This window comes from Clostridium gasigenes, assembly GCF_017348895.1.
GTDB classification, from domain to species: domain Bacteria; phylum Bacillota; class Clostridia; order Clostridiales; family Clostridiaceae; genus Clostridium; species Clostridium gasigenes.
Window position 1 is genome coordinate 3,731,490 of the sequence record NZ_CP071376.1, and the last position, 57,671, is coordinate 3,789,160.

Sequence of the window (57,671 nt, forward strand, 5' to 3'; positions counted from 1 at the left end):
TAATATACCTATTGGAACTCCTACAACTAGTGATCCTACCGTCCCAAATACTGAGGCTAAAATCATAGGCGATATTCCATATTTATCAGCACTAGGAACCCATTTTGTACCAAACAAAAATTCTTTAAATGAGTACCCCTTACTAATAAAAGGTGTTAATCCCTTATAAAATACAAACCCTATTATCAGGAGCAAACTAATTACTGCAATTAATGCACTTATTAAAAATACAGCATGCGATATATTTTCTATTATATATTTACTTTTATTTTTTTTTTCATTCGCAATTATCATACCAAATACCTCCTAGAGCATACTACATAAATTAAAAAAATTATAATATACATAATTTTTTTAAAAGACTAGTCAATTTATATATTCCATGCCTTATTATTTTTCAAACGCTTTAACTTCTACTATGTTACTTAATAGTTATAAGTTTATTATCAGAAACTATTTTTTGACCTTCATCGCTTAATATATAATCTATTATTTTCTTGCTATTTTCTGTTTCACTTGAAGTTTTAGTTGTTAGTATAAATGGTCTTGCTAATTTATATTGACCATTTTTAACAAGATCAGCTTCTGGTTTTACGCCCCCAAGATTTAATGCGCCTACTTTATCATCTAAGTATTCAAACGAAGCAAACCCAATTGCGTTTTCATTACCAGCAACAGTAGTTTTTATACTTCCTGATCCATCTGAAATTGTTGCTGATACTACTAAGTCTTCTGATTTATATCCAATTATTTCTTCGAAAGCAGTTCTAGTTCCTGATCCCTCTTCTCTAGATACTACAACTATAGGTAAATCTGCTCCTCCATTTATTTCTTTCCAATTAGTTATTTTTCCAGTATATATACCTTTAACCTCTTCTAATGTTATTTCTTTAACTGGATTGTTTTTATGTGTTATTAAAGCTATTCCATCATATGCTATTATTGTGCCTGTAACTTCTGCTTTCTCTTCTGCTTTTAAGTCTCTCGAAGCCATACCAATTTGTGAAACTCCATTTATTGTATCCTTAATCCCAGCTGATGAACCAACTTGGTTAATCTCTATTGATGTATTTTCATTTTCGCTCTCATATTGAGCTGCTATTTTTTCCATTAATGGCCCCACTGAGGTAGATCCTGATATAGAAATTGTATTTCCTTCTGCATTTTCCTTATTATTTGAACATCCTACAAATAATACCCCAATCATTGATACTAATATTGCACTAATAAATAATTTTGAACCTCTATTCAACATATTCTTCCTCCAATATTTCTTTATTACTATGGTATTTATATTATCTTTCCAAAGTTAAGAAAATATTATTCTAATGTTAAGAAATATTATAATTTTGTTAAGAAAACTTAACATTAGCGACTTGAAAAAAATAACAACTCAAAAATTTTTACTTGTTATTTTTCGGAATATTTTTTCCCTCTTATAAAAAAATAAGATACCTAGTCTATTAAAAACTAGATACCCCATAAAAAAACTATATATTAATTACTTATTTATTACTCCAACGTTATAAGCTTATTATCTGCAACTATTTTTTGACCTTCCTTACTTAATATATAATCAATTAACTTTTTACTATTCTCTGATTGACTTGAAGTTTTAGTTACTAATATAAACGGTCTTGATAATTTATATTCACCACTCTTAACAAATTTTGCTTCAGGTTTTACCCCTCCAAGATTTAATGCTCCTATTGTATCATCTAAGTATTCAAACGAAGCAAACCCAATTGCATTTTCATTGCCAGCAACAGTAGTTTTTATGCTTCCTGATCCATCTGAAATTGTTGCTGATGATACTAGTTCTTCTGATTTATATTTAACTATTTCCTCAAAAGCAGATCTAGTTCCTGACCCCTCTTCTCTAGATACTACAACTATGGGAGCATCTTTCCCTCCAATTTCTTTCCAATTAGTTATTTTCCCAGTATATATGCCTTTAACTTGTTCTAATGTTATTTCTTTAACTGTATTGTTTTTATGAGTTATTAAAGCTATTCCATCGTATGCTATTGTTGTTGCTGTTACATCTTTCTTTTCTTCATCTTTTAATTCTCTTGAAGACATACCGATTTCTGAAACACCATTTATTGTATCCTTAATCCCTGCTGATGAACCAACTTGATTAATTTCTATTGTTGTATTTACATTTTCACTTTCATATTGCGCTGCTATCTTTTCCATTAATGGTCCTACCGAAGTAGATCCTGATACAGAAATTTTAGTTTCCTCTGTTTTTCCTTCTGTCTTTACTTTACTACCTGAACACCCTACGAATACCCCACCAATCATTAACACTACTATTGAACTAGCAACTAATTTAAAACCTTTATTCAACATATTTCTTCCTCCCACATTTCTTATTTTTTTCATATATCTTATGTGCTTATATTAGCTTTCCAAAGTTAAGTAAATATTATTCTAGTGTTAACAAACATTAGAATTTTGTTAATAAAACTTAACATTACCACTTATAAAAAAATAGGGTAACCAGTCTATTAAAAACTAGATACCCTAATTAAAATTCATACTAACTATCTACACATAAGGCATCCTCGAAAAATAACTAGTAAATATGCTAATCTATTTTTTCAAATCCTTAATATATCTTTTTTATTTTAACTGTAAATTTTGTTCCAAATCCAACATTAGAATCTACATATATTTCTCCATTAAATATTTTAACTATATGTTTTACAATAGCAAGACCTAGACCAGTTCCACCCTTAGCTCTTGATTTATCTACTCTATAAAATCTTTCAAATATTCTTGGCAAATCTTCTTTTGGTATTCCAAAGCCATTATCTGCTACTTCTATATATATATAATCATTAACATTATAGCTTTTTACTAGCACATTGCTTTCTTCACCTGAATATTTTATAGCATTTTCAACTAGATTAAGTATTAGTTGAAAAAATTTATCTCTATCTCCAACTAATAATCCTTTGTAATTATTTAAAATTTCTATTTTTGTATTTTTAAGTACAGCTTGACCTGATACCATGTTAATTGCCTCTGTTATAACTTCATTTGGATCAAACTCAACTTCTAATGCATTATTATTGTTCTCAATATTTGATAAAACTAATATATCATTTATTAATCTTGTAAGCCTATCAGCTTCCTTATCAATAATGTCTAAAAATTTATTTTTAGTTTCATCTTCCTTAACATACTTTAAAGTTTCTGCAAACCCTTTTATAGAAGTTAATGGTGTTCTTAATTCATGGGATACATTAGCAACAAATTGACTTCTCATATTTTCAAGCCTTTTAATATCTGTAATATCTTGAACCGCAATTACAGTTCCTATAGGCAATTTAATACTATTTATTATTGGTGCCTTTTTTATCCTAAGTTCCCTTTCAAAAGGATGTAGTATTTTAACTTCCACAGTTTCTATTTCCGGTGTATCTTTTATAAATTTTATCAAATCATAATCTATAATGTATTCACCTATATTTTTGCCTATTATATTTTTATTCAATCCAAAGACTCTTTTAGCATATGGATTTATAAGCATAATTTTTTCTTGCTTATCTATTGCAATAACTCCACTTTCCATACTTTCTAATATTGATTCTAACTTATTTTGTTTATCTAAAGAATCACTTATTCTAACTTGAAGCTGATCCGCCATATTGTTGAAAGTATGTGCAAGTGATCCAACTTCATCATTAGTATGAATTTTAGCTCTTCTATTAAAGTCACCATTTGCAATTTTCGCTGTCGCTGTTTCTAGTTCTTTTATTGGATAAATAATTGCTCTTACTAATTTTAATGATAACCCTAATGATAATAAAAGCACTAAGATAATAACTAAAATATAATATTTAAAATATCTCAAAGAGAGCATCTTTACTGTAGATAGCGGAACTGCGCTTCTTATAATTATATCGTCATCTAACTTATTTGCATAGTAAACTAAATTTACTCCTTCTGTTTTACTAAATCTAGTTATACTTGCCTCATCTTTTTCAATTGCTTCAATTATTTCTTCTCTATCAAAATGATTCTCTAAGTCCTTATTGCTACTATCAAACTTTACATTACCATTCTTATCTATCAAGGTAAACCTAACTGTAACATTATTTATTTTAAAATTTTCCAAATTTTTTTCAGTAAAATTTGGATTTAAAATCATTATTTTATTATAAGAAGATAGTAAACTTTTTGTTTTTTCTATTTCATTAACATTAACCAAAGCTACAAATGAACTTGTTAGTATTAATAATGCAAATAAAACTGTTATTATATTAAATACTATTATTCTCTTTTTCATTTAATATTCATTCGGGTTAAATCTATAACCTACGCCTCTTATAGTTTCTATAAATTTAGGATTCTTATCATCTTCTTCAATTTTTTTTCTAATATATCTTATATGAACATCTACAGTTCTGGTTTCACCTATATACTCATATCCCCACACTTTATCAAGAAGGGTATCTCTAGTTAATATTTTCCCTCTATTCTTAATTAAAATATCTAAAAGTTCGTATTCTTTTAATGTTAAATCTACTTTACTATCACTAATTAACACTTCTCTTCTCTCAAAATTAACCTTCAAATTACCTGCAACAAATATATCGTTTTCTTCTTTTACTGTTCCAACTCTTCTAAGTACTGCTTTTACTCTAGCCAATAATTCTCTAACTGAAAAAGGTTTTGTTATATAATCATCAGCACCAAGCTCTAACCCTAGTATTTTATCAAGTTCTTCTCCTTTAGCAGTTAGCATAATAATAGACGTATTTTTAAGTTCTTTATTTCCTCTTATTTCTTTACACACATCAAAGCCATCTAATCCAGGAATCATTAAATCCAAAAGAATTAATCTTGGTTTTTCTTCTTTTGCTATTTTAACAGCATCTAATCCATTACTAGCTGTCACTACTTTATATCCTGCCAAACTAAGGTTATAACTAATTAATTCAACAATATGCCCTTCATCATCTACTACTAATATTTTTTCTTGAGCCATTATTATTCCCCCCTATCTATTTATTTTATATATACAAATGAAAATAATCGTCCATATATTCCATTTGTTGACCTGTATGAATATAACTTTATACTTTTTTCGCAATGAGTACATAAATCTAAAGAAAATATATTATTTTCTTCTATTCCTGAAGTCCTTAGATCATTTAATATGAATTCTTCCATACTAAGATTTCTTCCTTTAAATAATTTGCCCTCTTCTACTCTCGTATTCTTAATGAATTTTTCTTTTAATTCTTCTGAAACCTCATAACAACATTGTCTTATATGTGGTCCTATATATACTTTTGTATTAGAAATATTTATTTTATATTCTTCCTTCATTTTATTAATAGTATTTACTACTATTGAATTAAAAGTTCCTTTCCATCCACTATGTACCGCAGCCACTACTTTTTTCTCTTCATTCACTATAATTATAGGAACACAATCTGCTGTAAAAACCCCTACTGCAACATTTTTTTCTACTGTAATTATTGCATCTCCCTCTTCATCTTTTATATTTTCATAATATTTATTATATATATAAGGCTTATCACTATGTATCTGTTGTAAATACTTAACACTAGAAACTTTAAAATCATCTCTTATACTTTCTAAATTTACTACTCCAAGCTCATTATGTCTATTAAAACTTCTATCCATTTCAGCTGTTGAAAATACAATTTTAATATCTTCTAAATCTATTTCAAGAAAATCTTTATTTACTTTTAAACTATTAGCTTTAATTTTTTTCATTTTTCACCTCTTGTATTCTTATAATGTATTTTAACATTATATCAATATTTTTTCTATTTTATCATAACATCTTAACTTTATTTAACATAATTTTAACTTTAGGCAATCGAAAAAACAATATAAATATTTAACTACAAATAAAAAAAGAAATCCTAAAATAAATTAGGATTTCTTTTATAAATGTTTTGAAAATAATTAATTTATAAACTAGTTGTTTTTAGATAACTTACTTATTTTTTTCAACTAAATTTTTAATTTCTTCTAAAAATGTATTAATATCTTTAAATTGTCTATAAACAGATGCAAATCTCACATATGATATTTCATCTATTTCCTTTAATCTATCCATTACCATTTCACCAATGCATCCTGTTTCAACTTCTGTTAACATTTTATTAGATATTGTTTTTTCAATATCCTCTGCTATATTTTCAATTTGTTTTCTTGATACAGGTCTTTTTTGACAAGCAATTATTAAGCCATTAACAACTTTTTCTCTATTAAATATTTCCCTTGTTAAATCTCTTTTAACAACTAAAATTGGTATATCTTCTACTTTTTCGTAAGTGGTATATCTCTTCCCACAATTTAAACATTCTCTTCTTCTTCTTATTGTAGTATTATCATCAGTTGATCTAGAATCTACTACTTTACTCTCCTCAAATGAACAAAAAGGGCATTTCATATTTTTCACGCCTTTCTCTCAGACCCTTGAAAAAAAATAACAGATTAGCAAATTGCTCTATTATTTTTTGAAAGTGCCTTATAGTTAATTTTATCCTTATATTATCATTATACAATTTAAAATACAATTTATCTATATATAATTGAAATTCTATTTGGAAGTATCAACTAAAATAACATCCATTCCAGCTTTTATAACTTTTCCCCAAGGAATTTCAATATCCTCTTCTTTGTTAAACCAATTTTTACCTGCCGATGGTATTATAATAGAAACTATTTTACTCTCTTCAATATCTATTACTAATTCTTGTACAAATCCAAGCTTACATCCAGTTCTAATATCTATTATTTCCATGGATCTTATTGCATTTAATGAGTGTAATATTATATCATTTTCTAAATTCTCTTCTAAAATATTATTTTCTAAAGCTATACTATTATCCGTATTTCCATCATTAAATTTAGTGTACATATTAATCTACCCCCTTTCATTTCCATTAATTTTCTTTTTAAATATGCCCAGAGTCTTTGACTTACTATTTTCTTTCAGTTCTCTTACCCTTATAAGTATATGCATGTCCTACACAAAATATTTTATAATACATTTGAAAATAAATAACAAGACAACGTACTATGTATATTGTCTTGTTATTTATTCCCATGTTCCTAAATATAAAGGAGCTCAAACGAGCTCCTTTATACATGCTTCTTCATATGTTTTAGTGCAGTCTTCTCCAACCTTGATACTTGTGCCTGAGATATACCTATTTCGTCTGCTACTTCCATTTGTGTTCTTCCATTAAAAAATCTTAATGTTAAAATTAATTTTTCTCTATCATTTAATTTTTTCATAGCTTCTTTTATTGAAATATCCTCAAGCCAACTCTCATCTGTATTTTTCGAATCACTTATTTGATCCATTACATAAATTGCATCTCCACCGTCGTGGTATATTGGTTCAAATAATGATACTGGATCTTGAATTGCATCTAATGCAAATACTACATCTTCTCTTGGCAAATTTAATTCTTTTGCTATTTGTGATACTGTAGGTTCCTTGTTATTCTCCTTAACAAGCCTATCTCTAACTAATAATGCCTTATAGGCAATATCTCTTAAAGATCTACTTACTCTTATAGCATTATTATCTCTTAAGTATCTTCTAATCTCGCCTATAATCATAGGTACTGCATAAGTTGAAAATCTAACATTTTGACCTAAATCAAAATTATCAATAGATTTCATTAACCCTATGCATCCAACTTGAAATAGGTCATCAACATTTTCTCCTCTATTATTAAATCTTTGAATTACACTTAAAACTAACCTTAAATTACCATTAATAAATGTTTCTCTTGCATTTGGGTCTCCTGCTCTCATACTAAGAAGTAGTTTTCTTTTTTCTTTTTCTTTTATTACTGGTAATTTTGAAGTGTTTACTCCACATATTTCCACTTTATTAATGATCAAAATCATCAACCCCTTCGGAAGTAATAACATACTGCATTAAACATTATTTCCGAGAGGGTTTGCTTTTATACTAAAGACAACCTAAATCATTTTATTGATTTCTTTTTTTAATCTACTTATTATCTTTTTTTCTAATCTTGAAATATATGATTGTGATATACCAAGCATGTCAGCTACTTCCTTCTGCGTATTTTCTTTAGTTCCATTTAACCCAAAACGTAATTTAACAATTTCTTTTTCTCTATCATTTAAATGTTTAAGGGCTAAAAATAATAATTGCTTATCAACTTCATCTTCAATTAAATTGTAAACCGTATCATTTTCTGTTCCTAATATATCAGATAATAATAATTCATTTCCATCCCAATCAATATTTAGTGGTTCATAAAAAGAAATTTCTGCCTTTACTTTACTATTTCTTCTCAAATACATAAGTATTTCATTTTCTATACATCTTGAGCCATAGGTTGCTAATTTAATTTTCTTTTCTGGATTAAAAGTGTTTACCGCTTTTATTAGCCCAATAGTTCCAACAGAAATTAAATCTTCAACACATACACCAGTATTCTCAAATTTTCTTGCAATATATACTACTAGCCTTAAGTTCCTTTCTATAAGAATATCTCTTATAGTTTCATCTCCTTTCATTAGTCTTTCAACTAACTCCTCTTCTTCTTCCTTTTTTAATGGTGGTGGAAGAGAATCGTTTCCCCCTACGTAATGTACTTTAGATTTAAAAATATTTAATTTTTCTAAAATTCTATTTATTAAAATATATAGTCTTAACATATTGCCCTCCTAAATTATCCCTCTTGATAATAGCGCATTAAAATCATTTTCTTTACTTAATTTATTAGTGCAACTACATATAATTGCATCAACGGTTCTCCAATCTTCATCCTGACTTTTTATTCTTATTTTTTCTCCTTTAAATCCTTTTATTTTTCCACTGTCTCCAATGGTACTATAGGAAATATTAAAATATTCCTTTTCTGGAAGTTGTACTTCATTCAAGTAACCATCTTCTACAATAATACAAGGTAGGTTGGTTACCGGCTCCCTTAGATCATTACCCGTATCTAAAAATCCCTTTATATAAAATATATTTTTATTAACTGATATTTCTATATCATATATTAGGCTTTTTACAATAATTCTCCCTCTTAAATATTCATAAGCCCTAACTATAACTATGTATAGTATCATTATAGATATTAATATATATTTTATTGAATAGTTATTCATCTCAAATTTTTGCATAATCCCATATTTATTTTGCATTAATGCAAAGCTAAAACATACCCCGCAAAGTGTAAATGAGAGAATAAAAAAACATCCTACACATTTTAATATATTACTAATTTTTCTTTTTTCTATTGCAATAATTATCATTAATACTGCAACCAATATTTTCGCAATAAAACTTGTCCCCAAAGGCCATTCTAAGAATAAAGCTAAGGTATATATAGATCCTAATATAGCCGATAAATATATCCTCTTCTTATAACTAAATCTTAATAATTTAAATGTTAATAATAGCAAAAATAAATTAACCACAAAATTTTCAAATAATAATACATCAATATATACAACCATACCCCCTCCTCCTCTATAATTAAATTATAAACTCTTATACCTTAAAATTTTGTCATAATAACTAACCAAAAAATATATTTTCCTCCCTTGTTTTTTACAATTATTTACACTTATTTCTTTTAATAAGACTTATTTTTTCCCAAATAAAATAAGACAAGGATTAATAGCTATTAATCCTTGTCTTTACTTACATATGAGATATTTTAAAAACCACCAGTCTATTTTATAACATACTTTATCTATGGAATCCACCTATAAACCTACTCTTAGAGTTTTCATTTTTTAGTAATTCACTGGAATATATATGTTATCTTGACTATTTTTTATATTACTATACTATTTTCTTGTTCTTAAAAAACTCGGTATATTAACACTCTCTGTGTCAAACTCTAATAATGGATCAGTTTTTGGCATTTCTTGTATTACAGGTTCTTCTGCAACTACATTATTAGCTTTTCCAGCAAATCTCTTTGCTTCAACTACTGGTTTAGCTTGAGGAACTTTATTTTCATCCTCTTCAAACCCTGTAGCTATTACAGTTATTCTAATTTCATCATTTAAAGTTTCATCAATAACAGCTCCAAAGATTATATTAGCATCTGGATCTGCTGATTCTCGTACAATATCTGCAGCCTCAAATACCTCTATAGCACCTAAATCAACTCCACCTGTAAAGTTAATAATAACTCCTGTAGCACCATCTATTGATGTTTCTAACAATGGTGATGATATTGCTTGCCTTACAGCATCTTGAGCCTTATTATCTCCTGTACCATAACCTACACCCATATGAGCTAAGCCTTTATTTAACATAACTGTTTCTATATCAGCAAAATCGGCATTAACTACCCCTGGAATAGTTATTAAATCTGATATAGCTTGTACTCCTTGTCTTAAAACATCATCTGCTAATCTGAATGAATCAAGAAGTGTTGTCTTCTTATCAGCCATTAATAATAATCTATGATTTGGAATAATTACCAATGTATCTACAGCTTGCATTAAGTTTTCTATACCCATTTCAGCATGGGTCATTCTTCTTTTACCTTCAAATGGGAAGGGTTTAGTTACAACACCGACTGTTAAAATATTCATTGATTTTGCTATTTGAGCTACAATAGGAGCTGCTCCAGTTCCTGTTCCGCCACCCATACCTGCCGTTATGAATACCATATTTGCGCCCTTTATAGATTCTGCAATTTCTTCTCTACTTTCTTCCGCTGCTTTTTTACCTATTTCTGGATTAGCTCCGGCTCCTAACCCTTTAGTTAACTTTTCTCCAATTTGAATCTTAATATTAGCATGCGATAACATTAAAGCTTGTTTATCAGTATTAACAACTATAAACTCAACATTTTTCAAACCTTCTGTAATCATTCTATTAACGGCATTTCCACCACCGCCACCACAACCAACAACTTTAATATTGGTTAATTCTTGCATATCCACTTCAAAATCTAACAAAACAATTCCTCCCTCAGAAAATATCTAGTAGTATTTTTTCACCTTAGTTAAAAGATTAATTTCATCTATTATTTTTCACTTCTTTTTATTTCTTCTTTATTGTTGTATACGTTACATTTATCCTCATATACTATATTTTAACTCATTATATACATTCTTAACAATAGCTAATAAGTTAAATAATGAAGAATTTTGCATTTACATTAGTTCTTTTGTAAAATAATTATATTCTTCACATATATTAAATTTGGTATGTTCATTAATATACTTTTTTAAAATCATACCACTATTAAATAAAATTATACTACTAATTCTATAAAAATAGCCAGTATTTTTTGAATTAATTTTAATAAAATTTAATATTTCTTTCATTTTATCATTTACTAATAAATAAAACAACTATTTATCTACAATACATGTCCCTATTTTTAATTTTTTTTCTCTACTATTGTCACTATAGATAGTTTTGTAGTTAGATTTTAGTATTTTTTTAACTTATCTACTTGAATAATTGTAATAAATTTAATATAACTTTTTTATTTCAATACATTTAAATTTAGTATAAAGAATTATATATTAATGTATTCCACATATATTCCGAATTTCCTCCATAAATTTTTATGTATTTACAAAAAAATAAATAAGGCATCTTTAAAAAATACCAAACCAATGTGCAATGTATATTTTATACTAGAACTAGTCCATACAAGTTACTGATAGTTGTTCTATCAATAACTTATATCAACAAAGAACGATACAAAATAGACTAGCATATTAACTAGTTATTTTTTAAAGATGCCCAACTACATAAATTATAGTTATTTAAATTTATTATAACATCATAATTCTCTTAATAGTTTCCCTATCCACTGAATATGTTAATGCTGTTTCAATTGTAATAATTCCTTTTTTGTATAATTCAGCAAGAGCCATATCCATAGTTTTCATTCCATACTTATTACCCGTTTGAATTGCAGACTCAATTTGATGTGTTTTACCTTCTCTTATTAAGTTTTGGATTCCAGGTGTAGTAACCATTGTTTCTAATGAAGCAACTCTACCTTTTCCATCTGCAGTTTCAACTAATTGTTGTGAAACTACACCTTGAAGCACAGCTGCTAATTGAACTCTAATTTGCTGTTGCTGATGAGGTGGAAATACATCAATTATTCTATCTATAGTTTTAGCTGCCCCTATTGTATGTAATGTAGAGAATACTAAATGACCAGTTTCAGCGGCAGTAATAGCAATTGATATTGTTTCTAAATCTCTCATTTCTCCTACAAGAATAACATCCGGATCTTCTCTTAGAATCGCTCTTAAAGCATTTTGATAGCTTTTACTATCTTTACCGATCTCTCTTTGATTTATAATACACTTATTGTGTTTATGCAAATATTCTATAGGATCCTCAAGTGTAATAATATGAGCTTCTCTAGTAGCGTTAATTTCATTAATCATAGCTGCTAAAGTTGTGCTCTTACCACTTCCAGTAGGTCCAGTAACTAAAACTAATCCTCTTTGCTTTTTAACTAAATCTTTTATTACAGGGGGATGATTTAATTCGTCTACTGTTGGAATTTTTAATGCAATTACTCTTATAGCTATAGCATCACTATTTCTTTGTTTAAATATATTAACTCTAAATCTACCTATTTTTTGCATAGAATATGAGGTATCTATTTCCCCTATTTGTAGATATCTTTCAAACTTGCTTCCTAATATTTCTCTGGCAAATGCTTCAATTTCTTCTGGAGCTAACTTATCCACACCTAATTTAATTAATCTGCCATTACTTCTTATTGTTGGTGGGATTCCAACAGTCAAATGTAAATCTGAAGCACCTACTTCTATTGTTTTACTCAATAATTCTTTTAAAAAATACATTATTTCCTCCTAAAATTCAGTTCTATTCTTGCTTATATTCTATAAAACTGTTTGCAATCCTTTTTTATTAAATATATTTTTTAATTAAAGTATATTTTTTTAATTATTATATAATTCTTTCTTTAATTTTTTCAACGCTTTTTTCTCTATTCTAGATACATAAGATCTTGAAATACCTAATATAACAGCTATTTCTCTTTGTGTTTTACACCTGCCATCTATAAGTCCATATCTCATTTTTAATATTTCGCCTTCTCTTTCACTTAAAGATATACATATTTTACTATATAATGCCTTTATTTGAAGATTACTTTCAACCTTTTCTAGCACAGAATCTTTTTCACTACTTAAAACATCAATTAAACATATTTCATTACCCTCCTTATCAACTCCAATTGGATCTTGAAGGTAAACTTCACCCTTTTGCTTTTTATTGTTTCTAAACAACATTAAAATTTCATTTTCAATACATCTAGATGCATAGGTGGCAAGTCTTGTTCCTTTAAGAGAATCAAAAGAATCTATAGCTTTAATAAGTCCTACCGTTCCTATAGATATTAACTCATCTATATCCTTATTCGGAAACGAATATTTTTTCACAATATGTGCAACTAATCTAAGATTCCTCTCTATTAGTACACTTTTTGCCTCTTTATCACCTTCCCTTAAGAGTGTTAAATAATGTGCCTCCTCCTTCTCATCTAAAGGTTTTGGAAATGTATTAGTACCTGATATGTATCCCGTTAATAATATAGAATTACAAATCAGTTCTATTATATTTGATATAATAAACATAGAAAGCCCTCCTACTAATGCTTATTATATAATATGGCTTAATATAAAAATATTGCTTGTACACAAAAAATAAACTTCTAATTTAGATTATTTAATTAGAAGTTTATTGAATTATTAGTGATTTGTATTTTCTAGTTCGTTATAAAATATATAGGATATATTGACTTGCTATTTTTTTTAAATGCCTAAGGGAGCTTCAAAAATAACTAGTCAGATTCTGATCTATTTTCTTTTAACTCCCTAATACACTTATAATATTATTTTTAGTTAATTCCCTATTTTATTTTGATGTAAGTTCCGTTACTATATCTCTAAATATTGGAGCTCCTGTATTTCCTCCCCCAAGTTCTCTTCCATCCGGATGATTAGTTCCTATATTTGGTGCTATAACAACAATGCTATACTTCTTTTCATCTTTAACAAAATAGCCTGCAAACCATCCATGATCAGCTCTATCTTTCCCTGTTGATGTTCCAGTTTTCCCACCAATTTCTACACCCTTGACCTTAGCCTCAAATCCTGACCCTTCCCAAATTACTTTTCCTAAAGTTTCTTGAGTTATTTTAGCAGTAGTTTGGCTAAACACTCTAACTGGCTCATTTTTAAATTTCTTAACTGGTTTACCATCCTTATTAAGAATTTCTTCTACTAGTGTTTGCTTCACATATACTCCATCATTTGCAATTGTATTATAAACACCTGCCATTTGAAGTGGTGTAACCATTATTGTTTGACCTATAGAAATATTATTAATTCCTGCTTCTTTAGGAGGTTTTATTCCTGCAGCTTCATTTCTATTTTCTCCTTGTATATTTAGCACTCTATTAAATAACCCCATCTTTTCTGAATATTCCATAATTTTTTCATACCCAGCCAATCCTCCTACTTTTGCAGTAACATCATTACAAGATATTTTTATTGCAGCTTCTACAGATAGGTTACCGTGACCATAAGGTTTTCCATCTTTGCTACATATTTGACCTGTACAACCAAATACATCTTGAGTATGTATTAATCCTAAATCTAAAGCTACTGCTTCTGTAACAACTTTAAAAATAGATCCTGGCTCAAATCCCAGGGCTTCAACACCTATATTAACATTAGCCTGACTATCATCCTTTTGAGCCATAACTCTTATTTTACCTGTTTCAGCTTCTGATATTACTACACCTACATTTTTTAAAAAATCATAATCTTTTCTTTTTAAAACTTCTTTAACTTTATTTTGCCATTCATTATTAATTGTTAGCTTTAAATTTTTATTTTCATTGTTTGTATCTAAACTGCCATCACTATACACAGCCTTATCATCCAAATAAAATTTAGATTGTGGTATTAAATTTTCTCCTAAGTATTTATTTAATTCAGCTTCTAAAGATCCTTCAACTACATCACCATTTTCACCTATTTCAGATAATAAATTACCTATTTCCCAAGCTTCTTTCCTTTCTATTTTATCGTATACATACGTATATATACCTTTTACATTAGATAATTTATTTACTTTTTCAAAAGTTTCTTTACTAATTTTGTAATAATGTTTTCCAACTTCATTCATTATTCCGGTGTAATTAAAATCTTTATCTTCAGATTTCATAATAAAATTTAATGCCATTAAATCCTGTAATGTTTCTTCGTAATTATTAAGTTTAAATGGCTCTGTATCTAATACCATTACATATTCCTTATTATACGCGAGCATATTTTCACCATTTGTATCTAAAATATTATACTTCATCTGTGCAATATTCTCTGTTTGATGATTTTGCATTCTTCCTACAACCATTTCTGAAGGATGTACTTGTAAAAAATATAACCTTACAGATAGACATAATAATACTACTGCAAATATACCCATTATATACTTTATCCTATTAAATTTCTTTTTTTCTTTTTCAAACAAAAAAAGCACCTCCCTAGGCTTAATTATCGCCTATGGAGGTGCTTTTTATTCAAATTATTTTAATATATCTTTAATTTTGCTAGCTAATATATCTATAGCTACTTTATTTTGTCCACCTTCTGGAACTATTATATCTGCATGTCTTTTTGTTGGCTCTATAAATTGCATATGCATAGGTCTTACCACTGTAAGGTATTGCTGAATAACTGAATCAACAGTTCTTCCTCTCTCCTCTATATCTCGGACTAACCTTCTAAGTATTCTTATATCTGCATCTGTATCAACATATACTTTTATATCTAAAAGTTTTCTAATTCTCTCATCTTCTAATACTAATATACCTTCAACTATTATTATTCTTTTTGGATTAACAGTAACAGTTTCTTTTGATCTGTTATGCTTTTCAAAATCATAAATTGGTTTTTCTATACCTTCACCTTTAATTAAAGCTTTTAAATGTTCTATCATTAAATCATTATCAAAAGCTCTAGGATGATCATAATTAGTTTTAACTCTTTCTTCAATTGTTAAATGACTTTGATCTTTATAGTACATATCTTGTTGTATCATAGCAATACATTCATGGGAAAAGCTTGAGTATATTTCATCAGCTATTGTACTCTTACCCGACCCAGTCCCACCAGCAATTCCGATTAAAACAGCATTATTCATTTAAGCTCCTCCTAAGTTATCTTATAGCTCCAAACCTTTTTTACATTTAACTAACATATCTTTTTCTTTTAATGGTGTCTCCACTTTAACCTTAAATATCATGTGTGCTCTATTTGCAACAGTTGCAGGCACTTTCTTTTCAACATCAAACATTTCTTCAAGTTTAACATTGAAATTTGGTGTATGGGCTCTCAAAACATCTAACTCATCACCGTCATAAACCCTATTCTTTTGCAAAATAGTAGCTATTTTAGTTTCGTCATCATAAGATTGAACCACTCCAACTATTTCGTAATCTCTAACATACGATGAAACATCATATGTTTGTTCTCCACTTTTTCCCATAAAGAACCCTGTATGATATTTTCTATGGCTTATTCTTGATAAAGTATCTAACCATTCTTCTTTAAATTCATAATTTTCAGGGTCAGCCATGTATGAATCTACAGCTTCTCTATATGCTTTTACTACTGAAGCTACATAAAATTCGCTTTTCATTCTTCCTTCTATTTTAAATGAATATATCCCGCTTTTCATTAACTCTGGTATATGTTTTATCATACAAAGATCTTTAGAGTTCATTATATATGTTCCCTTATCATCTTCTACTACTGGATAATATTCTCCTGGTCTTGTTTCTTCAACTAAATAATACTTATATCTACAAGCATTTGAACATATTCCTTTATTTGCATCTCTTCCTAACATATAGTTTGAAATTAAACATCTACCTGAATAAGCTATACACATAGATCCATGTACAAAAGCTTCTAATTCACATTCTTCTGGTAAGTTTTCTTTAATTACGTTAATTTCATTAAATGTTAGTTCTCTAGCTAAAACAATTCTCTTAATTCCTTGTTCATGCCAAAATTTTGCAGCTTTCCAGTTTACAGTATTAGCTTGAGTACTTAAATGTATTTCTAAATCCGGAGCTACTTCTTTTGCTGCAACTATAATAGCTGGATCTGCTACAATTATAGCATCTATTCCCAGTTCCACTAAAGATAGAATATACTCTTCTACTCCCTTTAAATCAAAATTTCTTGGAAATACATTCATTGTTACATAAAGTTTTTTCCCTCTATCGTGACAATACTTAACACCTTCAGCCATTTCATCATTTGTAAAATTATCTGAAAAAGCCCTTAGGTTTAACTTTCCACCACCTATATATACAGCATCTGCTCCAAAATCAATTGCAATTTTTAATTTTTCTAGACTTCCTGCTGGCGCTAAAATTTCTGGTTTTATCATTTTAAATTACCTCCTTTTAGTCACTGCAATTCCATCCCCCATGGGTATTACAGATGTAATTAAATCTTCATCACTTGATACAAGATCTAAATATGTTTTCATTCTTTTTACTATAGTTATCTTCCTTCTTTTTACCAATTCTTTTGATGCAACCATTCCCCTAAATAGTACATTATCAGCTATTATAATTCCATCCTTTTCAAGCAATCTTAAACAATGTGGTAAAAAATGATTGTAATGACCTTTACCAGCATCCATAAAAATTAAATCATAAGGTTCTTCAAGTTCAGCCAATATTTCTAAGCAATCACCTTGTTTAATTATAATTTTATCTTGTAACCCTAATTTTCCAAGGTTCTCTTTAGCATATTTTATCATATTTTCATCACGTTCAATAGTAGTAATATGTGGTTTTGTGCCGGCTGCTTCATACATTAATGTAGCAGAATATCCAATAGCTGTACCTAATTCTAAAATTCTCATAGGTTTTTTCATATTTACCATAAACTCTAAAAATTTTGCAGTTTCCTTTTGAACTATTGGAACTGCATTCTCTTTTGCAAATTCTTCTAATATTTTAAGGGGACCTTGGCTATCTGGTATTAATCCTCTTATATATTCTTCCATATAATCATGGGTTATTCCACTCATATTCTCCCTCCATCTAAGGTTCGTATCCGAATTCTTCTAATTTATTCATAAAATCAACATCATTGTTTGTAAAGTAATGTCTATTGCCCCCATCTTTTGGAAGCACATAGAATAAATAATCTGTTTTTTCAGGCTTTAAAGCTCCTAAAATAGATGGTATCCCAGGATTTGAAATCGGACCTACCGGTAACCCATCAATTATATATGTATTGTAAGGTGATTCAATCTCTAAATTTTCATACGAAAGACCTTTTACATGATACCCCATAGCATATATAACTGTGGCATCTATTTTAAGTTTCATATTTATATTAAGTCTGTTATATATAACAGATGCAATTACAGCTCTTTCCTCATTAACTATTGCTTCTTTTTCAATCATAGATGCAATAGTTATCACCTTTTCAACATCTTCATTTGCAACTTTAATATTTGCTTCTTTTAAAGTACTTTGCCAAACATCTTCAAATCTTTCTAACATTTTAGATATTATTTCTTCAGGACTTGACTGTTTAGAAAATTTATATGTATCAGGAAATAAAAATCCTTCTAAATCATATCTCTTTATTTTACTTTGCTTAATATATGACGGAAGTGGATATGCTACTACTGCCTTAATAAATTCATCTTTAGCACACATTCCATTTATTTCAAGTTTATTTGCTATTTCATCAATAGTAGAACCTTCCTGAATAGTAATATCAATAACATCAACTGCTAATCCATTATTAAGAGTATTAATTATATCCTTAACACTCATATCATTATGTAAATTATATTCACCAGGTTTAACATCTACTACTGTATTTGTAACCTTAATATATGTTTTTATAATTCCTAGGCCATTAATTTGATTATTTTCTTGCAATTTATTTAATAAACTATAAAAACTGTCTCCAGTTTTTACATTTATTATTATATCTTTATCACTTTTTAAAGGATGTTTTAGGGATTTGTTAAAAAAAATAAAAGAAACTGTTATCAAAATCACTATAAACATAATAATTACTATTTTCTTATTTTTTAAAATGTTCATAAAAACCCCCTGTATATAAAAGTAAATAGCCTTATTAATAGGCTATTTACTTTATTATAATACTTTTTAATTCAATTTTAAAGAATTTTCTTCTTATTTTTTACCTTTACTTGTAAGTCTTCTTCTTTCAGAACTGTCTAAGAATCTTTTTCTCATTCTTACTGTCTTTGGAGTAACTTCTACTAATTCATCGCTATTGATAAATTCTAGTGATTGCTCTAAAGTCATTATTGTTGGTGGGCTTAATTTCAATGCATCATCTGCACCTGAAGATCTTGTATTTGTAAGCTTTTTAGCTCTACAGATATTTATATCCATATCTTCTGATCTAGCACATTCTCCAACTATCATACCTTGATATACTGGAACTCCAGCTGGTATGAATAATGTTCCTCTTTCTTGAGCGTTATATAAACCGTAAGCTATAGCGTCTCCTGTTTCAAATGAAACTATTGAACCTCTACTTCTTTCTGGCATTTCACCCTTATGCTTATCATAACCATGGAATACATGGTTCATTATACCATTACCCTTAGTATCTGTCATAAATTCACTTCTGAATCCAATAAGTCCTCTAGCTGGGATAACGAATTCTAATCTAGTATATCCATTAACTGCTGAAGTCATATTAACCATTTCACCTTTTCTAGGTCCTAGCTTTTCCATTATAGGTCCCATAAATGCTTCTGGAACATCTATTGTTAAGTACTCCATAGGCTCTAATTTCTTTCCGTTTTCTATTTTGAAGATAACGTTAGGTTTAGATACTTGAAGTTCAAATCCTTCTCTTCTCATTGTTTCAATAAGAATTGATAAATGAAGTTCTCCTCTTCCTGAAACTTCGAAACAATCTGGAGTAATTTCATTAACTCTTAAACTTACGTTTATTTCTAATTCCTTAAGTAATCTATCTCTTAAATGTCTTGAAGTAACATAAGCTCCTTCTTTACCAGCAAATGGTGAATCATTAACCATAAAGTTCATGTTTAATGTTGGCTCATCAATATCTATAAATGGAAGTGCTTCTGGACTTAATACATCTGCTATAGTTTCACCAATATTAGCATCTATAACTCCACTTATTGCAATTATATCACCAAGTCCAGCTTCTTCAGCTTCAACTCTGTTTGTTCCAATATATGTAAACACATTAGATACTTTATAAGTTCCTACTGTTCCATCTTTTTTAACTAAAGCTACTTGTTGATTTTTCTTAACTTTTCCTCTATGAACTTTACCTACTGCAATTTTACCTACATATTCATTTGAATCTAAAGTAGTAACCAACATTTGGAAAGGTCCATCCATGTAACCTTCTGGTGCTTTTACATATTTAAGTACAGTTTCAAATAAAGGTAGCATATCAACATTAGTATCTTCTACTTCATATCTAGCATAACCTTCTCTAGCTGATGCGTAGATTGTTTGGAAATCTAATTGTTCATCTTCTGCACCTAACTCTAAGAATAATTCAAATACTTCGTCAATTACTTCTACCGGTCTAGCATTTGGCTTATCAATTTTATTTATTACAACTATAGGTTTTAATCCAAGTTCTAAAGCTTTCTTTAAAACAAACTTTGTTTGAGGCATTGGACCTTCATATGAATCAACTACAAGTAAAACTGAGTCAACCATCTTAAGTACACGTTCAACTTCTCCACCAAAATCAGCATGTCCTGGAGTATCTACTATATTAATTTTTATACCGTTATATAAAAGTGATGTATTTTTTGAAAGTATTGTAATTCCTCTTTCTTTTTCTAAATCGTTAGAGTCCATTACTCTTTCTTCTACTTTTTCATTTTCTCTTGCTTTATTAGTTTGTTGTAATAGCGCATCAACCAAAGTAGTCTTACCGTGATCAACGTGGGCTATTATTGCTATATTCCTTATATCATTTCTAGTTATTAATTCCATTTATGTGCCTCCAATAATTTGTATTTATTATAATGTGAACCTATAATAATTTGTTACTTATCATAATGTAAACCTATAACTCATTTTTTCCAAAATAAAATTGGATACAGTCGTATCCAATTTTTTTTGACTTATTACCTTATTCATTTTAATGTTATTTTTACTACTTGTCAACCTATGTCTTATATTTCCATTATAATCGGCAAAATCATAGGTCTTCTCTTAGTTTTTTCATATAAGAAACTTCTAAGTTCATCTCTTATTCTTGATTTAAGTGTTGCCCAGTCTTTAATATTCTTTTCTTCGCAATTTAACAATACTTTTCTTACGACTTCTTTTGCATCATCCATCAAGCCTTCAGACTCTCTAACATACACAAAACCTCTTGAAATTATATCTGGACCTGCAACTACTGAATTATTTTCTCTAGATAAAGTAACAACAACTGTTACTATTCCATCTTGCGATAAATATTTTCTATCTCGAAGTACAATATTCCCAACATCCCCAACACCAAGACCATCAACAAAGATTTGTCCTGAAATTACTGATCCATTTTTCTTTATTGCGCTTCTATTAGCTTCAATTATGTCACCATTTTCCATTATAATTAAATTTTCTTTTGGCAACCCTAAAGACATAGCTAGTTCTCCATGTTGCTTTAAGTGTCTGTATTCACCATGAACTGGAATGAAATATCTTGGCTTAACTAATGCTTGCATTAACTTAAGCTCTTCTTGACAAGCATGCCCTGATACATGAATATCAGCTAATGATTTATAAATAACTTCTGCGCCTTGTTTAAATAGTTGATTTATAACCTTAGAAACTAATTTTTCATTTCCTGGAATAGGTGTTGCAGAAATAATAACTGTATCACCCTTTACAATGCTTATTTTTCTATGATCACAAGCTGCCATTCTTGATAATGCCGCCATTGGTTCACCTTGGCTACCAGTAGTAATTATGACTACCTTATCATTTGGATATTTATTAATTTGATCTATACCAATAAGCATTTCCTCTTCGATCTCTAAATATCCAAGTTCAATAGCAACTTGAACTATATTTTCCATACTTCTCCCAGAAACAGCTACTTTTTTACCGTACAGTCTTGATGATTCTATTATTTGTTGTATTCTATGAATATTAGAAGCAAATGTAGCTACTATTATTCTACCTTCAACCTTTGCAAAAATACGATTAAAACTTTCTCCTACTACTTTTTCTGACATTGTATATCCTGGTTTTTCAACATTAGTTGAATCTGCAAGTAATGCAAGAACGCCCTTCTTTCCAAGTTCTGCGAACCTGGCAAAATCAGTTTGTTGTCCGTCTATAGGTGTATAATCGATTTTAAAATCTCCTGTATGAAGTACAACTCCTAGTGGGGTATGAACTGCTATTGCTACTGAGTCTGCAATAGAGTGATTTGTTTTTATAAATTCTACTGAAACAGAATTTAATTTAATAACATCTCTTGGCTTAACTATAATAAGTTCTGTTGTACTTAATAGTCCATGCTCTTTAAGCTTCGTTTCTAATATACCAAGAGTTAATCTTGTTCCATAGACAGGTACATTTAATTGTTTTAAAACATATGGTAATGCACCAATATGATCTTCATGTCCGTGAGTTAAAAATATCCCTGTTACTTTTTCCTTATTGTTTAAAAGATAATTAATATCTGGGATAACTATATCTATACCAAACATGTCTTCATCTGGGAATTTCAATCCACAATCTATAACAACTATATCATTTTTATACTCTATTGCTGTTATATTTTTTCCTATTTCGTTAAGTCCACCTAAAGGAATAATCCTAACCTTTGCTTTTTCGTTTTTCATATTTACCCTCCTTTTCATAAAATATATATTCAAAAGTATGTTACCTATTTTAAAAATGTAAAAAACAGTTAAGTATTTTTACATATCAATAAAGATAATACCTTTATTACTTATTTAGTTTCACTTTGACATTTTTCACAAAGTCCAAAAAATCTAACACTATGATCTAAAATTTTAAACTCATACGATTTTTCTATTACTGCTTCAATTTCATCTAACAAATCGTCTTGAACTTCTATAACAGCCTTACACTTATTGCATATTAAATGATGATGTCTATGAGTTTCATCTTTATGAACTATTTCATATCTGCTACATCCATCATTTAAATCTAGTTTACATATTACACCTAACTCTTCTAATAACAATATAGTTCTATAAACTGTTGCCAAACCAATTTCTGGACAATTCTTTTTAACTTCATCATATATTTCTTCAGCCGTTAAATGTTCTCCTTCTTTTTCAATAATTGTATCTACTATAGCTCTTCTTTGAGGAGTTAGCTTATAGCCTTTTTGTCTTAAATCTTCTTTTAATACATTCATATCAATAGTCATTATTTCTTCCATAAACAACACCTCTTTCATAAATTCCTTCTTTAGATAGGAACTTTGAAAAATAATGTGCTAGAAACTGTATCTATTATTTTTAAAAAAATTCCTTTTAATTAAGTTATTTTTAAAAATAACTAATCAAGATACATATCACCGCAACTATTTTTCAATACCTAATCTATAACTACGCTATCATAAGCTTCTTGCACTAACGCTAATTCTTCTTCATCATCTATAGGCACTAATAAATCTTCTCCATCTTCATCAATATCTACTTTTAATGCAATTACGTCATCTTCATCAAATCCATCCTCATAAACTATAACATATTCATTAGTTTCCTTAGTTTCAGGATTTTTTATATCCAGAAATTCAACAACGTTAAATTTTACTGCATTACCCTCTTCATCAAATAATTCTATTACGTCTAATTTTTTATCCATAATTATCTCTCCTTTTTTAATTCTATATTTTATATATTAATGTTGTCAATAATATTTTTCAATTAATAATTATAATTAAGTAATTTTATTTTTCTTACTTAAACTTATTCTATCTAAATATCCTTGCAATATAAATATTGCTGCAATTTTATCTACAATCTTCTTTCTTTTACCTCTAGATAAATCTGCTTCAAGCATAGATTTATGTGCCGCTACTGTTGTTAATCTTTCGTCCCAAGTTACTACCTCTATTCCTGTAGCCTCTTTAATTACCTCACATAACCCAAGCATTCGTTCACCTGATTCTCCAATAGTACCATTCATATTTTTAGGTAATCCTACAACTATGGTTTCAACAGAATATTCAACACATAACTTTTTAATTGCTTCTATGTCCGTATCTTTTTTTATTCTTCTTATTGTAGTTACTCCTTGAGCTGTGTACCCTAAAGGATCACTTACCGCAACTCCAATAGTTTTACTTCCCACATCCAATCCTAGTATTCTCATACTTAACTCCTTAAAAAATAAGAGTGCCCGAAAATAATACGGGCACTCTCTTTATTTCACTTCTAAATAAGATCTCATAACTTCTTCAAGAATTTCATCTCTTTCGAGTTTTCTCAGTAAAGCTCTTGCTCCGTTGTAACTTGTAACGTAAGAAGGATCACCTGAAATAAGATATCCAACTAATTGATTAATAGGATTATACCCTTTTTCCTTTAGCGCATTGTAAACATCATTCAAAATTGATTTTGTTAAATCCTCTTTATCAATGTTCAAATTGAATTGCATGGTATGATCTAAATTATTATTCATAATAATGCTGCTAATTGCAGCTTCACCCCCTACTAATTTTATTTATAATATTTTCATAAAATCTATATTTACGATTATTATCTTCTATACTTTATTAATATTTATTTAAATATATTATACATTATAAAAGTTTAATTGTACACTATTTTACTAACTTTTCAACAATATCAAAAGTTGTTTCAACTGCCTTGGTAACATTTTCAGGGTTTTTCCCACCAGCTTGTGCCATATCTGGTCTTCCACCTCCGCCGCCACCAACAATAGCTGCTACATCTTTAATTATTTTTCCACAATGAACTCCACTTTCTACTGCATCTTTTGTTGCCATAGCTATTAAGTTAACTTTATCATTAACATTACTTACTAAAACAACTACTCCACTTTCCATTTTATTTCTAATCTTATCTGCTAAATCTCTTAATGCATTTCCATCAACATCTTTTAAAGCATATGATATAACTTTAACTCCTTTAATTATCTTAGCAGAATTTAATATATCTCCTTCTGCTCCTGAAGTTATTTTATTTTTAAGTTCTAATATTTCTTTTTCTTTTTCCTTGATCTCTGTACTTTGAGAAACTATTTTCTTTAAAATATCTTTTTCAGTACATTTCAAAACATTACAAGCCTCTTTTAACGTCTTTTCTTTCTCTTCCATGTATTTCATAGCATTTAAAGCTGTTACTGCTTCTATCCTTCTCATTCCCGCTGCAACTCCAGATTCTCCAACTATTTTAAATAATCCAATTTCCCCAGCGTTCTTTACATGAGTTCCTCCACAAAGTTCCTTTGAAAACTCTCCAATACTAACAACTCTAACTTTATCTCCATATTTATCATCAAACAATGCCATAGCTCCACTATTTTTAGCTTCTTCTATAGTCATTAGATTTGTATTTACTCCAAACACTCCCATAATTTTTCTATTTACTAAAGTTTCAACCCTTTCTAATTCTTCTTCAGTTAATCCTTTAAAATGAGCAAAATCAAATCTTAATCTTTCATCATCCACATATGAACCTGCTTGATTTACATGTTTTCCAACAACTTCTTTTAACGCTTCATGTAACATATGAGTAGCTGTATGATTTTTACAAATATTCAATCTTCTATCTATTTCTACTTTCAACGATACTTTTTGATCTTTTTTAATATTTCCAGATTTAACTTCTACATAGTGAATAATTTTCCCACCTACATTTTTCTTTGTGTTATAAACATAAGCTTCCCCACTCTCACTAATAATTATACCTCTGTCACCTACTTGACCACCCATCTCTGCATAAAATGTAGTAGAATCAGTTACAATATAGCCTTTTTCACCTTTTACTAATTCGTTTTTCATTTCCTTGTCATCAGCTAAAGCTACTACTTTTGCTTCTATTTCTGTTTCAAAATATCCTACAAATTCAGTATTAATTGAAGCATCTATTTTATTTATAGGATTTTCATCACTACCCATATATGATGATTCCCCTCTTGCACTTCTTGCTCTTTGTCTTTGATTGTTCATTTCTAAAATAAAGGCTTCTTTATCAACTGATATCCCCTTTTCTTCTAAAATCTCTTCTGTTAACTCAATAGGGAATCCATAAGTATCATATAATTTAAAGGCTTTTTCGCCCTTCAGCACTGTTTCCTTTAAAGCTTCTAGTTCAACTATATAACCAGCTAATATATTCATACCTGCATCTATAGTTTCATTAAACCTTTCTTCTTCTAATGAAATTATCTTTTCAATGTATTCTTTATCTTCTTTTAGTTTTGGATAAGCTTCCCCATAATTTTCAACAACTGAATCAACTATATCTTTTAAAAACAATCCCTTTATTCCAAGGACTCTACCATGTCTTGCAGCTCTTCTTAAAAGTCTTCTAAGCACATAGCCTCTACCTTCATTGCTTGGCTGAACACCATCAGATATTAGCATAGTTACACTTTTAACGTGATCTGTAATTATTCTAAGAGATATATCTTTTATTGCATCATCACCATAATTAATAGCAGATAATTCAGATACTTTTTTAACTATATTTTTAACAGTATCAATTTCAAATATATTATTAACACCTTGCATTATTGTAGCTATTCTTTCAAGTCCCATTCCTGTATCTATATTAGGCTTTGCAAGTTTATTGTAGTTACCCTCTTCATCTTTATCAAATTGAGTAAATACCAAGTTCCAGAACTCAACAACTCTATCTTCATCACTAGCTTTAAGGAACTCCTCTATAGTTGTTATAGATCCATTTCCTCTATCAAAGTGAATTTCTGTACAAGGTCCACAAGGTCCAACACCAATTTCCCAGAAATTATCTTCCTTACCTAATCTAAATATTCTCTTTGGATCTACGTCTGTTTTACTGCACCAAATATCAAAAGCTTCATCATCTTCTAAATAAATAGTTACATATAACTTATCTTTAGGCACTGCAAGTGTTTCAGTGATAAATTCCCATGCCCATGAGATTATTTCTTCTTTAAAATAATCTCCAAAAGAGAAGTTTCCAAGCATTTCAAAGAAAGTACCATGTCTTGAAGTTTTCCCTACATTTTCTATATCACCAGTTCTAATACATTTTTGACAAGTAGTTATTCTTTTTCTTGGCGGAGTTTGAACACCTGTAAAATATGGCTTTAGAGGTGCCATACCTGCATTTATCAATAGTAAACCTTTATCGTTTTTTGGCACTAAAGGAAAACTTTCTAATTTTAAGTGATCCTTCTCTTCAAAGAACTTTAAATAAGTATCTCTCAGCTCGTTTGCTCCCATGTATTTCATTATTGTTACCTCCGTTATTACATTTTTTTTATTTTTAGGTATAAAAAAAGTCCTCATCCCTATAAAAAGGGACGAAAACTATATTCCGCGGTACCACCCTAATTATGCACTTTTTTTTAAAATGCATCACTTAGAAAATTATAGCTCAAAGATAGCTTCAATATTATAAGATAGAAGCTTACACCATATACTTCCTCTCTGAAATTCTTATTAAATATTTACTTATTCTTATCATAGCTTACATATTTTTTTAAAAGAACTCCTTTTCATATACCTTCTAAGGAGTAAGTTCCACTGATACAACCCATAGATTTATAGTGTTACTTAATTGAAAGTATAATTTATTTATTAAAATATGTCAATTAAATTTAGACAGTTTCAAAAAAATATCTATTGAAAATTCTAAAACAAATAATAATTTGCATCTTCATAAATCACCTTAATAATTACACCAATGGGAACCGCTAATATCATTCCAACTAATCCCCCAAACATTTCTCCAATTAAAAGCAAAATTATAATTATAATAGGATGCATATTGGTACTATCCCCTGTAATTTTAGGTGATAATATATTACCCTCTAATTGTTGCAATATAAACATTACTATTATTGTCCAAATTGCTTTTGATGGCGAATCTATTAGAGCCACAAAAACCGCTGGAACACCTCCAATTATAGGACCAAAATAGGGTATTATATTAAAAACTCCATTTAATATAGCTAAAACCAAAGCAAACTTAACCCCTACTAACATTAATATAATAAATGTTAATACTCCTATTATAAGCGATAAAACCAATTGACTTATTATGTACCTTGAGAGTATTTTATCAATATTTGATAGTATTTTTTTAGCTACTATTCTTTTTCGAGTTGGTAATATTAATAATATTTTATTGTATATTAGTTCACCATCTACTAAAAAATAATAGGTTACAATTGGAATTATTGCGCAGGAAATAATATTTTCCGAAGCACTAATTATATTTTCAAGAAAATTATTTGAAAATCCACCTAAAAAAATATTTATTTTTTCATTAATTTGCATATATAAACTGTTGAAAATAGGTAAATCATCAATTTTTAATTTCCTAGCTATATCCTTTATATATAACTCTATGTTATCCATCATAGCTCCAAAATTTGAAGACTCTTTTATTATTGCTGGAATCATTAAATATAATAACATAACTGTAATTACTACTATAGCTACTATTATAATAATTGAAGAAGTCCTCTTTTTTAAATTAAATTTTTCACTCACATTATTACTTATTGGCTTTAACCCATAGGCAAATATAAAAGATATTAGTAATATGTCTACCAAAGTTTTTACTGGTGCAATCTTTATATATATTAAAGGTACTAATATAATCACTACTACTATTAAAATTTTATTAATTATTTTTTTATGCTTGCTTAAGCTTATCATATTCGCGTATATTATGTGGTAATGTTTGTAATCTTATAGCATCATTTCCACTATACAAAATAAAATCTTCACCTAATATACATTGCTTTAATAGTAGTATTTCTTTACCCTTTAACATTTTATCAAAAATCCCCGAGCTCATAATAATACCCTTTATAGATAAATCCTTTTTCTCTATAATTAAATCTTCAAGAACTCCTCTCATAGTATTGTTATTATCCATAATATCCATGTCTTTAATTTCCTTAAATGATAATCCATTATAATGAGTCATAGTGTTAACTATGACTACTTCATTTATTGAAATTATTTCTTTTTTATCTATATAGTTTTTCTTTGAAAACAAGGAAAAGTTAGAAATGAAGAATCCAATTACCTGTCCTTTATAAAAATCAATAGCTATATCATCTATAACTCCTAAATATTTCCCTTTTATATCATATACTTTTATTAAATAGAAATCCCTAGTTTTTAACATACTACTATCCCTCTCTTTCTATCACCTAGCCTTAGTATTATTAAAACTAGTTTCTCCTTTTAAATCAAAAAAAATTCTCGTAATAGTTAATTACGAGAATTTTTATTTTAATCTAAGGGATCTAAAAAAACAACTAGTCAGATTATGGTTTGTTTTTGTTTAGATCCCTAATATAGAAATTAAAGAATTTCTTCTATTACTCCTCCACCAACTACAATGTTTCCATCATAGAAAACAACTGATTGACCTTTAGTTATAGCTCTTTGTTTTTCCTCAAAGCTTACCTTAACCTTTCCGTTATTTAATGGTGAAATTGTAGCCTTTGCAGCTTTTCCTGAATATCTAACTTTAGCTTCAACAACTAAGTCACCTTCAAGGTTATCAAAAGTTATAAAATTAACATCTGTTGCTACTAAATCAGTTTTAAATATATCTTCTTCTTTACCAATAACAACTTCGTTAGTTCTTGGATTTATATCAGTTACAAAAACAGGTCTTCCAAGAGCTAATCCTAGCCCTTTTCTTTGTCCTATTGTATAGTAAACTATACCCTTATGTTCTCCAAATATATTTCCATTTTTATCAACAAAATTACCTGTTTTTACTTCGCCAGGTCTAACTTTCAATATATAATTACCATGATCATTATCTGGAATAAAACATATTTCTTCACTATCTTTTTTATTATGAACTGCAAGCCCTATTTCTTTAGCAATTTCTCTAATTCTATCCTTAGTATAATCTCCACAAGGCATTAGAGTATGTGCTAATTGATCTTGAGTAAAGTTATATAAGGCATATGTTTGATCTTTCTTATCATCATCTGCACGAATCAAGATATGTCTACCATCTCTTTCTTCTATTTTTGCATAATGTCCTGTAGATACATATTCTGCACCTATAGATCTAGCCTTAGTTAAAAGTTCATCAAATTTTAAGTACTTGTTACAAGCTATACATGGGTTTGGTGTTTTACCTTCTATATATTCTTGTACAAAATAATCTATAACCTTTTCTTTAAAACTATCTACAAAATTTAAAACATAAAAAGGTATATCTAATTTATCAGCTACTCGTCTTGCATCTTCAACTGAAGAAAGTGAACAACAACCACCTTCTCTTTCTACATAGTCATCGTCTTCTTTCCAATTCTTCATAGTAATACCTATAACATCGTATCCTTGCTCTTTTAAAAGGTATGCAGCAACTGAGCTATCCACTCCACCGCTCATACCTATAACTACCTTCTTCTTCACTAAGTCACCTACTCTTCATCATTTCCATGAACGTGATCATGGATATCATCGTGTTCTTCAAAATCCCAAAGTTCTAATCCTGTTCTGTTTCTATAGTCATTTATAGCCTTATGAATTGCTTCTTCTGCTAAAACTGAACAATGCATTTTAACTGCTGGAAGTCCTTCAAGAGCTTCCGCAACTGCTTTATTTGATAATGTCCATGCTTCTTCTATACTTTTCCCCATTATTAACTCTGTAGCCATTGATGATGAAGCTATCGCTGATCCACATCCAAAAGTTTTGAATTTAACATCTTTAATAATATTATCTTCAACCTTTAAATATATTTTCATTATGTCTCCACACTTAGCGTTCCCTACTTCGCCTATACCATTAGCATCCTCTATTTCTCCAACATTTCTTGGATTTCTAAAATGATCCATTACCTTTTCTGTATATATCATAATTATTTTTCCCCTTTCTTTAAATGATCTTCCCATAAAGGTGACATATTTCTTAATCTTTGTATTATAGGTGGTAAAACTTCTATTACATAATCTACATCTTCCTCGGTTGTTCCATCTCCCATTGTTAATCTTAACGATCCATGAGCTCTTTCATGCGGCAACCCTATAGCAAGCAATACATGTGACGGATCTAAAGACCCTGATGTGCAAGCACTTCCGCTTGATGCACATACCCCTTCAAAGTCTAATGATAACAATATTGATTCACCTTCTATAAATTCAAACCCTATATTTGCATTACCAGGTAATCTTTGTTCTCCTGCTGGTCCATTTAAGTTTGAATATGGAATAGTTAATAATCCCTTTATTAACCTATCTCTTAGCTCTGTCATTCTTTTAGCATGTTCATCTAAATTTTCTACCGCAAGCCCAATAGCTTTTCCAAGGCCTACAATTGATGCAATATTTTCAGTTCCTGCTCTTCTTCCTCTTTCTTGTCCCCCACCGTGAATTAAGTTATCAATTTTAATCCCTCTTTTTATGTATAAAACACCAATACCTTTTGGTCCATATATTTTATGGGCTGCAAGTGATAGTAAACTGATATTTAATTCTTTTACATCAACTGGAATGTTTCCAATTGCTTGAACTGCATCTGTATGGAAAAAAACCTTTCTTTCTCTGCATATAGTTCCAATTTCTTTTATAGGTTGAATTGTACCTATTTCATTATTTGCAAACATTATTGATACTAATATTGTTTTATCAGTAATTGCATTTTCTAATTCTTTTAGATTTATAAATCCATCTTCATCCACATCTAAGTAAGTAACTTCAAAACCATTTTTTTCTAGGTATTCACAAGTATGAAGCACCGCATGATGTTCCACTTTACTTGTAATTATATGATTCCCTTTATTTTTATGAGCATAAGCTATTCCTTTTATCGCCCAATTGTCTGATTCTGAACCTCCACCTGTAAAGTAAATTTCGTTTGTTTCACAGTTTAAAGCTTTAGCAATATTCCCTCTGGCTTCATCAATTGCGCGACTTGTCTCTCTTGATAAATCGTAGAATGATGACGGATTTCCGAATTTTTCTGTAAAATAGGGCATCATTTCATTTAAAACCTCAGGTTTTACATATGTAGTTGCAGCATAGTCCATATATACTGTTTTCATTATTCTTCACTCCTATTAACTATATTTATTCTTTCATTTTTTTGTTTTATTGAAGCATAGTCATTAGCTATATCTTGCAAAGTAATAGATTCCATTACCTCATCAATGCTATTTTTAATTTTTTCCCAAAGCAATCTTGTAGCGCAACAATCAACATTATTACATTCAACGCCTTCAATACACTCTGCTATTTCTATCGGTCCTTCTAATACGTACATTACGTCCGATACCTTTATTTGATCTGGTGTTTTGTTTAAAACATATCCTCCTTGAGCTCCTCTAATGCTTTTTATTAGTCCAGCTTTTCTAAGTGGAGAAAATAATTGTTCTAAATAATATTCAGATATATTCTGTCTTTTTGAAATTGTTTTTATTGAAACGGGTGTATCACCATAATGTATAGCAAGGTCTACCATTGCCTTTACTCCATATCTACCTTTTGTAGAAAGTTTCATATATATATCACCCCTTAATGTTAACTCTTTTACTTGTATTTCCCTTTATATCTTAGCAAAACGCTCGGTTATTGTCAATATTATTTTATTGATTTTTTATCTTTTTGAAATGGATAAAAGCATAAGAATTCAAAATAGAATCCTTATGCTTTCTAAAATATATACTTATTTAATTCTTTATTCGTCTCCAATACTCAGCAGTAGTTTTTTCTAACTTATTATCACCATATTGATAATAAACCTTACTAGCTAAGTTATCCGGAAGATATTGTTGCTTCACATAACTATTTTCATAATTATGTGGATATTTATAGGTTACCCCTCTACCCAAATTAACTGCTCCACTATAATGAGCATCTTTCATAGAATTTGGAATATCATCAACTCTTAAATTTTCCAAATCTTTAAGTGCTGCATCTATTGCTAGATAAGCTGTATTTGACTTTGGACTTGTTGCAAGGAGTATTGTTGCCTCAGCAAGAGGTATTCTAGCCTCTGGAAAACCAAGTTCTCTTGCAGTATCCATTAAAGATTTTACTATTATACTTGCTTGAGGATATGCAAGCCCTATATCTTCAGATGCCATTACAAGTAGCCTTCTACATATAGATATTAAATCTCCAGCCTTTATAAGCCTAGCTAAATAATGTATAGCAGCATCAGGGTCGCTTCCACGAATTGATTTTTGGAAGGCGCTTAAAATATCATAATGGCTATCACCTTTCATGTCATAAGCCACAACCTTACTTTGAGTGGAGTCCCGAACAGTATCTAAATCAATTAATAATATACCTTCTTCATTTGGATTTGTAGAGTTTAAAGCTACTTCTAATCCATTTATAGATTTTCTAACATCTCCATTACAATAGGTAGCCAGATAATTAATTGCCTCTTCTTCAACTTTTAAGATTATTTCCTTATAATCTTTTGATTTTATTTCTACAACTCTATTTAAAGCTTTCTTTATATCCATCTCTTCTATAGGCTTAAATTCAAAAATAGTTGATCTGCTAAGTAAAGCCTTAAAAATATAATGATATGGATTTTCTGTTGTAGATGCTATTAATGTTATTCTTCCATCTTCTATATATTCTAAAAGTGATTGTTGTTGTTTTTTATTAAAATTTTGAATTTCATCAAGATATAAAACAACTCCATTCATACCCATAAAGGTATCTAATTCATTAGTTATTTCTTGAATATCCTTTAAAGATGAATTTGTAGCATTAAGTTTATGAAATCTTTTGCCAGATTGTTTTGCAATTATATTTGCAACTGTTGTCTTTCCGACTCCAGGAGGCCCATAAAAAATCATATTTGATATAGCTCCACTTTTTAAAATCCTATTTAAAATTTTATTTTCTCCTAATATATGCTGTTGCCCACAAACTTCCGAAAGTTCCTTTGGTCTTATAAGTTCTGCTAAAGGTTTATACATTATCAACACTCTTTTCTAATTATATTTATCCAACCTGGACTAGGTTCATTAGGCTCTGTCTATAGCGTAAAATACATAATTCTTCTTCTTGTCATCCTTATATAATAACATTTAACAGACATTTTTCCAATGAAGCATTTATTTGATTGTGCCTTATAGCTACCTCTTTCATTAATTTTGCACCATCGCTCCATTTTTTAAATTATTTAAACTTAAGCTTACTTGTTTCTAAAATTAGCCCTGCTTTTTTCCACTCTAACCTCAATCCAAGTAGTATCATCACAAAGGGGACATTTTTTTAGAAAAGTTCTCTTTCTGCCCATTCAATTTCTTCTGCTGTAAGTGGAGTGATGTTTCCAAATCTTGTTCTTTCTTTAGTTTCCTTATTCTCTCCACTATTTCTAACATTTTTAAATTATTTTCCATAAGCTTGTCCCCCTATCCAATTTGATTCTTTAAAATGATTTTCCCTTTCCTGTGCATCTTCAGTTAAATATCTTTCAAACTTGCTACCAAATAATGTTTCTGGTCTTAAATAAACTTTCATTGAGTTTTTTGACCATTCATCATATTTTTTATCTATTACCTCTTGGAAATCATCTAAAGTGTGTCCTTCTCTAATTCTTGCATTTATACATCTTTGTGTTTTTCCTGTTGTATATTTATAATTTTTATTACACTTTATGTTTAAATAACCAATTATCTCTTGATACATTTCCTTTTTAATATTTTTTTATCTTCATTTCTATTATTTTCACTTTTATTAGCTTTTGCTTTATTATTATTACTGCTATTGCTAGATTTAATGTTTTTAGCATTTGTTTTCTCTCCAAAAATATCTAATTGAATAACTTCTTCTTCAATCTCATTGATAGCTAATTTGATAATTTCTTCTTCTACATTATCTACCTCTAGTTTTGTAAACTCATCTTTCATCTCATCTAAATCTAAATCTAGATCTAAATCTAAATCTACTATATTTTCTATTATAGGTCTTTTTCTCCTTGTGCCACTTAGCTCTAGACATTCTATTTCATTTTCACATTCCTCATTGTCTTCACTTTCATCATTTTGAAACTCTTTAGTTTTCACTACTTTTCCAGTAATTTTCTTAGATATTTCCTTAGATATTTTCGCTATGCTATCTACTACTTTCTTTACTTTTATAATTCTACGTTCTATTGCATATTTGCCATCTTCATAAACATAATTTATTGCTATGTAGCCTTTGTTTTTCAAATTCTTAATTATTGCTGAGCATCTAGATTTACTTAATTTGAAAAACTCTCCAAAATATCTATTACTTGCATAACAACCTTTTTCACCATCTAAAGAATCTATTTTAACTATAAATAACTTTTCAATAAGTGTTAAATCTTCCTTTTGCCATATTTCTGTTGAAATCCAAATCCCTTTGCATGTTGTTTCCATAAAATCCACTCCTACATATATCTAATTTAAAATATTCTAAACAGATTATTTTTTAGCCTTCACTATAATATATGCAGTAGTTAAACTTTTTTAAAAAATAATTCATTTTATTTTTTCATAATAAATTTAGATAAACTTAGAACTTAGAATTTAAAACTTAAATGGAGTTGTACAGTTTTTCCTACTGTACATATATTATTTAATATACTTATAGTTTTAATTTATTATTAAGTTATATTATTACTTTCTTGTTTCCAAACTACCCCCTACTTATTTTCAAGATACCTAGTACCTATTTTATGACTACCTATTTTTATTTTTAATGTATATCCAAATAACAGGTCAAAGATTATTGCTATTTTAAGTTCATTTTTATAACAAAAAGAGCCTTGCAAAATCAATTGCCAAACTCTATTTCTTTTGTTAAGTCATCATACGAATTTAATAAAAGTTTTAATATTCCACTTAGTTTCCATTTCTACTTAATTCTATATAAAAAGCCCTAAGGATTACTCCTTAGGGCTCTTAGCTATTTAAATTATATCAACTATTTCTTTTTCTTAGTTTCTTTAACTGGTGCTTTTACCCCTTCAAATGCATTTACATACATTTGTTTGATTTCGCTCATTAGAGGATATCTTGGGTTAGCTCCTGTACATTGATCATCAAATGCTTGATCTACCATTTCTTCTAATTCATTGTAGAACTTATCTTTACTTACTCCAGCTGCTTCAATTGTTAATGGCATATTAACTGTTGCCTTAAGCTCATCGATAGCCTTCATTAACAATTCAACTTTTTCTGCTTCACTGTTTCCACCTAAAGCTAGGTAGTCAGCAATTCTTGCATATCTCCAGCTAGCATTTGGATATTTATATTGTGGGAATGCTGCTTGCTTAATTGGAGCATCTGTAGCATTAAACTTAATTGTTTCATTTATTAATAATGCATTTGCAATACCATGTGGTACATGATGGAATGCTCCTAATTTATGAGCCATTGAATGACAAACACCTAAGAATGAGTTAGCAAACGCCATCCCAGCCATTGATGAAGCATGAGCCATTTTTTCTCTAGCTTTAATGTTAGTTGTTCCTTCATTGTAAGCTTGTGGTAAGTATTTGAATATTAATCTCATAGCTTCTAAAGCCATTCCATTAGTATATTCTGATGCTAATACTGATACATAAGCTTCTATAGCATGAGTTAAAGCATCTACACCTGAAGCTGCTGTTAACCCTCTTGGCATACTCATCATTAATTCTGCATCAACGATAGCCATGTCTGGAGTTAATTCATAATCAGCAAGTGGATATTTAATTCCTGTCTTTTCGTCAGTTATAACAGCAAATGGTGTTACTTCTGAACCAGTTCCAGCAGATGTTGGTATAGCAATCATCATTGCTTTTTGACCCATAACTGGGAACTTACATACTCTCTTTCTTATATCCATAAATGTCATAGCTAATTCTTCGAATTTAACTTCTGGATGTTCATACATAACCCACATAATTTTAGCTGCATCCATTGGTGATCCTCCACCTAATGAGATGATAACATCTGGGTTAAAGCTTAACATTTCTTTAGCTCCAGCTCTAGCTGTTTTTAATGTTGGATCTGGTTCAACGTCTGAGTATATTTTGTAATCTATTTTATATTCATCTAATACTGTTGTAACTTTATGAGTATATCCAAGATCGAATAATACCTTATCTGTTACTATAAATACTTTCTTCTTCTTCATATCATGTAATTCTTCTAGTGCTACTGGTAAACAACCATGTTTGAAGTAAGTTTTTTCTGGAACTCTAAACCAAAGCATATTTTCTCTCCTCTCTGCAACACTCTTAATATTAATTAAGTGCTTAGGACCAACATTTTCCGAAACTGAGTTTCCACCCCATGAACCGCAACCAAGTGTTAATGATGGAGCTATTTTAAAGTTAAATACATCTCCAATTGCACCTTGTGAAGCTGGCATATTTATTAAAATTCTAGCAGTTTTCATAGCTGCTCCATAAGCTTCTATTCTATCTCTTGATTTGTTTGGATCTGTGTAAAGAACTGAAGTATGACCAAATCCACCAAGTTCTATTAATCTAGCTGCTTTAATTGTAGCTTCTTCGAAAGTCCTAGCTCTATACATACCAAGTACTGGTGCTAATTTTTCATGTGAGAATGGTTCTTCACGTTCTACTGATTCAATTTCTCCAATTAAAACCTTAGCTGTTTCAGGAACAGTAACTCCTGCCATTTTAGCTATTTTAAATGCTGATTGACCAACCATATCAGCGTTTAATCCGCCCTTTTCATTTAAGATTACGCCTCTAACCTTATCTATTTCTTCGCCCTTTAATATATAAGCGCCTCTAGCTGCAAGTTCTGCTCTAACTTCATCATAAACTTTATCAATAACTATGATACTTTGTTCTGAAGCACATATTACACCATTGTCGAAAGTTTTTGAAAGTAATATTGAGTTTACAGCCATTTTAATATGAGCTGTCTCATCTATTACTGCTGGAGTGTTTCCTGCTCCAACTCCTAGTGCTGGTTTACCTGATGAGTAAGCTGCGTTAACCATTGCAGGTCCACCTGTTGCTAATATTAAATCTGATTCTCTCATTACATTTTGTGATAATTCAACTGAAGGTTGATCTATCCAAGCTATAATTCCTTCTGGAGCTCCAGCTTTAACTGCTGCATCTAAAACTATTCTAGCTGCTTCAATTGTTGAATTTTTTGCTCTTGGATGAGGACTTATTATTATTGCATTTCTTGTTTTTAATGATATTAATGTTTTAAATATTGCTGTTGATGTTGGATTTGTTGTTGGTATTATAGCCGCTATAACTCCGATTGGCTCAGCAACCTTTGTTATTCCGTAAGTATTATCTTTTTCTATAATTCCACAAGTTTTCATATCCTTGTATTGGTTATATATATACTCTGCTGCAAAATGGTTTTTTATAACTTTATCTTCTACTATTCCCATACCAGTTTCTGCAACTGCCATTTTAGCTAATTTAATTCTTGCATTATTTGCAGCTATTGCCGCTTCTCTGAAAATATAATCTACCTTTTCTTGACTGAATGTAGCAAATTCCTTTTGAGCTGCTCTTAAATCTTTAATTCTTTGTGTTAATTCTTGTGCGTTTGTAACTTTAATTGTCATTATTATTCCTCCTATTATATATGTGTATTTTTTTATTTAAATTATTTACTTATTTACTTATTTACTTATTTACTTATTTACTTATTTACTTACTTTGTTTTGTAGTTGTCTTCTTGACTACAAATTTATTGTAATACATTGTGTTTTTTTTGTCAATCTTTTTTCTAAATATTTTATTCATTTTTTTTAAAATATTTCAATTTAAATAGTAAACCGTCCTTAAATGTTGTGTTTAACTGTTCACTTTTATAATTTTTATCTCTTTTACTATATTAACCTTATTTTTTTGTTTTTATTCGACAATTTTCTATTTTCCGATTATTCTTTTTATTCACAATCATTTTTTTCTTGTAATCCTTTATATTAGTAATTTCTAACATCCTATTAGATATTTTTATAACGTTTTTCTTTGTTATAAAAATATCAAAGTAATTTCATTTCTTACTATTATCTACTTAAGTCATCATAAAATAAATAACAGAGCAAATTGCTAAGAATCTGTAGTCTGTTATTTATTTTACAATTCCTAATATACTTCTTTAAATTCAAAGCTTAATCAACCTAAAAAAGGCAGTAAAATTTCTTTCACCACCCCCTATTTCCTAATTAAAACTACCCATTTTTCTAAATTTATTATATCTTTCCTCTAGTAATGTTTTTTTATCTTTTTTAAGTAATATATTTAACTCATCATATATTTCTTTTTTTATACTATTAATCATTTTTTGTGTATTGTTATGAGCTCCACCTCTAGGTTCCTTTATAATTTTATCTATTATATCAAACGCTCTTAAATCTTGAGCTGTTACTTTCATAACTTCTGCAGCTTCCTCTGCACGGCTTCCATCTTTCCATAGTATAGATGCGAATCCTTCTGGTGAAAGAATTGAGTAAATAGAGTGCTCAAGCATAAATACACTATCCCCAACTGCCAGTGCTAATGCTCCACCACTTCCACCTTCACCTATTATTATAGATATAATAGGTGTCTTTAACCTACTCATTTGGAGTAAATTTTGAGCAATTGCATGTCCTTGCCCTCTTTCCTCTGCCCCAATTCCACAAAAGGCTCCTGGGGTATCAATAAAACAAACCACCGGTCTATTGAACTTTTCTGCTTGTTTCATAAGCCTTAGTGCTTTTCTATATCCTTCAGGATTTGGCATTCCAAAGTTTCTCTCGATATTTTCTTTTGTATTTTCCCCTTTTGTAATAGCAATAACCGTTGTACTTATTCCACCTATTTGAGCTATTCCACCTACTATTGCTTTATCATCCCCGAAAGTTCTATCACCATGAAATTCTAAAAAATCTGCAAATACATTTTGTATATAATATTTCCCATTAGGTCTATCTTTATGTCTAGCTATATTTACTTTTTCCCATGGTGCCATGGTTTTTATAAATTCTCTACTCATTTTTATTCACCCCATGAAGATTTAATATTTTATAAATATAACCTTTAAGTTCTCTTCTATGAACTATAGCATCAATAAATCCTTTTTCTAATAAGAACTCCGCCTTTTGAAAAGTCTCTGGCAACGTCTCTTTAATTGTATTTTCTATAACTCTTCTTCCTGCAAAGCCTATTGTAGCTCTTGGTTCGCTAATTATAATATCTCCTTGCATTGCAAAACTTGCAGTTACTCCACCAGTTGTAGGATTAGTTAATACAGTTATATATAATAGCCCTTCTTCGTCATGCCTACCAATAGCCCCTGATATTTTTGCCATTTGCATTAGAGAAAAAATTCCCTCTTGCATTCTGGCTCCACCCGAAGTTGTAAATATCACCAATGGTAATTTATTTAACGTTGCATATTCCACTGTTCTTGTTATTTTTTCGCCAACTGCTGATCCCATACTTCCCATCATAAAAAAACTATCCATTACAGCTGCCGCTATATTTATTCCATTTATTTTACCTACTCCACAAATTACAGCTTCATCACTTCCAGAGGCTTCTCTACCTTTTCTAAGTTTCTCTTCATATCCTTTAAATCCTAAATGATTTTTAGTTATAACTTCTGAAAATAATATATTAAAACTTTCTTTATCAAATACTTGTTTAATTCTTTCATTAGCATTTATTCTTAAATGAAATCCACATTTATTACATACATCAAGATTAGAATCTAAATCCTCTGTGTAAACTATATTTCCACAGTCATGGCATTTACTCCACATTCCAGATGGTATATTAGGTCCTTCCTCTATTATTTCATCATCAAAAGAAACCTTACTTACTGTAATATATTGAGTTTTTTTAAATAAATCTTTAAGCATTCTTATTCACCATCTTTTCTGCTAAAAATGAAGTATCATATTCCCCTTTCAGGAAATCTTCCTGCTGTATTAACCAGTATTGGAAATCAATATTAGTAATTACGCCACCTATTGCAAATTCGCCTAGTGATCTTTTCATTTTAGCAATAGCTTCCTCGCGAGTTTTAGCATAAGTAATTAATTTTCCAATCATTGAGTCATAATTATGAGGTATTTTATATCCACAATAAATTGCACTATCCAATCTCACACCCATTCCACCTGGCATGCATAACTCTTCTATTTTACCAGGACAAGGCCTGAAATTATTTTTTGTATCCTCAGCATTAATTCTGCATTCAATTGCATGACCTGATATTTTAATATCTTCTTGAGTTATATCTAAAGTCATTTTTGATGCAATTTTTAGTTGCTCTTTTACTAAATCAATTCCAGTAATCATCTCTGTTATAGGATGTTCTACTTGAATTCTAGTATTCATTTCCATAAAATAATATCCACAATTTTTATCAACTAAAAACTCAATAGTTCCTGCATTTTTATAATTAACTGCTTTTGCTGCTTTTTTGGCTATTTCGCCCATTTCTTCTCTTAACTCTTTTGTTAAGAAAGTAGAAGGTGCCTCTTCAAGAACCTTTTGATTATTTCTTTGCATAGAACATTCTCTTTCACACAAATGTATTACATTACCATAATCATCCGCTAAAATTTGAAATTCTATATGTCTTGGCTTTTCTATAAATTTTTCTATATAAATAGTATCATCACCAAAGCAAGCTTTTGCCTCTGCTCTAGCTGTATCGTATGCTAATTTCAATTCACTTTTTTCTCTAACTACCCTAATACCACGTCCACCACCACCGGCAGATGCTTTTATCATTACAGGATATCCTATTTCATTTGATATTTTTAAAGCATGATCTGCATTTTCTACAATGCCTTCATACCCAGGCACTACTGGAACTCCTGCCTCTTTCATAATCTCTCTTGCTTTTGCTTTATTTCCCATTAGCTCTATTGATTCATAATCTGGTCCGATAAACTTGATATTGCATTCTGTACACATTTTTGCAAATCTAGGGTTTTCAGATAAAAACCCAAAACCTGGATGTATCCCATCTGCTCCTGTTAAAACACAAGCACTTAAAATATTAGTAATATTTAAGTAACTTTCCTTAGCTTCTGCTGGCCCTATACAAACAGCTTCATCCGCTAGTTGTGTATGAAGCGCTTCTTTGTCAACTTCTGAATAAACTGCCACTGTTAAAATCCCTAGTTCTCTACAAGCTCTAATTATTCTTACAGCTATTTCTCCTCTATTTGCAATTAGCACTTTTTTTAACATATTATCACCTATCCTATAGCAAAGAGTATTTCTGCCACGCAAGCCTTTACCCCATCAACTGTTGCAATACCACGTCCAACACCAATAGGTCCTCGCATTTTTATTATTTCTACACTTAAATCTAATCTATCACCTGGAACAACTTGTTTTTTCCATCTAACTTTATCTGCTCCAGCAAAAAGAGGTAATTTCCCCTTATTTTCTTCTTTACTTAAAATTGCAACAGCTCCAACTTGAGCTAATGCCTCTAAAATTAATACACCCGGCATAACTGGATGATCTGGATAATGCCCTTGGAAAAATTGTTCATTTATAGTTACATTTTTATATCCTTTAGCACTTACACCCTCAACTATTTCTGTAACTCTATCAATTAATAACATAGGATATCTATGAGGTATAATTTCTTTAATTTCTTTTATCCCTAACATATTAACCTCTCCTTACTTTAAACATTGGCTGACCATACTCAACCATTTGTCCTTCTTTAATTAATATTTTCACTATTTCCCCATTATATTCACATTCTATTTCATTCATTAATTTCATTGCCTCTATTATACATAGTGCATCACCTTTTGAAACCTTTGATCCTTCTGAAACAAAAGGACTACTATCTGGTGATGATGACCCATAAAAAGTTCCAACCATTGGTGAATTAATAGTCAATAAATTTTCATCTTCTTTAACTAAAACTTTTTCTTCAATATCTAATTCAGTATTTTTATTAACTATTTCACTATTAATATTTTTATTAATCTCTTCTTTACCAACAATGTTTTCAACAGATGTTTTCCCTACTAAACTTCTAGTTAAGGATTTATCCATCTTTATATAATTATCATCCATTTTAAGTTCAAAATAAGCTAATTCTGAAGAGTTAATCATTTGGACTAACTCTCTAATATCTTTTAAATCCATAAGTTTTCCTCCTAAAATACTACCATTTTTTAAATACTAAAGATGCATTATGACCACCAAATCCTAAAGAATTAGTTAAAGCATATTCTACTTTTGCATCTCTTCCTACATTTGGTACGTAGTCTAAATCTAAGCCTTCATCGCATACTTCATATCCTATAGTTGGAGGAACAAACCCTTCTTGAAGAGCCTTAATACAAACTATACTTTCAACTGCACCAGCTGCACCTAAAAGATGACCTGTCATTGATTTTGTTGAAGATATTGGTATTTTATAAGCTTGATCTCCAAATACCTTTTTAATTGCAATTGTTTCAAACTTATCATTATAAGGAGTTGATGTTCCATGTGCATTAATATATGAAACTTGATTTTCACTTATTCCAGCTTCTTTTATTGCATCTTCCATAGACCTACTTGCACCTTTTCCTTCTGGATCTGGTGAAGTTATATGATAAGCATCACAAGTTGACCCATATCCTACTATTTCAGCTAATATATTTGCACCTCTAGCTTCTGCATGTTCTAAGCTTTCCATAACTAAAATTCCTGAACCTTCCCCCATAACAAATCCTGATCTCTCTTTATCAAAAGGTATTGATGCTCTTTTTGGATCATTTGATGAATTTAGAGCTCTCATACTATTAAATCCTGATATTGCCATAGCTGTAATAGGTGCTTCAGTTCCACCTGCAAGTACAATATCGCTATATCCATGTTTGATACTTCTAAAAGCATCACCTATATTATTAGTTCCTGTTGCACAGGCAGTAACTACTGAAGTACAAACTCCTCTAGCCCCAAATCTTATAGCTACATTTCCTGCTGCTAAATTAATTATAACCATAGGTATGAATAATGGAGAAACTCTCTTTCCACCTTTATCAAATAATGTCCTAAATCCATTTTCTTCTGTTGTAAAACCACCAATTCCTGATCCTACAAAAACCCCAAATCTATCTTTATCTATTTTATCTAAATCTAATCCTGAATTAGTTACAGCTTCTTGCGCTGCAACTACTGCATATTGAGAAAACTTATCTAATCTTTTTACTTCTTTTTTCCCTAAAACAGTTTCAGGGTCAAATTCTTTTAATTCCCCTGCAATTTTAACTTCTAAATTGTCTGTATCAATTGATTTTATAAAATCTATTCCAAGTTTTCCGATTTTTGAATTATTCCAGAAACTTTCTACATCATTACCAATAGGAGTTACTGCTCCCATTCCAGTTATTACAACTCTTCTATTCATTGTTTTCCCTCCATTACATTGACATTCCACCATCAACGCTTATAATTTGACCAGTAATATAACTTGCAGATTCACTAGCTAAAAATGCTGCTAATTCCGCAACATCTGATACATTTCCAAATCTTTTAAGCGGAATGTTTGCCATTGCTGCATCTTTTGCTTTTTCTCCAAGTTCATTTGTCATATCAGTTTGAATAAATCCTGGTGCTATTGCATTTACATTTATTCCACGACTTCCAAGCTCTCTTGCAAGTGATTTTGTCATTCCTATAACTCCAGCCTTTGCAGCGCAATAATTTAATTGACCAGCATTTCCTGTTATTCCAACTACCGATGCCATATTTATGACTTTACCAGATTTTTGTTTAATCATAATTGGGGTAACTGCTCTTATACAGTTAAATACGCCTTTTAAATTTACCTCTATTACCCTATCAAAATCTTCTTCTTTCATTCTCATAACTAAACCATCTTTAGTAATACCTGCATTATTAACTAATATATCTACTGAGCCAAATCTTTCTTTAGCCATAAGTATTAAATTATTTGCATCATTAAAATTACTAATATCTGCTTTAACTACTAAAACTTCTACTCCAAGTTCTTTTAATTCCTTTTCCAAAGAAATAGCTTCTTCTTCACTGCTTCTATAATTTATAACTAAATTTGCTCCAAGTTTTGCATATTTTAAAGCTATAGATCTGCCTATGCCTCTTGCTGCACCTGTTACTACTGCACATTTTCCTTTTAACATAAAAACCTCCTAATTTTCTTCTTTAATAGCCTTTATTGTAGCTTCTAAAGAATTTAAATCTTCAACGTTTAATACTTTTGCATTTTTATCTATCTTTTTAACAAACCCTCTAAGGGCTTTTCCAGGTCCAATTTCTATAAAAGTGTTAATTCCTCTATCTATCATATCTCTTATTGTCTTCTCAAATAAAACTGAAGACATCATTTGTTTTCTAAGTAGAGTTTTAACATCGTCATTTTCTTCGTAAGGGGTTCCTTTTACATTAGAATAAATTAATTTTTTAAGAGGCTTAAATTCTAACAATTTTAAAGTTTCAAAAAACTCAAAGCTTGCCGGTTCCAATAAAGAACTATGGAACGGCCCACTTACTTTTAAAGGTATTGCCATACCCCCTAGTTCCTTTGCTATTTTCACGGCTTTTTTTATTGCTTCCATTTCTCCAGCAACAACAACTTGCCCTGGACAATTAAAATTAGCACCTTCTATAATTCCAAATTCCCCTGCTTTTTCTAATAATAATTTTATATTTTCTTCATCTAACTTAAGTACTGCTGCCATTCCACCTAACCCTTTAGGTAATGATGACCCCATTATTCTTCCTCTTTCTTTTATAAGCTTAACCCCATCTTCAAAAGATAAAGCTTCCCCATAAATTAAAGCTGTATATTCACCAAGTGATAATCCTGCAGCGCAATCGCCTTCTATTCCATTAATCTCAAGAGCTTTTAAACAAGCTAATGATGTTAATAGAATAGCTGGTTGAGTATTTTCAGTTTGAGTTAGTATTTCTTCCGGTCCATTAAATATTATATCCTTAATTGGCAAATCTAATATTTTTTCTCCCTTATTAAATACTTCCCTACATTCTGGTATATTATCATAAAGTTCTTTTCCCATAGATAGATATTGAGCTCCTTGTCCTGAGAAAAGAAATGCAATTTTTTTATCCATTTAATCCTCCAAACTTATCAATAGTTTTTTGCGCTTCTTCAAAAATTTCTAATATAAGTTCTTTGCAAGTTTCTTCTTTTACTACTAATCCTGAACTTTGACCTGCCATAACTGATCCCATTTGAACATCGCCATCTCTTGCAGCTTTTGGAAGTGATCCTTTTGCTAATTCTTCAAGCTCTTCTGCTGATGCCCCTTCTTTTTCTGCTTTCAAAAATTCTCTTGAAAGTTTATTTCTAAGTACTCTAACTGGATGACCTGTACCTCTTCCAGTTACATCTGTATCTATATCTTTAGCTTTTATAACTTTATCTTTATAATTTTGGTGTACAGTGCATTCTTTAGTCACGAGAAACCTTGTTCCAAGTTGAACGCCTTCAGCTCCTAACATAAATGATGCCGCAACACCTCTTCCATCCGCAATTCCACCTGCTGCAATAACTGGTATGCTACATGCATCTACAACTTGTGGAACTAATGTCATTGTTGTCAATTGCCCAACATGCCCACCGGATTCTGTTCCTTCTGCAATAACTGCATCAGCGCCTGATCTTTCCATTCTTCTAGCAAGTGCAACTGAGGCAACTACAGGTATAACTTTTATTCCTTTAGCTTTCCACATTTCCATATACTTACCGGGGCTTCCAGCTCCAGTTGTAACCACTTTAACATCTTCTTCGCAGACTAATTTTGCTATCTCATCTGCATTTTCTGACATAAGCATAATATTTACTCCAAAAGGTTTACTGGTTAAAATTTTCGCTTTTCTTATTTCATCTCTAACCCACTGGGTAGGAGCGGCTCCAGTTATTATCCCAAGACCACCCGCTTCACTTGTAGCTGCTGCTAAAGATGCATCTGCAATCCAAGCCATTCCACCTTGAAAAATCGGATATTCTATGTTTAATAATTCTGTAATCCTGGTCTTCTTCATAAAAATTCCTCCTATTTAATAAGTCAGATAAAAATATCTGACTTATCTTTTGGTCTTAGGCTTTTTTTAAAATGCCTTATGCTATTTTTGAGTTTACATATGTTACAGCATCTTGTATGCTCTTCATATTTTCTGCATCTTCTAATTGAATATCAAATTCCTCTTCAAGTTCTATTACCACTTGGAAAAGATCTAATGAATCTGCTCCTAATGCTTCGAAAGTTGTTTCTAATTTAACATCCTCTTCTGAAACCCCTAATTGTTCACATACTACCTTTTTAATTCTATCAAATACCATTTTGTATTCCTCCTAATATTATATTTTATTATTATTTCCACTCTATTAATACAGACCCAAAGGTTAATCCCCCACCGAATCCAACTAACACTATTTTATCCTTAGCTTTTAGCATACCTTTTTCATACATTTCATTTAATGCAATTGGAATAGAAGCTGAAGAAGTATTTCCAAATCTATCTAAGTTAACATAAAATTTTTCTTTATCTACATTTAACTTCTTAGCTGCATAATCAATTATTCTTAAATTCGCTTGATGAGGTACTATATATTTAACATCCTCTAGGTTGCAATCTGTATTTAATAAAACTTCTTTAACTGCCTCTACTATAGCTGCAGTTGCGAACTTAAATACTTCTCCACCCTTCATTTGCACCTTATTGTTTCTTTTAACTACATTTAAAGCATATGGATTTTCAACATCAAAAGCCCCAGCTACTAAACTTTCATATTTGCTTCCATCAGATTTACTAAAGGTATTAATAATTCCTTTAGTGTTACTTTCTGTAAGCACTACGGCTCCCCCTCCATCTCCAAATAGAACACAAGTCCCTCTGTCCTTCCAATCTATTATTTTAGATAAAGTTTCTGCCCCTATAATTAGAGCATTCTTGAAACCATGAATTTTCATCATAGATTCTGCTATTTGAATAGCATATATAAATCCAGAGCAAGCTGCATTTATATCAAAGGCAGTTGCCCCTTTAGCGCCTAATTCTTTTTGAACCATACACGCAACTGATGGTGTACACATATCAGGAGTTATTGTTGCAACTATTATTAGTTCTAAATCTTCTTTTTGCACTCCCGATCTTTCAATTGCTAATATTGCAGCTTTAGTTGCAATATTTGATGTATCCTCACCAGTTGATATTCTTCTTTCTTTTATACCAGTTCTATCAACAATCCATTCGTCACTAGTATCAACTATGGCACTTAGATCTTCATTTGTTACAATATTAGAAGGTGCATATGCGCCAATTCCACTAATTACTATTTCTTTCATATATCTCTCCTTATGAGGAGCTTCAAAAAATAACTAATTAAATTCTTATCTATTTTCTTTCCGCTCCCTTACTTACTTAATCAATTCATTTTTTGCTTTAAAGAAAATATTCAATTTCTCTAGTGATGAGATTAAAACGTCTTCCTCACTTTCACTTAACCCATCAATAGTGGCTGTTATCATATCATTATGAAATTTTTCATGTAGTCTATATGCAAGTTTTCCCCTTTTAGTAAGTTCTACTAAAACTACTCGTCTATCTTCTTCTATTCTCTTTCTTGAAACATAATCTTTTTTTATAAGCTTATTAATAGCTGTTGTCAAAGTTCCTACTGTAATTTTTAAATCTTGTGCTACTTCACTCATAGTTCTTTGAGTGTACATACCTATAGCTTCTAACGTATGCATTTCTGTAACTGATAAATCAGATAAAGCTCCATGTTTTAATGTTTTTTCTTCTATTTGCACAATATCATCGAATATTTGTACCAACAATTCATTTAATACCTTTTGTGTCTTCTTCATGAATATTCACTCCCACATCTCTTCTTAAGTTGTTCTTAAGTTCTAGTACTTCTATAATAATAGAATTTTGTCGAAATTTCAATTAGCACACAAAAATATTTCGATAATTGAATACTTTGATACTCAAAATATACTATAATCAAAACATGTTGTCAATAACTTATTTGGAAATTTTTTTTCAAAATAATATTGTTAGTATAAAAAATCGAATCTAAATAGCATCAGTAAATAACTTTAGTTTTAACAAATGTTCTTTTACTTATACATACTATTGATTCAATTATTAAATAATTTGAAATAAGGCATTTGAAAAAATAACAAGCAAATATGCTATCCTATTTTTTCAAATGCCTTACTATATTTTTACACTAATATTAATATTAATGCTAATATTATAATTGATAAGCCTACTAATCCTACTGATAAAGGCCCTTTATATAATTCTTTTTCATTACAAATTAACAACTCTTCAACTTTACCTTTTGGATATATAACTTCAACCTCATCACCTTTCGAAAGGTTTGAGTAATCATCTATAGAATTATATGCAACTCTTATCTTTTTATCACTATCCTCAACCTCTATAATGGGTGTAATTCCTATATAATATACATTATTAAACTCCGGTCCTTGGTTTAAATATGTGTAAGTTTCAATTTCTATTACTTTTCCAATAGTTCGTATTCCATCCCTATATAATTTTTTCTTTCTAAAAAACAACATTATCCCAATTGCTATAATTAATAATCCTAAACAAAATAATACATTAGTGGCCATAAAATTACCTCCTTTTTTAGTAAAAATAATAAATTAATTCCACTATGTAATGTGTTTATATAATATTATATGTTTCTTTTCTGAAAACGTTATAAAACATTGAAGAAAAATAGCTAACAGCATTGCTGTTAGCTATTTAGTCATCTTGACTTATTATTTATTTAGAAATGCCTTACTTAAATATATTCTTTATTGCTCCAGTTGGACATTTAGTAGTACATACTTCGCAGCTAGTACACTTATGATAATCTACTTTAGCTAAGAATCCTGTAACACGTACTGCATCCGATGGACAGTTTCTTTCACATATTTTACATCCTATGCAAGCTACTGAGCAGTTTTGCTTTACATGCTTTCCAATTTCAGAGTTATTACATTCAACCCTTACTTTGTTATCTGCCGGTACAGCTTCTATTAGCCCTTTAGGACAAATATTTATACACGCTCCACAGTTAGTACACTTTTGGTAATCTACTTTTGCAATTCCATCAACTATATGTATAGCGTCGAATTCGCAAACACCAACACAAGTTGCAAGTCCTAAACATCCAAAAGAGCAGGCTTTTGCCCCTCCATCTTCCATTAATGAAGCTGTTAAACAGTCTGAGACACCTTCTAATGTATAATTTTGTTTTGCTACACTACAGCTTCCATTACATTTAACAAATGCAGTAAGTTTTATTCCATTTTCTACAGTAACACCTAAAACTTCTCCAATATCTCCTGTAGTCTTAGCTCCACCAACTGAACAAAGGTTTAGTTTTGCTCCACCTTCTATTACAGCTTCTGCATAAGCATCACACCCTGCATATCCACAACCACCACAGTTCGCACCTGGTAGTATTTCTCTTATCATAGGTATCTTTGGGTTAACTTTAACTTCAAATTTCTTTGAAGCAAATCCAAGCAAAATTCCAAAAATCAATCCTAGAACTCCTAAACTTAATGCTGCAAATAATATATTCATGCAAAATCCCTCCTAGTGAATTAATCCTTGGAATCCTAAAAAGGCAATTGACATTAATGCTGCTGTGAATAATGTAATTGGTAACCCTCTTAAAACCTTTGGTATATTTTCATTATAATCTATTTTTTCTCTTATAAATGCTAATAACACTATAGAAAGCATATATCCCGATGCTCCCCCAATTGCATTAACTACTGATTCTATAAAGTTATAACCTTCTTGTACATTTAATACAGTCATTCCTAAAACAGCACAGTTAGTTGTTATTAATGGTAAAAATATCCCAAGCGCTTTATGTAAGCTTGGTGAAAGTTTCTTCATTGCCATTTCAACAAATTGTACTAAAGCTGCAATTACGAGTACACTTGCTATAGTATTTAAATATTCTAGACCTAACGGTACAAGTATTCCATTATATACAAGCCAGGTCATTACTGAAGATAATATCATTACAAAGGTAACAGCAAGTCCCATTCCAAAAGCTGCATCCTTCTTTTTGGATACTCCAAGAAATGAACATATTCCTAAGAATTTTGAAAGAACAAAATTATTAACTAACATCGCTCCTATAAAAATTATAAACAGTTCCATAGTTACCCTCCTAATTTTTCTTTATTTCTATTGTAGTTTTTTCATTTGATTCTTCTACTGAACATTCACTAGTTCCACATCCTGAGCAACTTCCACAGTTATGCTCTAATCTTTTTGGTGCTTCCCCTGTTTTTTCTGCTTTTTTAATATTAATATAATTTAATAGTGCCATTAATCCACCCATTGTAAAGAATGCACCAGGTGCTAAAATCATAATTGATATCGGTTTATAACCTAGAGGCATTGCTTGGAATCCAAGAATTGTTCCTGCTCCTAAAATCTCTCTAAATGTTCCAATTACAACCAATGCCACTGTAAATCCAAGACCCATTCCTATTCCATCAAATATTGATGGTAACACTGAATTCTTTGAAGCATAAGCTTCTGCTCTGCCTAAAATAACACAGTTAACAACTATTAATGGAATAAATATACCTAACGACTTATAAAGACTTGGTACATATCCATTCATTAACATTTCTATTATTGTAACAAAAGATGCAATAATAACAATGTATGCTGGTATTCTAATCTGCTCTGGTATAAACTTTCTTAATGCTGAAATAATCATATTAGAAAATATAAGTACTATTGTTGCAGCAAGTCCCATTCCTAATGCATTTTTAGCATTTGTTGTAACTGCCAAAGTAGGACACATAGCTAAAACTTGAACAAATATTGGATTTTCTGTAACTACTCCATTTTTAATTCTTTCTATTAACTTATTCATTTTATTTCCTCCTAACTTTCTTTAGTTTAGCTTCCTGTAGCAGCTGTATCTGCATCTGTTTCTTTCTTAGATTCTACTTCTTCACCTTTTATATTTTCTTTATAGAATCTAATAGCATCATTTACGGCTGTTACAGTTGCTTTACTTGAAGTTGTAGCTCCCGATATAGCTTCTACTTCATTATCCTTATTAGGAGTTACCTTTACTACTTCTAAATCTTCTGCTATTGGTTTAGCTGTAAATCTTGATGTAAATTTCACTTCTGCTATTTTAGATCCAAGACCCGGTGTTTCAGCATGTGATAATACTCTAATTCCAGAAACCTTATTATCTGTTGATATTCCAATTAGGAAATCTACTGGTCCATGGAATCCTTTGCTTGTAACCTTTAGTACATGGCCTACAACCTCATTACCATTTACAGCTTTATAAACTTCTTTAACTGCTTCGGTTTTAGTGAATTCTATATCCTGAACTGATTCAGCTTGTGACAATACAGCCTTTAAATCTTCTTTATTCATTTTAGCATTTTCTAAAATAGCATCCTTAGTTAAGTTATTTGCAAAACCAAGTAATACCCCTGCAATTGCTGTTATTATTAGAAGGGTTCTTCCTAGTTTGAAATTTTCTTTCATCTTAAGCAGCCTCCTTCTTAATTTTCACTCTTTTACTTGTATAGTACTCTATTAACGGAGTGAATAAGTTAATTATTATAATTGCATAATATGGTCCATCTGGGTTGTATCCAAGCACTGCTATAATACTTGCACAAATTCCAGCCACTAAACCAAATAAGTATTGTCCACTCTTAGTCATTGGTGTTGTAGCGTAATCTGTTGCCATAAATATGGCCGCAAGGAAGAATGCTCCCGTTAATAATCCTTCTTTACCAAGTACTGAATTCATAATAAATGAAGCAACTATAAATGTTGCTGGTGCTCTAAAGCTAATAACACCTCTAACTAGTAAATATACTCCACCTATTAGTAATGCTAATATTGATACTTCACCGATGCTTCCTGATGCTTGTCCTAATATTTGGTTCCATAATGTTAAAGTCTTTTCAATAGCTCCTGATGCAGCAGTTGTTGAATCAACTACTGGTTTTGCCATTACAGCAGCCCATGAAGTTATTAAAAATGCTTTTGTAGCAGCTTCTGGATTCATAAAATTTTGACCAAGACCTCCAAAAAACTGTTTAACTACTATTGTTGCAAAAATTGCTCCAACTATTGGTATCCATAAAGGAACATAAGTTGGCATTATAAGACCTAAAATAATACCTGATACTATTGGACTTAAATCTGTTATCCAGTTTGTCTTTTTAACAAATTTATTCCATAGTGCTTCTGCAACTAAACTAGCTAAAACTGTAGCTAGTAATATTTTTGCTGCATCTCCCTTATAAAAGTATATACCTGCACATACAGCTGGAATTAATGCTATTATAATATCTAGCATTATTTTATTTACACCTAACCCTCTTTTAACATGAGGCATTGGTGATATATGAAGCGTTTTGTTTTCCACTATCTTCACTCCTATTCCTTCGTTATTTATTTATGAAAACTTTTCCTGTTCTTATAGCTTGGATAATTTCTATATTTGAAGGGCATACATAACTGCATAATCCACATTCAATACACTTCTCTCCACCAAATTTTAAAAACTCATCCTTTTCGTTTCTATTCCAAAGTTCTTTAAGTTTTATAGGATTTAATCCTTCAGGACAAACTCTTAAGCATTTTGAACATCTAATACAGCTCATATCATCCTCTGATGGCGACTCTTTTTCTGTTAAAAAGAGTATTCCCCTCATAGAATTGTTTACAGCACCATCTAGATTATATTGTCCTTGTCCATTTAGTGCTCCCCCAATAATTACCTTCTTAAGTGATTCCTTATCTCCATTTAAATAAACAAAAATATCATTAAGTGATGTACCTGAATTTACAGAAACAACTTTGTTTCCTTCTACAGCTCCACCATAAATAGTTAAATAAACTTCCTTGTTTAAATCTCCATCTTTAAATGCTTTTCCAAGATAAATTAAAGTAAATAAATCTTCTATTAATATATCTTCAGTACTCACATCTTTACCAAACCCTTTAATCTGCAACTTTTCGTCATATAGGTCTAAAGTTTTGTTAACCTTTATAACTTGTCCTAGACCTGAAGCTATAGGTGTGATTTTTTTATCTGTTCCATCAATGGCAAATTTAACTTCAACATCTTTAAATAATCTTTTAATCACTTTTAAACCAAGTTCTAGTTCTTCTCTTTTAGCCTCTGCTATTACTCCATAACCATTTAAATTTGGATTAATACTAAAAGCTTTAATAACTATGCTCTTAAATCTCTTTGATTCATATTTAGAATATAACTCTATTCCTTTATTATCTACTAGAGCATACTCTTTAATATTTTTTAATACTTCTTCATAATTCATTTTATCAATATTACAATTCATTGAAACTGTCTCTCTCTTATCTTCAGAAATACTTTGAATTGTATTATCCATAAGTTTAAAATTTCTAGTTGAAATTTTCACATTACTAAGAATATTACTTATCATAAAAACCCCTCCTATTTTATCTAAAGTTCCGACTAAAACTCTAAATTTTATACTTACTATTATAGTCTTACTTAAATTTTATCATAATATTTCCACTTACTCAATGTTAGTCATTTATTTAACTACAATTTTTTACTTTTAATCCATTATCTATTGCTATCTCATTAATTTAACTATATATTTAAAGCTATTTATGGCTATTTTTTTTATAAACATAAATTGTATGTTATATTTTTAACCACAGTATAATTTCTATATTTTATAATATTCTCTCACTAATATTATATTGCAAATAAAAGGATAACTTTTTAAAGTTATCCTTTTATTTATAATTAAATTATCTTCCACAACATTTCTTATATTTCTTCCCGCTTCCACAAATACAAACATCATTTCTTCCTACTTTAACTTCTACTACTACTGTTTTCTTTTTATTATCTATCTCCGTTTGACTATATCCTTTATAGCTCCATCTTCTAACTGAATTTGCAAGCTTAGTTAACTCTTCCGAAAATATATTTCTTTCTTCATCAGCCTCTATTTGATAGGCTCGTAAATACACATCAATACAAGCATCTAATGGTTCTTCATTTTTTATAGCTATTGAATAACTTTCTATTTCCTCTTTAAGTATTTTTTTATCAATTACAAATAATTCTCCAATTACTTTTTCAAGTTTTAAGGCTTGTTTATTTTCTTCAATAAAATCTGGTTTCGCAGCCTTTATAAGTGCCTTCTTATCAAATTTATAATAACCAATTTCACAATTATTCTCTTGAGCCTCTATTATTTCTGAAACTTCTTCTACATCTATATGAACTGCCATATTACCTTCAATTTGATAATCAAATCCAAGTTCTTCTCCATTATTTATAATCATTTCAACTCTTTCATAGTCAATATCATATTCTAATGTAGATTCTGCTAATTCTATAAATTTATCAATTGTTAAAACTCCATAATAATAAACCATTCCTGCAAATAACTTTACTATTTCAGTATTTCTTAAAGTATTTTCTTTTAATTCCTTAGTTAACTTAATTTTTATTAGTTCACTTACTTCTATAGGTAATATTACTTTTAAGTTTTCATCTATAATCCCTGTAAATAATATTCCCCTATTTCTAAGATAGGTTGTATTAATTAACTCATTAGTTTCACAACTTTCAATACAGTTTCCATTAATCAAATTTTGTAAATAGCTAAAACCTTCGTCATTTAAAAGATCTAATGTAATATCTATTTTTTCAATAATAGAATTTTTAACCTTTATTACTGCATCAGCCTTTTTTAAAGAAGTTATTCCTTTTACTTTATATTGTGCAGCCACCTTAACTAATTCATCCTTAGTCATTCTATCTAGGTGGTATTCTAAAGATAAATTTCCCTCCATGACTTTCCATATTTTATCAGCTTGTTTCATATCTGCATTTACTATATCTTCTTGCATTTTATTTATATCTTTTTCCAAAAAACGTCACCTCTTCTTCTATTTAAACACAAATTATATTATATCCCTTTTTTTATTTTCATGTCTAGTAAAATAGACCTATTTCATAAATATAAATAAAATAGGATGGAAAAATTCTAATAAAAAATTTTTTCACCCTAAATACTTTTAAGTTATTCTAAAAATAACCCCCTATTTTATTAATTGCCTGTTTAACTCAGTTCCACCTTTATAAATATGCTGTGCTAATTCAATGCTACTAATATCAGTATCCATTGGCTTCGCATTTGTTGTGTTTAATACAAATGTATATGATTTTCCTGGTTCTATAACTGCCCCTTCATAAACACCACTAATATCAACTACTGTATATATACCTTCTTGAGTAACTTTACCTGCCAAGTTATTTCCCGCTGTAAGTGTCCCACTAGTATTTTTGATGTAGAACTTAGGAGTTTTAATAGTTTCGGCTGCATTTTCAACACCTCTTAATGTATCTCCTGATTCTTCTAATTTTTCATTGTTTTTAATTGTTATTTCGTATTTACCACCCTTTGCCCAGTCATCTTTAGATGTTTTTATACTACAGCTTATGTCTAAATCAGTGTATACTATTTTATTATCTGGTAAATTAGCTTGTCCATAAAGTCCTATTTTACTCGCCTTTGTTAATTCATCACGCTTTGTAGAAGTTGTTGATTTATCTTGTGATGCCATCCAACCAATCATTCCACCTAGGTTATTATCATTAACATATTTAGTTTTTTCTCCGATTGATCTTATATTATCGTAAGTGAAAAACGCTCCTGTTTTTTCATTATAAAGATATGGAGCTTTCGCTGTATCATCCCAATATTCTTTAAGTCCTGAATATGCACCTTTTAATTTTTCTAATCCACTATAAGCCCAAACTCCTCCAGCACGTCCGCCATCACCAAGTTTAATTGGAGCTTGATTTTTTCCTCCTGTGGTAAGCGTCCCATCTGCATTTTTATTAATTTTTTCTGCTTTTCCATACAGTCCAGGATTATTTTTGTCTGGTCCTGCTGCAACCTTTTCCCATCCCCTTGTATAATAAGCTGCGCCAACAACTATTTTTTCTTTTTTAGCACCTTTGCTTATTATATAATCTATACTTTCATCAACTGATAATCCTTCACCCTTACTTGGATCATTAGGATTAGGATATAAAGCCGCATGATGTCCACTATTCTCATTCCATCCACCATACATGTCATAAGTCATTATGTTTGCAAAATCTACAATGCTAAACAACTTATTAATATCAATACCCAAGTCTAATTTCTTTTTAGAAACTGGTAATGCAACTGATAATTCATAAGGTTTTCCAAGTCTTTTTCCTTGTTTATCTAAAGCTGTTCTTAAATCTTGCAGTAACTTAATATAGTTTTCTTTATCTGCTGCTGTTGCATTTGGTGTACCTTCATCATTTTTATTATCAACCTTAT

The 57,671-nt window shown here is 29.8% G+C and carries 58 protein-coding genes and 1 other annotated feature (2 of these 59 cut by a window edge); all 58 genes read right to left on the reverse strand.

Annotation, left to right across the window (positions count from 1 at the left end; genetic code table 11):
* A protein-coding gene (gene pstC / locus J1C67_RS17470) for a phosphate ABC transporter permease subunit PstC (protein WP_207713828.1) crosses the window boundary here: on the reverse strand, window positions 1-294 show its 5' portion. The gene continues 597 nt to the left of window position 1, outside the view; only the first 294 of its 891 coding nucleotides appear in the window; the start codon lies at window positions 292-294; its stop codon lies off the left edge, out of view.
* 127 nt (window positions 295-421) lie between these two features.
* Complete coding sequence (locus J1C67_RS17475) at window positions 422-1,255, reverse strand: phosphate ABC transporter substrate-binding protein (protein ID WP_089967984.1); 834 nt, start codon at window positions 1,253-1,255, stop codon at window positions 422-424.
* 257 nt (window positions 1,256-1,512) lie between these two features.
* Complete coding sequence (locus J1C67_RS17480; RefSeq protein WP_167865509.1) at window positions 1,513-2,355, reverse strand: phosphate ABC transporter substrate-binding protein; 843 nt, start codon at window positions 2,353-2,355, stop codon at window positions 1,513-1,515.
* Window positions 2,356-2,614: 259 nt separating this feature from the next.
* On the reverse strand, window positions 2,615-4,300 hold the full coding sequence (locus tag J1C67_RS17485; RefSeq protein WP_167865508.1) for a sensor histidine kinase: 1,686 nt from the start codon (window positions 4,298-4,300) through the stop codon (window positions 2,615-2,617).
* Window positions 4,301-5,002, reverse strand: a complete 702-nt coding sequence (locus J1C67_RS17490) for a response regulator transcription factor (RefSeq protein WP_089967992.1) — start codon at window positions 5,000-5,002, stop codon at window positions 4,301-4,303.
* Between the two features lie 20 nt (window positions 5,003-5,022).
* A complete protein-coding gene (gene pgeF, locus J1C67_RS17495; protein ID WP_167865507.1) occupies window positions 5,023-5,760 on the reverse strand; it encodes a peptidoglycan editing factor PgeF in 738 nt (245 codons plus the stop codon).
* Window positions 5,761-5,986: 226 nt separating this feature from the next.
* On the reverse strand, window positions 5,987-6,445 hold the full coding sequence (nrdR, locus tag J1C67_RS17500) for a transcriptional regulator NrdR (protein WP_089967998.1): 459 nt from the start codon (window positions 6,443-6,445) through the stop codon (window positions 5,987-5,989).
* 150 nt (window positions 6,446-6,595) lie between these two features.
* Window positions 6,596-6,916, reverse strand: coding sequence for a YlmC/YmxH family sporulation protein (locus tag J1C67_RS19570; RefSeq protein ID WP_089968001.1), 321 nt, complete (start codon window positions 6,914-6,916; stop codon window positions 6,596-6,598).
* Window positions 6,917-7,140: 224 nt separating this feature from the next.
* Window positions 7,141-7,914: an RNA polymerase sporulation sigma factor SigG gene (sigG, locus tag J1C67_RS17510; protein WP_089968004.1), complete on the reverse strand. Its 774-nt coding sequence runs from the start codon at window positions 7,912-7,914 to the stop codon at window positions 7,141-7,143.
* An 81-nt stretch (window positions 7,915-7,995) separates the two neighbouring features.
* On the reverse strand, window positions 7,996-8,703 hold the full coding sequence (gene sigE / locus J1C67_RS17515; RefSeq protein ID WP_089968007.1) for an RNA polymerase sporulation sigma factor SigE: 708 nt from the start codon (window positions 8,701-8,703) through the stop codon (window positions 7,996-7,998).
* A 9-nt stretch (window positions 8,704-8,712) separates the two neighbouring features.
* Entirely contained in the window at window positions 8,713-9,510 is a 798-nt protein-coding gene (locus J1C67_RS17520; RefSeq protein ID WP_089968011.1) for a sigma-E processing peptidase SpoIIGA, read from the reverse strand.
* Between the two features lie 336 nt (window positions 9,511-9,846).
* Window positions 9,847-10,974 (reverse strand): cell division protein FtsZ, encoded by a 1,128-nt coding sequence (ftsZ, locus tag J1C67_RS17525; protein WP_167865506.1) that lies wholly within the window; start codon window positions 10,972-10,974, stop codon window positions 9,847-9,849.
* A gap of 831 nt (window positions 10,975-11,805) precedes the next feature.
* Window positions 11,806-12,861, reverse strand: a complete 1,056-nt coding sequence (locus J1C67_RS17530; protein WP_089968019.1) for a type IV pilus twitching motility protein PilT — start codon at window positions 12,859-12,861, stop codon at window positions 11,806-11,808.
* A 99-nt stretch (window positions 12,862-12,960) separates the two neighbouring features.
* On the reverse strand, window positions 12,961-13,656 hold the full coding sequence (gene sigK / locus J1C67_RS17535) for an RNA polymerase sporulation sigma factor SigK (RefSeq protein WP_089968022.1): 696 nt from the start codon (window positions 13,654-13,656) through the stop codon (window positions 12,961-12,963).
* A 280-nt stretch (window positions 13,657-13,936) separates the two neighbouring features.
* Complete coding sequence (locus tag J1C67_RS17540; protein WP_341479199.1) at window positions 13,937-15,568, reverse strand: penicillin-binding transpeptidase domain-containing protein; 1,632 nt, start codon at window positions 15,566-15,568, stop codon at window positions 13,937-13,939.
* Between the two features lie 45 nt (window positions 15,569-15,613).
* Window positions 15,614-16,231 (reverse strand): uridine kinase, encoded by a 618-nt coding sequence (gene udk / locus J1C67_RS17545; protein WP_167865505.1) that lies wholly within the window; start codon window positions 16,229-16,231, stop codon window positions 15,614-15,616.
* 21 nt (window positions 16,232-16,252) lie between these two features.
* Entirely contained in the window at window positions 16,253-17,488 is a 1,236-nt protein-coding gene (locus J1C67_RS17550; RefSeq protein WP_167865504.1) for a peptidase U32 family protein, read from the reverse strand.
* A gap of 6 nt (window positions 17,489-17,494) precedes the next feature.
* Window positions 17,495-18,139: an O-methyltransferase gene (locus J1C67_RS17555; protein WP_167865503.1), complete on the reverse strand. Its 645-nt coding sequence runs from the start codon at window positions 18,137-18,139 to the stop codon at window positions 17,495-17,497.
* A gap of 13 nt (window positions 18,140-18,152) precedes the next feature.
* Window positions 18,153-19,175, reverse strand: a complete 1,023-nt coding sequence (mltG, locus tag J1C67_RS17560; protein ID WP_167865502.1) for an endolytic transglycosylase MltG — start codon at window positions 19,173-19,175, stop codon at window positions 18,153-18,155.
* A 93-nt stretch (window positions 19,176-19,268) separates the two neighbouring features.
* Complete coding sequence (gene typA, locus J1C67_RS17565) at window positions 19,269-21,095, reverse strand: translational GTPase TypA (protein ID WP_089968037.1); 1,827 nt, start codon at window positions 21,093-21,095, stop codon at window positions 19,269-19,271.
* A 182-nt stretch (window positions 21,096-21,277) separates the two neighbouring features.
* Window positions 21,278-22,945 carry a ribonuclease J gene (locus J1C67_RS17570; RefSeq protein ID WP_167865501.1) on the reverse strand — a complete coding sequence of 556 codons (1,668 nt, stop codon included), beginning with the start codon at window positions 22,943-22,945 and terminating at the stop codon, window positions 21,278-21,280.
* Between the two features lie 110 nt (window positions 22,946-23,055).
* Window positions 23,056-23,514, reverse strand: a complete 459-nt coding sequence (locus tag J1C67_RS17575; protein WP_089968044.1) for a Fur family transcriptional regulator — start codon at window positions 23,512-23,514, stop codon at window positions 23,056-23,058.
* A gap of 158 nt (window positions 23,515-23,672) precedes the next feature.
* On the reverse strand, window positions 23,673-23,942 hold the full coding sequence (locus tag J1C67_RS17580) for a DUF1292 domain-containing protein (protein ID WP_089968046.1): 270 nt from the start codon (window positions 23,940-23,942) through the stop codon (window positions 23,673-23,675).
* 75 nt (window positions 23,943-24,017) lie between these two features.
* Window positions 24,018-24,452: a Holliday junction resolvase RuvX gene (gene ruvX / locus J1C67_RS17585; protein WP_089968049.1), complete on the reverse strand. Its 435-nt coding sequence runs from the start codon at window positions 24,450-24,452 to the stop codon at window positions 24,018-24,020.
* Window positions 24,453-24,503: 51 nt separating this feature from the next.
* Entirely contained in the window at window positions 24,504-24,761 is a 258-nt protein-coding gene (locus J1C67_RS17590; protein WP_089968051.1) for an IreB family regulatory phosphoprotein, read from the reverse strand.
* Between the two features lie 142 nt (window positions 24,762-24,903).
* Window positions 24,904-27,543, reverse strand: coding sequence for an alanine--tRNA ligase (alaS, locus tag J1C67_RS17595; protein ID WP_167865500.1), 2,640 nt, complete (start codon window positions 27,541-27,543; stop codon window positions 24,904-24,906).
* Between the two features lie 64 nt (window positions 27,544-27,607).
* Window positions 27,608-27,787, reverse strand: a binding site (T-box leader).
* Window positions 27,788-27,945: 158 nt separating this feature from the next.
* On the reverse strand, window positions 27,946-28,977 hold the full coding sequence (locus tag J1C67_RS17600) for an AI-2E family transporter (protein WP_167865499.1): 1,032 nt from the start codon (window positions 28,975-28,977) through the stop codon (window positions 27,946-27,948).
* A complete protein-coding gene (locus J1C67_RS17605; protein ID WP_167865498.1) occupies window positions 28,955-29,455 on the reverse strand; it encodes a PRC-barrel domain-containing protein in 501 nt (166 codons plus the stop codon). Before J1C67_RS17605 ends, J1C67_RS17600 begins: the two co-directional genes overlap by 23 nt.
* 179 nt (window positions 29,456-29,634) lie before the next feature.
* On the reverse strand, window positions 29,635-30,711 hold the full coding sequence (gene mnmA / locus J1C67_RS17610; protein ID WP_167865497.1) for a tRNA 2-thiouridine(34) synthase MnmA: 1,077 nt from the start codon (window positions 30,709-30,711) through the stop codon (window positions 29,635-29,637).
* A gap of 8 nt (window positions 30,712-30,719) precedes the next feature.
* Entirely contained in the window at window positions 30,720-31,157 is a 438-nt protein-coding gene (nifU, locus tag J1C67_RS17615; protein WP_167865496.1) for a Fe-S cluster assembly scaffold protein NifU, read from the reverse strand.
* A 2-nt stretch (window positions 31,158-31,159) separates the two neighbouring features.
* The gene (gene nifS / locus J1C67_RS17620) at window positions 31,160-32,341 is read right to left on the reverse strand and encodes a cysteine desulfurase NifS (RefSeq protein WP_167865495.1); all 1,182 of its coding nucleotides are present in this window, start codon (window positions 32,339-32,341) and stop codon (window positions 31,160-31,162) included.
* Window positions 32,341-32,796 (reverse strand): RrF2 family transcriptional regulator, encoded by a 456-nt coding sequence (locus J1C67_RS17625; protein ID WP_089968069.1) that lies wholly within the window; start codon window positions 32,794-32,796, stop codon window positions 32,341-32,343. Before J1C67_RS17625 ends, nifS begins: the two co-directional genes overlap by 1 nt.
* A gap of 169 nt (window positions 32,797-32,965) precedes the next feature.
* Window positions 32,966-34,234 carry a replication-associated recombination protein A gene (locus J1C67_RS17630; RefSeq protein ID WP_167865494.1) on the reverse strand — a complete coding sequence of 423 codons (1,269 nt, stop codon included), beginning with the start codon at window positions 34,232-34,234 and terminating at the stop codon, window positions 32,966-32,968.
* 279 nt (window positions 34,235-34,513) lie between these two features.
* Window positions 34,514-34,660: a hypothetical protein gene (locus J1C67_RS17635; RefSeq protein WP_167865493.1), complete on the reverse strand. Its 147-nt coding sequence runs from the start codon at window positions 34,658-34,660 to the stop codon at window positions 34,514-34,516.
* Window positions 34,650-34,949: a conserved phage C-terminal domain-containing protein gene (locus J1C67_RS17640; RefSeq protein WP_167865492.1), complete on the reverse strand. Its 300-nt coding sequence runs from the start codon at window positions 34,947-34,949 to the stop codon at window positions 34,650-34,652. Before J1C67_RS17640 ends, J1C67_RS17635 begins: the two co-directional genes overlap by 11 nt.
* Entirely contained in the window at window positions 34,934-35,665 is a 732-nt protein-coding gene (locus tag J1C67_RS17645) for a helix-turn-helix domain-containing protein (RefSeq protein ID WP_167865491.1), read from the reverse strand. Before J1C67_RS17645 ends, J1C67_RS17640 begins: the two co-directional genes overlap by 16 nt.
* 547 nt (window positions 35,666-36,212) lie before the next feature.
* Window positions 36,213-38,834: a bifunctional acetaldehyde-CoA/alcohol dehydrogenase gene (gene adhE, locus J1C67_RS17650; protein ID WP_167865596.1), complete on the reverse strand. Its 2,622-nt coding sequence runs from the start codon at window positions 38,832-38,834 to the stop codon at window positions 36,213-36,215.
* A 608-nt stretch (window positions 38,835-39,442) separates the two neighbouring features.
* Entirely contained in the window at window positions 39,443-40,258 is an 816-nt protein-coding gene (locus J1C67_RS17655; protein WP_089968079.1) for an acetyl-CoA carboxylase carboxyltransferase subunit alpha, read from the reverse strand.
* On the reverse strand, window positions 40,251-41,126 hold the full coding sequence (gene accD, locus J1C67_RS17660; RefSeq protein ID WP_089968082.1) for an acetyl-CoA carboxylase, carboxyltransferase subunit beta: 876 nt from the start codon (window positions 41,124-41,126) through the stop codon (window positions 40,251-40,253). The genes J1C67_RS17655 and accD overlap by 8 nt, the downstream gene beginning before the upstream one ends.
* Window positions 41,119-42,471: an acetyl-CoA carboxylase biotin carboxylase subunit gene (locus J1C67_RS17665; protein ID WP_089968085.1), complete on the reverse strand. Its 1,353-nt coding sequence runs from the start codon at window positions 42,469-42,471 to the stop codon at window positions 41,119-41,121. The genes accD and J1C67_RS17665 overlap by 8 nt, the downstream gene beginning before the upstream one ends.
* Window positions 42,472-42,479: 8 nt before the next feature.
* Complete coding sequence (fabZ, locus tag J1C67_RS17670) at window positions 42,480-42,902, reverse strand: 3-hydroxyacyl-ACP dehydratase FabZ (protein WP_089968088.1); 423 nt, start codon at window positions 42,900-42,902, stop codon at window positions 42,480-42,482.
* Between the two features lies 1 nt (window position 42,903).
* Window positions 42,904-43,392 carry an acetyl-CoA carboxylase biotin carboxyl carrier protein gene (accB, locus tag J1C67_RS17675; RefSeq protein ID WP_089968091.1) on the reverse strand — a complete coding sequence of 163 codons (489 nt, stop codon included), beginning with the start codon at window positions 43,390-43,392 and terminating at the stop codon, window positions 42,904-42,906.
* Window positions 43,393-43,411: 19 nt separating this feature from the next.
* The gene (fabF, locus tag J1C67_RS17680; protein ID WP_167865490.1) at window positions 43,412-44,644 is read right to left on the reverse strand and encodes a beta-ketoacyl-ACP synthase II; all 1,233 of its coding nucleotides are present in this window, start codon (window positions 44,642-44,644) and stop codon (window positions 43,412-43,414) included.
* Window positions 44,645-44,657: 13 nt separating this feature from the next.
* Entirely contained in the window at window positions 44,658-45,398 is a 741-nt protein-coding gene (gene fabG, locus J1C67_RS17685; protein WP_167865489.1) for a 3-oxoacyl-[acyl-carrier-protein] reductase, read from the reverse strand.
* Window positions 45,399-45,407: 9 nt separating this feature from the next.
* Window positions 45,408-46,349, reverse strand: a complete 942-nt coding sequence (fabD, locus tag J1C67_RS17690) for an ACP S-malonyltransferase (protein ID WP_167865488.1) — start codon at window positions 46,347-46,349, stop codon at window positions 45,408-45,410.
* On the reverse strand, window positions 46,342-47,283 hold the full coding sequence (gene fabK, locus J1C67_RS17695) for an enoyl-[acyl-carrier-protein] reductase FabK (protein ID WP_089968102.1): 942 nt from the start codon (window positions 47,281-47,283) through the stop codon (window positions 46,342-46,344). The genes fabD and fabK overlap by 8 nt, the downstream gene beginning before the upstream one ends.
* A gap of 76 nt (window positions 47,284-47,359) precedes the next feature.
* Window positions 47,360-47,581 carry an acyl carrier protein gene (locus tag J1C67_RS17700; RefSeq protein WP_089968105.1) on the reverse strand — a complete coding sequence of 74 codons (222 nt, stop codon included), beginning with the start codon at window positions 47,579-47,581 and terminating at the stop codon, window positions 47,360-47,362.
* 31 nt (window positions 47,582-47,612) lie between these two features.
* Window positions 47,613-48,587, reverse strand: coding sequence for a beta-ketoacyl-ACP synthase III (locus J1C67_RS17705; RefSeq protein WP_167865487.1), 975 nt, complete (start codon window positions 48,585-48,587; stop codon window positions 47,613-47,615).
* A gap of 72 nt (window positions 48,588-48,659) precedes the next feature.
* Window positions 48,660-49,112, reverse strand: coding sequence for a MarR family winged helix-turn-helix transcriptional regulator (locus J1C67_RS17710; RefSeq protein WP_167865486.1), 453 nt, complete (start codon window positions 49,110-49,112; stop codon window positions 48,660-48,662).
* 363 nt (window positions 49,113-49,475) lie between these two features.
* Window positions 49,476-49,889: a hypothetical protein gene (locus tag J1C67_RS17715; protein ID WP_167865485.1), complete on the reverse strand. Its 414-nt coding sequence runs from the start codon at window positions 49,887-49,889 to the stop codon at window positions 49,476-49,478.
* 172 nt (window positions 49,890-50,061) lie between these two features.
* Window positions 50,062-50,856, reverse strand: a complete 795-nt coding sequence (locus J1C67_RS17720; protein ID WP_089968115.1) for an RnfABCDGE type electron transport complex subunit B — start codon at window positions 50,854-50,856, stop codon at window positions 50,062-50,064.
* Between the two features lie 12 nt (window positions 50,857-50,868).
* Window positions 50,869-51,447 (reverse strand): electron transport complex protein RnfA, encoded by a 579-nt coding sequence (locus J1C67_RS17725; RefSeq protein ID WP_089968118.1) that lies wholly within the window; start codon window positions 51,445-51,447, stop codon window positions 50,869-50,871.
* A gap of 10 nt (window positions 51,448-51,457) precedes the next feature.
* Window positions 51,458-52,177, reverse strand: a complete 720-nt coding sequence (rsxE, locus tag J1C67_RS17730; RefSeq protein ID WP_167865484.1) for an electron transport complex subunit RsxE — start codon at window positions 52,175-52,177, stop codon at window positions 51,458-51,460.
* 26 nt (window positions 52,178-52,203) lie between these two features.
* On the reverse strand, window positions 52,204-52,812 hold the full coding sequence (locus tag J1C67_RS17735; RefSeq protein ID WP_089968124.1) for an RnfABCDGE type electron transport complex subunit G: 609 nt from the start codon (window positions 52,810-52,812) through the stop codon (window positions 52,204-52,206).
* 1 nt (window position 52,813) lies between these two features.
* Window positions 52,814-53,707 (reverse strand): RnfABCDGE type electron transport complex subunit D, encoded by an 894-nt coding sequence (locus tag J1C67_RS17740; RefSeq protein ID WP_167865483.1) that lies wholly within the window; start codon window positions 53,705-53,707, stop codon window positions 52,814-52,816.
* A 22-nt stretch (window positions 53,708-53,729) separates the two neighbouring features.
* Window positions 53,730-54,752, reverse strand: a complete 1,023-nt coding sequence (locus J1C67_RS17745) for a 4Fe-4S dicluster domain-containing protein (RefSeq protein WP_167865482.1) — start codon at window positions 54,750-54,752, stop codon at window positions 53,730-53,732.
* 337 nt (window positions 54,753-55,089) lie between these two features.
* Complete coding sequence (locus tag J1C67_RS17750; protein ID WP_207253534.1) at window positions 55,090-56,223, reverse strand: SEC-C metal-binding domain-containing protein; 1,134 nt, start codon at window positions 56,221-56,223, stop codon at window positions 55,090-55,092.
* A gap of 171 nt (window positions 56,224-56,394) precedes the next feature.
* Window positions 56,395-57,671, reverse strand: the 3' portion of a protein-coding gene (locus J1C67_RS17755) for a glycosyl hydrolase family 18 protein (protein WP_167865481.1). The gene runs 562 nt beyond the window's last position; 1,277 of the gene's 1,839 nt are visible here — the last part of the coding sequence; the start codon falls outside the window, past its right edge; its stop codon occupies window positions 56,395-56,397.

Coding starts and splice junctions, on each gene's coding strand:
- J1C67_RS17475 (WP_089967984.1), bottom strand. CDS start 1,255: ATGTTGAATAGAGGTTCAAAATTATTTATTAGTGCAATATTAGTATCA.
- J1C67_RS17480 (WP_167865509.1), bottom strand. CDS start 2,355: ATGTTGAATAAAGGTTTTAAATTAGTTGCTAGTTCAATAGTAGTGTTA.
- J1C67_RS17485 (WP_167865508.1), bottom strand. CDS start 4,300: ATGAAAAAGAGAATAATAGTATTTAATATAATAACAGTTTTATTTGCA.
- J1C67_RS17490 (WP_089967992.1), bottom strand. CDS start 5,002: ATGGCTCAAGAAAAAATATTAGTAGTAGATGATGAAGGGCATATTGTT.
- pgeF (WP_167865507.1), bottom strand. CDS start 5,760: ATGAAAAAAATTAAAGCTAATAGTTTAAAAGTAAATAAAGATTTTCTT.
- nrdR (WP_089967998.1), bottom strand. CDS start 6,445: ATGAAATGCCCTTTTTGTTCATTTGAGGAGAGTAAAGTAGTAGATTCT.
- J1C67_RS19570 (WP_089968001.1), bottom strand. CDS start 6,916: ATGTACACTAAATTTAATGATGGAAATACGGATAATAGTATAGCTTTA.
- sigE (WP_089968007.1), bottom strand. CDS start 8,703: ATGTTAAGACTATATATTTTAATAAATAGAATTTTAGAAAAATTAAAT.
- J1C67_RS17520 (WP_089968011.1), bottom strand. CDS start 9,510: ATGGTTGTATATATTGATGTATTATTATTTGAAAATTTTGTGGTTAAT.
- J1C67_RS17530 (WP_089968019.1), bottom strand. CDS start 12,861: ATGTATTTTTTAAAAGAATTATTGAGTAAAACAATAGAAGTAGGTGCT.
- sigK (WP_089968022.1), bottom strand. CDS start 13,656: ATGTTTATTATATCAAATATAATAGAACTGATTTGTAATTCTATATTA.
- udk (WP_167865505.1), bottom strand. CDS start 16,231: ATGAATAATGCTGTTTTAATCGGAATTGCTGGTGGGACTGGGTCGGGT.
- J1C67_RS17550 (WP_167865504.1), bottom strand. CDS start 17,488: ATGATAAAACCAGAAATTTTAGCGCCAGCAGGAAGTCTAGAAAAATTA.
- J1C67_RS17555 (WP_167865503.1), bottom strand. CDS start 18,139: ATGAGTGGAATAACCCATGATTATATGGAAGAATATATAAGAGGATTA.
- mltG (WP_167865502.1), bottom strand. CDS start 19,175: ATGAACATTTTAAAAAATAAGAAAATAGTAATTATTATGTTTATAGTG.
- typA (WP_089968037.1), bottom strand. CDS start 21,095: ATGGAATTAATAACTAGAAATGATATAAGGAATATAGCAATAATAGCC.
- J1C67_RS17570 (WP_167865501.1), bottom strand. CDS start 22,945: ATGAAAAACGAAAAAGCAAAGGTTAGGATTATTCCTTTAGGTGGACTT.
- J1C67_RS17575 (WP_089968044.1), bottom strand. CDS start 23,514: ATGGAAGAAATAATGACTATTGATATGAATGTATTAAAAGAAGATTTA.
- J1C67_RS17580 (WP_089968046.1), bottom strand. CDS start 23,942: ATGGATAAAAAATTAGACGTAATAGAATTATTTGATGAAGAGGGTAAT.
- ruvX (WP_089968049.1), bottom strand. CDS start 24,452: ATGAGAATACTAGGATTGGATGTGGGAAGTAAAACTATTGGAGTTGCG.
- J1C67_RS17590 (WP_089968051.1), bottom strand. CDS start 24,761: ATGAATAATAATTTAGATCATACCATGCAATTCAATTTGAACATTGAT.
- alaS (WP_167865500.1), bottom strand. CDS start 27,543: ATGAAATACATGGGAGCAAACGAGCTGAGAGATACTTATTTAAAGTTC.
- J1C67_RS17600 (WP_167865499.1), bottom strand. CDS start 28,977: ATGATAAGCTTAAGCAAGCATAAAAAAATAATTAATAAAATTTTAATA.
- J1C67_RS17605 (WP_167865498.1), bottom strand. CDS start 29,455: ATGTTAAAAACTAGGGATTTCTATTTAATAAAAGTATATGATATAAAA.
- nifU (WP_167865496.1), bottom strand. CDS start 31,157: ATGATATATACAGAAAAGGTAATGGATCATTTTAGAAATCCAAGAAAT.
- nifS (WP_167865495.1), bottom strand. CDS start 32,341: ATGAAAACAGTATATATGGACTATGCTGCAACTACATATGTAAAACCT.
- J1C67_RS17625 (WP_089968069.1), bottom strand. CDS start 32,796: ATGAAACTTTCTACAAAAGGTAGATATGGAGTAAAGGCAATGGTAGAC.
- J1C67_RS17630 (WP_167865494.1), bottom strand. CDS start 34,234: ATGTATAAACCTTTAGCAGAACTTATAAGACCAAAGGAACTTTCGGAA.
- J1C67_RS17635 (WP_167865493.1), bottom strand. CDS start 34,660: ATGGAAAATAATTTAAAAATGTTAGAAATAGTGGAGAGAATAAGGAAA.
- J1C67_RS17640 (WP_167865492.1), bottom strand. CDS start 34,949: ATGTATCAAGAGATAATTGGTTATTTAAACATAAAGTGTAATAAAAAT.
- J1C67_RS17645 (WP_167865491.1), bottom strand. CDS start 35,665: ATGGAAACAACATGCAAAGGGATTTGGATTTCAACAGAAATATGGCAA.
- J1C67_RS17655 (WP_089968079.1), bottom strand. CDS start 40,258: ATGAGTAGAGAATTTATAAAAACCATGGCACCATGGGAAAAAGTAAAT.
- accD (WP_089968082.1), bottom strand. CDS start 41,126: ATGCTTAAAGATTTATTTAAAAAAACTCAATATATTACAGTAAGTAAG.
- J1C67_RS17665 (WP_089968085.1), bottom strand. CDS start 42,471: ATGTTAAAAAAAGTGCTAATTGCAAATAGAGGAGAAATAGCTGTAAGA.
- fabZ (WP_089968088.1), bottom strand. CDS start 42,902: ATGTTAGGGATAAAAGAAATTAAAGAAATTATACCTCATAGATATCCT.
- accB (WP_089968091.1), bottom strand. CDS start 43,392: ATGGATTTAAAAGATATTAGAGAGTTAGTCCAAATGATTAACTCTTCA.
- fabF (WP_167865490.1), bottom strand. CDS start 44,644: ATGAATAGAAGAGTTGTAATAACTGGAATGGGAGCAGTAACTCCTATT.
- fabG (WP_167865489.1), bottom strand. CDS start 45,398: ATGTTAAAAGGAAAATGTGCAGTAGTAACAGGTGCAGCAAGAGGCATA.
- fabD (WP_167865488.1), bottom strand. CDS start 46,349: ATGGATAAAAAAATTGCATTTCTTTTCTCAGGACAAGGAGCTCAATAT.
- fabK (WP_089968102.1), bottom strand. CDS start 47,283: ATGAAGAAGACCAGGATTACAGAATTATTAAACATAGAATATCCGATT.
- J1C67_RS17700 (WP_089968105.1), bottom strand. CDS start 47,581: ATGGTATTTGATAGAATTAAAAAGGTAGTATGTGAACAATTAGGGGTT.
- J1C67_RS17705 (WP_167865487.1), bottom strand. CDS start 48,587: ATGAAAGAAATAGTAATTAGTGGAATTGGCGCATATGCACCTTCTAAT.
- J1C67_RS17710 (WP_167865486.1), bottom strand. CDS start 49,112: ATGAAGAAGACACAAAAGGTATTAAATGAATTGTTGGTACAAATATTC.
- J1C67_RS17715 (WP_167865485.1), bottom strand. CDS start 49,889: ATGGCCACTAATGTATTATTTTGTTTAGGATTATTAATTATAGCAATT.
- J1C67_RS17720 (WP_089968115.1), bottom strand. CDS start 50,856: ATGAATATATTATTTGCAGCATTAAGTTTAGGAGTTCTAGGATTGATT.
- J1C67_RS17725 (WP_089968118.1), bottom strand. CDS start 51,447: ATGGAACTGTTTATAATTTTTATAGGAGCGATGTTAGTTAATAATTTT.
- rsxE (WP_167865484.1), bottom strand. CDS start 52,177: ATGAATAAGTTAATAGAAAGAATTAAAAATGGAGTAGTTACAGAAAAT.
- J1C67_RS17735 (WP_089968124.1), bottom strand. CDS start 52,812: ATGAAAGAAAATTTCAAACTAGGAAGAACCCTTCTAATAATAACAGCA.
- J1C67_RS17745 (WP_167865482.1), bottom strand. CDS start 54,752: ATGATAAGTAATATTCTTAGTAATGTGAAAATTTCAACTAGAAATTTT.